At 72.7% G+C, this 51,078-nt stretch carries 42 protein-coding genes and 1 riboswitch; of the genes, 12 read left to right on the plus strand and 30 right to left on the minus strand.

Annotated features, from left to right (window positions below; all coding sequences use genetic code 11):
- Positions 1 to 9: 9 nt before the first annotated feature.
- The 10 genes from ACWER9_RS23765 to ACWER9_RS23810 all read right to left on the minus strand — a co-directional run bounded on the left by ACWER9_RS23765 (position 10) and on the right by ACWER9_RS23810 (position 11,000).
- Positions 10 to 966: a sporulation protein gene (locus ACWER9_RS23765; protein ID WP_452303911.1), complete on the minus strand. Its 957-nt coding sequence runs from the start codon at positions 964 to 966 to the stop codon at positions 10 to 12.
- 152 nt (positions 967 to 1,118) lie between these two features.
- Complete coding sequence (locus tag ACWER9_RS23770; protein WP_452303912.1) at positions 1,119 to 2,183, minus strand: hemolysin family protein; 1,065 nt, start codon at positions 2,181 to 2,183, stop codon at positions 1,119 to 1,121.
- A gap of 52 nt (positions 2,184 to 2,235) precedes the next feature.
- A complete protein-coding gene (locus ACWER9_RS23775) occupies positions 2,236 to 3,591 on the minus strand; it encodes a hemolysin family protein (RefSeq protein ID WP_452303913.1) in 1,356 nt (451 codons plus the stop codon).
- Positions 3,592 to 3,764: 173 nt separating this feature from the next.
- Positions 3,765 to 4,124, minus strand: a complete 360-nt coding sequence (gene mnhG, locus ACWER9_RS23780) for a monovalent cation/H(+) antiporter subunit G (protein ID WP_452303945.1) — start codon at positions 4,122 to 4,124, stop codon at positions 3,765 to 3,767.
- Entirely contained in the window at positions 4,124 to 4,387 is a 264-nt protein-coding gene (locus ACWER9_RS23785; RefSeq protein WP_452303914.1) for a monovalent cation/H+ antiporter complex subunit F, read from the minus strand. The genes mnhG and ACWER9_RS23785 overlap by 1 nt, the downstream gene beginning before the upstream one ends.
- Positions 4,384 to 5,031 carry a Na+/H+ antiporter subunit E gene (locus ACWER9_RS23790; RefSeq protein ID WP_452303915.1) on the minus strand — a complete coding sequence of 216 codons (648 nt, stop codon included), beginning with the start codon at positions 5,029 to 5,031 and terminating at the stop codon, positions 4,384 to 4,386. Before ACWER9_RS23790 ends, ACWER9_RS23785 begins: the two co-directional genes overlap by 4 nt.
- Complete coding sequence (locus ACWER9_RS23795) at positions 5,028 to 6,533, minus strand: Na+/H+ antiporter subunit D (RefSeq protein ID WP_452303916.1); 1,506 nt, start codon at positions 6,531 to 6,533, stop codon at positions 5,028 to 5,030. The genes ACWER9_RS23790 and ACWER9_RS23795 overlap by 4 nt, the downstream gene beginning before the upstream one ends.
- Positions 6,533 to 7,012: a Na(+)/H(+) antiporter subunit C gene (locus ACWER9_RS23800; protein ID WP_452303917.1), complete on the minus strand. Its 480-nt coding sequence runs from the start codon at positions 7,010 to 7,012 to the stop codon at positions 6,533 to 6,535. The genes ACWER9_RS23795 and ACWER9_RS23800 overlap by 1 nt, the downstream gene beginning before the upstream one ends.
- Before the next feature lie 235 nt (positions 7,013 to 7,247).
- Positions 7,248 to 10,079 (minus strand): Na+/H+ antiporter subunit A, encoded by a 2,832-nt coding sequence (locus ACWER9_RS23805; protein WP_452303918.1) that lies wholly within the window; start codon positions 10,077 to 10,079, stop codon positions 7,248 to 7,250.
- Between the two features lie 534 nt (positions 10,080 to 10,613).
- Complete coding sequence (locus tag ACWER9_RS23810) at positions 10,614 to 11,000, minus strand: hypothetical protein (protein WP_452303919.1); 387 nt, start codon at positions 10,998 to 11,000, stop codon at positions 10,614 to 10,616.
- 178 nt (positions 11,001 to 11,178) lie between these two features.
- On the opposite strand from ACWER9_RS23810, the gene ACWER9_RS23815 reads away from it, so the two are divergent.
- A complete protein-coding gene (locus ACWER9_RS23815) occupies positions 11,179 to 15,849 on the plus strand; it encodes an Lhr family helicase (RefSeq protein ID WP_452303920.1) in 4,671 nt (1,556 codons plus the stop codon).
- A 44-nt stretch (positions 15,850 to 15,893) separates the two neighbouring features.
- Here the strand turns inward: ACWER9_RS23815 and ACWER9_RS23820 are convergent, their stop codons facing one another.
- Positions 15,894 to 16,451, minus strand: a complete 558-nt coding sequence (locus ACWER9_RS23820) for a hypothetical protein (RefSeq protein ID WP_452303921.1) — start codon at positions 16,449 to 16,451, stop codon at positions 15,894 to 15,896.
- 102 nt (positions 16,452 to 16,553) lie between these two features.
- On the opposite strand from ACWER9_RS23820, the gene ACWER9_RS23825 reads away from it, so the two are divergent.
- Entirely contained in the window at positions 16,554 to 17,354 is an 801-nt protein-coding gene (locus tag ACWER9_RS23825; protein ID WP_452303922.1) for an SAM hydrolase/SAM-dependent halogenase family protein, read from the plus strand.
- A gap of 25 nt (positions 17,355 to 17,379) precedes the next feature.
- Positions 17,380 to 17,622: a CPCC family cysteine-rich protein gene (locus tag ACWER9_RS23830; protein ID WP_357349926.1), complete on the plus strand. Its 243-nt coding sequence runs from the start codon at positions 17,380 to 17,382 to the stop codon at positions 17,620 to 17,622.
- Between the two features lie 33 nt (positions 17,623 to 17,655).
- Here ACWER9_RS23830 and ACWER9_RS23835 read toward each other — a convergent pair whose 3' ends face one another.
- Positions 17,656 to 18,915 (minus strand): hypothetical protein, encoded by a 1,260-nt coding sequence (locus ACWER9_RS23835; protein WP_452303923.1) that lies wholly within the window; start codon positions 18,913 to 18,915, stop codon positions 17,656 to 17,658.
- A 109-nt stretch (positions 18,916 to 19,024) separates the two neighbouring features.
- Between ACWER9_RS23835 and ACWER9_RS23840 the strand changes: the two genes are divergently transcribed.
- Positions 19,025 to 19,834 carry a DNA-formamidopyrimidine glycosylase family protein gene (locus ACWER9_RS23840; protein WP_452303924.1) on the plus strand — a complete coding sequence of 270 codons (810 nt, stop codon included), beginning with the start codon at positions 19,025 to 19,027 and terminating at the stop codon, positions 19,832 to 19,834.
- 165 nt (positions 19,835 to 19,999) lie between these two features.
- A complete protein-coding gene (locus ACWER9_RS23845) occupies positions 20,000 to 23,611 on the plus strand; it encodes a hypothetical protein (RefSeq protein WP_452303925.1) in 3,612 nt (1,203 codons plus the stop codon).
- Between the two features lie 44 nt (positions 23,612 to 23,655).
- On the opposite strand, the gene pspM is transcribed toward ACWER9_RS23845, so the two are convergent.
- From pspM to ACWER9_RS23880, 7 genes are all read right to left on the minus strand, one after another.
- On the minus strand, positions 23,656 to 24,441 hold the full coding sequence (pspM, locus tag ACWER9_RS23850; RefSeq protein ID WP_452303926.1) for a phage shock envelope stress response protein PspM: 786 nt from the start codon (positions 24,439 to 24,441) through the stop codon (positions 23,656 to 23,658).
- Positions 24,442 to 24,463: 22 nt separating this feature from the next.
- Positions 24,464 to 25,336, minus strand: a complete 873-nt coding sequence (locus ACWER9_RS23855) for a PspA/IM30 family protein (RefSeq protein ID WP_452303927.1) — start codon at positions 25,334 to 25,336, stop codon at positions 24,464 to 24,466.
- A gap of 200 nt (positions 25,337 to 25,536) precedes the next feature.
- Positions 25,537 to 25,971 carry a helix-turn-helix domain-containing protein gene (locus ACWER9_RS23860; RefSeq protein ID WP_452303928.1) on the minus strand — a complete coding sequence of 145 codons (435 nt, stop codon included), beginning with the start codon at positions 25,969 to 25,971 and terminating at the stop codon, positions 25,537 to 25,539.
- Positions 25,972 to 26,124: 153 nt separating this feature from the next.
- Positions 26,125 to 26,634, minus strand: a complete 510-nt coding sequence (locus ACWER9_RS23865) for a CinA family protein (RefSeq protein WP_452303946.1) — start codon at positions 26,632 to 26,634, stop codon at positions 26,125 to 26,127.
- A 30-nt stretch (positions 26,635 to 26,664) separates the two neighbouring features.
- On the minus strand, positions 26,665 to 27,255 hold the full coding sequence (gene pgsA / locus ACWER9_RS23870) for a CDP-diacylglycerol--glycerol-3-phosphate 3-phosphatidyltransferase (protein WP_452303947.1): 591 nt from the start codon (positions 27,253 to 27,255) through the stop codon (positions 26,665 to 26,667).
- 77 nt (positions 27,256 to 27,332) lie between these two features.
- Positions 27,333 to 28,841: a 30S ribosomal protein S12 methylthiotransferase RimO gene (rimO, locus tag ACWER9_RS23875; protein WP_452303929.1), complete on the minus strand. Its 1,509-nt coding sequence runs from the start codon at positions 28,839 to 28,841 to the stop codon at positions 27,333 to 27,335.
- 90 nt (positions 28,842 to 28,931) lie between these two features.
- Positions 28,932 to 29,855 carry an ornithine cyclodeaminase family protein gene (locus ACWER9_RS23880; RefSeq protein WP_452303930.1) on the minus strand — a complete coding sequence of 308 codons (924 nt, stop codon included), beginning with the start codon at positions 29,853 to 29,855 and terminating at the stop codon, positions 28,932 to 28,934.
- Between the two features lie 92 nt (positions 29,856 to 29,947).
- Positions 29,948 to 30,020: riboswitch (guanidine-III (ykkC-III) riboswitch) on the plus strand.
- 61 nt (positions 30,021 to 30,081) lie between these two features.
- Here ACWER9_RS23880 and sugE point away from each other — a divergent pair.
- Together sugE and ACWER9_RS23890 are read left to right on the plus strand one after the other, a co-directional pair.
- On the plus strand, positions 30,082 to 30,396 hold the full coding sequence (gene sugE / locus ACWER9_RS23885; RefSeq protein WP_091400443.1) for a quaternary ammonium compound efflux SMR transporter SugE: 315 nt from the start codon (positions 30,082 to 30,084) through the stop codon (positions 30,394 to 30,396).
- 83 nt (positions 30,397 to 30,479) lie between these two features.
- Positions 30,480 to 30,725, plus strand: a complete 246-nt coding sequence (locus tag ACWER9_RS23890; RefSeq protein ID WP_357349908.1) for a hypothetical protein — start codon at positions 30,480 to 30,482, stop codon at positions 30,723 to 30,725.
- Between the two features lie 67 nt (positions 30,726 to 30,792).
- Here the strand turns inward: ACWER9_RS23890 and ACWER9_RS23895 are convergent, their stop codons facing one another.
- Positions 30,793 to 33,255: a DNA translocase FtsK 4TM domain-containing protein gene (locus ACWER9_RS23895; protein WP_452303931.1), complete on the minus strand. Its 2,463-nt coding sequence runs from the start codon at positions 33,253 to 33,255 to the stop codon at positions 30,793 to 30,795.
- Positions 33,256 to 33,368: 113 nt separating this feature from the next.
- Here ACWER9_RS23895 and ACWER9_RS23900 point away from each other — a divergent pair, with 113 nt between their 5' ends.
- Positions 33,369 to 33,848, plus strand: a complete 480-nt coding sequence (locus tag ACWER9_RS23900; protein ID WP_452303932.1) for a YbjN domain-containing protein — start codon at positions 33,369 to 33,371, stop codon at positions 33,846 to 33,848.
- Between the two features lie 86 nt (positions 33,849 to 33,934).
- Positions 33,935 to 35,518: a YbjN domain-containing protein gene (locus ACWER9_RS23905; protein WP_452303948.1), complete on the plus strand. Its 1,584-nt coding sequence runs from the start codon at positions 33,935 to 33,937 to the stop codon at positions 35,516 to 35,518.
- A gap of 63 nt (positions 35,519 to 35,581) precedes the next feature.
- Here the strand turns inward: ACWER9_RS23905 and ACWER9_RS23910 are convergent, their stop codons facing one another.
- From ACWER9_RS23910 to ACWER9_RS23930, 5 genes are all read right to left on the minus strand, one after another.
- Positions 35,582 to 37,270, minus strand: a complete 1,689-nt coding sequence (locus ACWER9_RS23910) for a ribonuclease J (protein WP_452303933.1) — start codon at positions 37,268 to 37,270, stop codon at positions 35,582 to 35,584.
- Between the two features lie 52 nt (positions 37,271 to 37,322).
- Positions 37,323 to 38,249 (minus strand): 4-hydroxy-tetrahydrodipicolinate synthase, encoded by a 927-nt coding sequence (gene dapA / locus ACWER9_RS23915; protein ID WP_452303934.1) that lies wholly within the window; start codon positions 38,247 to 38,249, stop codon positions 37,323 to 37,325.
- A 47-nt stretch (positions 38,250 to 38,296) separates the two neighbouring features.
- Positions 38,297 to 39,037 (minus strand): FAD-dependent thymidylate synthase, encoded by a 741-nt coding sequence (gene thyX, locus ACWER9_RS23920; RefSeq protein WP_452303949.1) that lies wholly within the window; start codon positions 39,035 to 39,037, stop codon positions 38,297 to 38,299.
- 880 nt (positions 39,038 to 39,917) lie between these two features.
- Positions 39,918 to 40,535 (minus strand): DUF2752 domain-containing protein, encoded by a 618-nt coding sequence (locus ACWER9_RS23925; RefSeq protein ID WP_452303935.1) that lies wholly within the window; start codon positions 40,533 to 40,535, stop codon positions 39,918 to 39,920.
- Between the two features lie 4 nt (positions 40,536 to 40,539).
- Entirely contained in the window at positions 40,540 to 41,769 is a 1,230-nt protein-coding gene (locus ACWER9_RS23930) for a winged helix-turn-helix domain-containing protein (RefSeq protein WP_452303936.1), read from the minus strand.
- A 79-nt stretch (positions 41,770 to 41,848) separates the two neighbouring features.
- Here ACWER9_RS23930 and ACWER9_RS23935 point away from each other — a divergent pair, with 79 nt between their 5' ends.
- The gene (locus ACWER9_RS23935; protein ID WP_452303937.1) at positions 41,849 to 42,400 is read left to right on the plus strand and encodes an N-acetyltransferase family protein; all 552 of its coding nucleotides are present in this window, start codon (positions 41,849 to 41,851) and stop codon (positions 42,398 to 42,400) included.
- On the opposite strand, the gene ACWER9_RS23940 is transcribed toward ACWER9_RS23935, so the two are convergent.
- Positions 42,299 to 43,570: a glycosyltransferase family 87 protein gene (locus ACWER9_RS23940; protein WP_452303938.1), complete on the minus strand. Its 1,272-nt coding sequence runs from the start codon at positions 43,568 to 43,570 to the stop codon at positions 42,299 to 42,301. The two genes, ACWER9_RS23935 and ACWER9_RS23940, sit on opposite strands and share 102 nt — an antisense overlap.
- 35 nt (positions 43,571 to 43,605) lie before the next feature.
- Here ACWER9_RS23940 and ACWER9_RS23945 point away from each other — a divergent pair, with 35 nt between their 5' ends.
- Entirely contained in the window at positions 43,606 to 44,199 is a 594-nt protein-coding gene (locus ACWER9_RS23945; protein WP_452303939.1) for an N-acetyltransferase family protein, read from the plus strand.
- A 10-nt stretch (positions 44,200 to 44,209) separates the two neighbouring features.
- Here the strand turns inward: ACWER9_RS23945 and ACWER9_RS23950 are convergent, their stop codons facing one another.
- The 4 genes from ACWER9_RS23950 to ACWER9_RS23965 all read right to left on the minus strand — a co-directional run bounded on the left by ACWER9_RS23950 (position 44,210) and on the right by ACWER9_RS23965 (position 48,572).
- Positions 44,210 to 45,097, minus strand: coding sequence for a carbohydrate ABC transporter permease (locus ACWER9_RS23950; RefSeq protein ID WP_452303940.1), 888 nt, complete (start codon positions 45,095 to 45,097; stop codon positions 44,210 to 44,212).
- A 1-nt stretch (position 45,098) separates the two neighbouring features.
- Positions 45,099 to 46,220, minus strand: coding sequence for a carbohydrate ABC transporter permease (locus ACWER9_RS23955; protein WP_452303941.1), 1,122 nt, complete (start codon positions 46,218 to 46,220; stop codon positions 45,099 to 45,101).
- A 72-nt stretch (positions 46,221 to 46,292) separates the two neighbouring features.
- The gene (locus ACWER9_RS23960) at positions 46,293 to 47,543 is read right to left on the minus strand and encodes a sugar ABC transporter substrate-binding protein (RefSeq protein WP_452303942.1); all 1,251 of its coding nucleotides are present in this window, start codon (positions 47,541 to 47,543) and stop codon (positions 46,293 to 46,295) included.
- A gap of 39 nt (positions 47,544 to 47,582) precedes the next feature.
- A complete protein-coding gene (locus tag ACWER9_RS23965) occupies positions 47,583 to 48,572 on the minus strand; it encodes a LacI family DNA-binding transcriptional regulator (RefSeq protein WP_452303943.1) in 990 nt (329 codons plus the stop codon).
- A 145-nt stretch (positions 48,573 to 48,717) separates the two neighbouring features.
- On the opposite strand from ACWER9_RS23965, the gene ACWER9_RS23970 reads away from it, so the two are divergent.
- Positions 48,718 to 50,835, plus strand: coding sequence for an amylo-alpha-1,6-glucosidase (locus ACWER9_RS23970; RefSeq protein ID WP_452303944.1), 2,118 nt, complete (start codon positions 48,718 to 48,720; stop codon positions 50,833 to 50,835).
- Positions 50,836 to 51,078 lie beyond the last annotated feature (243 nt).

The following is a 51,078-nucleotide window of genomic DNA, read 5'->3' on the forward strand; positions in this document are numbered from 1 at the left end:
GACCGGTCATCAGCTCCGCGATGACCCCGTCCGGCACCCGGCGTTCGGCCTGTAGTTGCCGCCGCCGGCCGCGCACCCAGTCGCGGTTGCGCCACCCAGGCCGTAGCCCGGTTGGATCGGTCGGTCGGGGTGGCGGCTGACGTGGGCCGAATGCGTGATCTGCGCGGACCAGTCGGCGTGTGCGGCGGCTTCGGCGTGTCGGTTGATGGCCTGGCGGATCCAGCCGTCCACCGTGGCGACCCAGTCCCGCCGGTCGGCGTCCTCGTGCCAGAGCCGGAACCGGCTGATGCTCTGGTGGGTGATGCCGGCCAGGGCCAGCTTGCGGTCCATCCAGAGGATCGCCTCCAGGCCGGCCGAGTTGGTCACGAAGATCACCTCCATCTCGGTGATCGGGCCGGCGTAGAGGGGGCCCACCCAGTAGCCCCACCGCTGGTGCAACGGCAGGGTGTGCTCCACCCCCGGCAACCCGCCCTCGACCAGGCCGGCTTGACGGATCATGAAGCCCAGCGTGTCCAGTGCCGCCAGCACGTGCTGCTGGGTCGGGATCGGGTGCACGAAGACCGGCACCATGGCGCCCTGGTCGAGGTCGGGGTCGAGCGACACCTCGGTCCGCAGGCCCATTCGCAGGCTCAGCAGCGGCACCCCACCGAAGGTGGTCACCGGGGTCTCCCACGGCAGCGGGAACGCGAAGTCGACGGCCCGGCGCCGACCGGCCGGTACGACGAACCGGCCGGCGATCGGCACCTGGTGGAACTGCATGAGACGGCGGGCCCCGGCCGGGTCGTCCGGTTCGACGGTGGTGACGAGACCGAGTCGGATGTGCCGCACCAGCACGTTGTCCGGGCCGGCCGCGAGGGTCACCCGCCCGGGCAGGCGCAGGCCCGGACGGGTACTCGGGTTGGGCAGCGTGGTCTGCACGGACAGCCCGGTACGGCCGGACTCCGGTGACACTCCCGTCAGCCGCACCGCGCGCCCCCTCCTGGGACGGGGCTCCGCCGGCCCCACCAGGCGCGCCTACCCGGACGGGGTCCACTCAAGCCCGCGGACGCCGAGCAGCGCCGCCAGGCCGAGCGTCGACCCGGCCGCACGTCGTCTGTACGGACGGCCGGGTCGGGCTCCTACCTCATGCGCCGCCCGCGGGGCACCGTGTCGGTCTCGTCGTCGAACTCCCCGATGACCTCCTCCAGGAGGTCCTCCAGGGCCACGAAGCCGATCGGCCGGGCCGGGCCACCACCGTTGCGGACCAGCGCGAGTTGCGACTGTCGGGCCCGCATCGCCGCTACCGCCTCGGTGACGGACGACGTCGCGGGCAGGGTGAACGCGGGTGTCATCAGCTCGCCGGCGGTGGCGACCCGGCCGGTGGTGACCACCCGTACCGCCTCCCGGACGTGCACCAGACCGCACACGTCACCCGCCTCGTCGAGCACCGCGAGCCGGGACCGGCCGCTGTCCCGGCTGACCTCCTCGATCCGCCCGGCCGGGTCGTCGCGGCGGACGGTGACCATGGTGGAGAACGGCTCCATCACCTGCGCCACCGAGGTGCCCTGCAACTCCAGCATGCTTGTCAGCAACTGGTGCTGCTCGGCACCGAGCAGCCCGTGCTCACGGGACTGCTCCAGCAGCATCCGCAGCTCGTCCGGGCCGTGCACCTGGGCCAGCTGGTCCTGCTGGTTGACGCCGAACAGTCGCAGGATCGCGTTGGCCAGGGCATTCAGCGCGGAGAGCACCGGCCGGGAGACCCGGGCGAAGGCGCGGAACGGCAACGCGAGCAGCGTCGCCGAGCGTTCCGCGTCGGTGATCGCCCACGACTTCGGCGCCATCTCCCCCACCACCAGGTGCAGGAAGGTCACCACCCCGAGGGCGAAGATCAAGGCGATCAGGTGACTTGCCGCGTCCGGGAGGCCCACCGCGTGCAGCAGCGGGCTGAGCAGGTGCTCGATCGCCGGCTCGGCCAGCGCACCCAGGCCCAGGGTGCACAGGGTGATGCCGAGCTGCGCGCCGGCCAGCATCAGCGACAGCTCGCGGACGCCGTCGAGCGCGGCCCGCGCCGCCCGACCACCGTTCGCCGCCGCCTGCTCCAGGCGGTAGCGCTTGCTGGCCACCAGGGCGAACTCGGCGGCCACGAAGAACCCGTTCAGCGCCAGCAGGATCACCGAACTGAACAGGGCGATTCCGGGGCTCATCGGTGCTGTCCTTCATTCGCGACTGCGGGGCTCGCAAGCTCACTCCTCGCGCTCATGCGGTCACCTCGGGTTTGCTCAGCTGCAACCGCACCGAGTCGGCCACGTGCCGGTCCACGGCCAGCACCTCGACGAGCGCCCGGGGCTCCGCCTCGTTGTCCTCGCCGTCCGCCCCCTCGGGTTGCAGGCTGATCTCCAGCCGGTCACCGACCTCCGGAACCCGGCCCAGCTCCCGCATCACCAACCCGGACAGGGTGTCGTACTCCGGGGCCTCGGGCAGCGCGATGCCGGTGCTGTCGGCGACCTCGTCGATCCGCCAGCGGGCCGGCACCACCCAGGAACCGTCGTCCTGCCGGGCCGGTGCCCGCTCCGGTGGGTCGTCCTCGTCACGGATCGGGCCGACCAGCTCCTCGGCGATGTCCTCGAGAGTGATGACGCCGGCGAAGCCGCCGTACTCGTCGACCACCACCGCCATCTGCCGGTGCCCGGACCGCAGGCGGTCGAGCACCGTGGGCAGGGGCAACGTCTCCGGTACGAGCAGCGGCGGCCCGGCCACCGCGCTCACCGGGGTGGTGGCCCGCTCCCCCGGGGGTACGCCGAGCACGTCGGCGATGCCGACGATGCCGAGCAGGTCGTCGACGCCCTCCGCACCGCGTACCGGGAAACGGGAGTGGCCGGTGTCCAGCAGCTCGACCACCCGGCTGACCGGCTCGTGCGCCCGTACGGTGTGCACGTCGACCCGGGGCACCATGGCCTCCCCGGCGGTCAGCTCGCGGAAGTCCAGACCTCGGTCGAGCAGCGTGGACATCTCGGCGTCCAGGCTGCCCTCCTCGCGGGACTCGGCGATGATCTGCTCCAGGTCGGCCGGGGTGGCGCCACTTGGCAGCTCCTCGATCGGCTCGATGCCGACCCGGCGCAGCAGCCGGATCGACGCCCGGTCGAAGAGCCGGATCAGCGGCCCGGCGACGGCCAGGTAGACGAGGGTGGACCGGCTCAGCGCCCGAGCCAACGGCTCAGCTCGGGCGATGGCCAGGTTCTTCGGGGCCAGCTCACCGAGCACCATCTGCACGATGGTGGCGATGACCAGGGCCAACACCACCGAGAGCGGCAGGGTGACCCCCTCGCTGACGCCCGCCACGCCGAGCAGGTCGGCGAGACCGGCGCCCAGGTACGGCTCGGCGACGTAACCGACGAGCAGGGCGGTGACGGTGATGCCGAGTTGGGCGCCGGAGAGCATGAAGGAGAGCCGGCTGGTGACGGTCAGGGCCCGGGCGGCGGCCGGGTCGCCGTCGTCGGCGAGCTGGCGCAGCTTGCCCCGGTCGACGGCGACGTAGCCGAACTCCTGTGCCACGAAGTAACCCGTGGCGGCAGTGAGAACAATGATCAGAAGGAGACCAACGACGATCAACACGGGTCGCTCAGGGCTCCCGGGGTCGTCGGTACGGGGATATGCCGGGCACGACCCGGCTGGCTACTGCTGCCCTCCTGGGCAGAAGAGTCGATCATGCCCGCTATTTTATCGGCGCTGGCTGTGACTCCGCTGGGGGTGGGCCGAAGGAGCGGATCGTCCTGTTCACCGGGTCGTCACGCCGGCCCCGCCGACCCACCGCCAGATCCGCGTTCGGCCAGCTCATCGGCGTCGAGCAGGCTCCGGTCGAGCCGCCCCGACCGGTACGCGGCCCGCCCGATCATCTGCGCCGCGACCGGCGCGGTCGCCAACTGGAAGACCGCCACCAGCAGGATCATGCCCAGGTCGGCCGGGGACCGCAGCCGCAACGCGATGCCCAGCAGCAACAGGAGCACCCCGAGCACCTGCGGCTTGGTGGCCGCGTGCATCCGGGACAGCGCGTCCGGAAAACGCAGTACGCCGATCGCGGCGGCCAGGCCGAGCAGCGCGCCGGCCACCAGACAGCCGGCGCCGAGCCAGTCGGCGACGGTGCCGATCACTGCTGCTCCCGGACGGCGAAGCGGACCAGTGACACCGAGCCCACGAAACCGAGCAGGGACAGCACGACCAGCACGGGCAGCGTGGTGGCGTGCCGGTTGACCGCCGCCTCGGCGCCCACCGCTCCGACCATGGTGGCGAGCAGCATGTCCGCCGCGATCACCCGGTCCACGAGCGACGGGCCGCGGTAGAGGCGGGCCAGCGCGAGGAGCGCGGTGACCGACAGCAGCACGGTCAGGACGACGGCCAGGAACGTGGTCACGGGTGGGTTCCCTTCTCGGGTGCGGTGACGTCGAGGTGGCGCAGCTCGCTGGTGGAGCCCACCGCGCGGACGATTCGCCGCTCGACGGTGAGCGTGCGGTCCCGGGCCACGTCCAGGTCCGCCGGGTCGTGCGTGTCCAGCACGTGCAGGTAGAGCGTTCCGGAGTCCCGGTCCACCTCGAGGATCAACGTGCCCGGCACCAGCGAGACCGCCTCGGCGGTGAGCGCCAGGTTCAGGTCGGTGGACACCCGCAACCGGACCGCGATGATCGCCCCGCGCGGCCGGTAGCCGGGCTGTACGGCGATCCGGGCGACGTGCAGGCTCGCACTGACCAGCTCGACGGCGAACCGGCCCGCGAACACCAGCAGCGCCCCCGGCCGCAGCCGGCCACCGAAGCTGACCGCGGGCAGCGGGAAGAAGACCAGCACGGCCCCGCCGACAAGGAGGCCACCGACCAGGTTGGCCCAGTTGATGTCGCCCCAGAGCAGGTTCCAGACCAGCACCAGCCACCCGAGCGCCACGGCCTGGTCCCGCCAGCGCCCGAGCCGGCCGGGCCTGCCCCCGGTGGGCCGGGTGGCGTCGGGCGCCGGCGCCGCCCCGGTGGGCCCGGCGGCGTCGGGGGCCGGCTCGTCGGGGCCGGTCACGGCACGCCGCCAGGCAGCACGGCACGGATGTACGGGGTACGCATCCGCAGATCGGCGGCCGCGTCGGCGGTGACGTCGAAGAGCGGACCGGCCAGGACCGTCAACGCGAGCCCGAGCGTGACCAGGGCCACGGTGGCGCCCACCATCAGCTTCGGCAACTGGACCACCGGCTCGTTTGTGGCCAGCCGGGGCGCGCGCCAGAAGGCGATGTTCCAGACCCGGGACGCCACGTACAGGGTGAGCAGGCTTGTCAGCGTGCCGGCCGCGACCAGCACCCCGGGCAGCGGGCCGCCGGTCGCGACCCCGGCCTGGAGCAGGCCGAGCTTGCCGAGGAAGCCGGAGAACGGTGGCACTCCGGCGAGGTTCATGGCCGGGATGAAGAAGAGCACGCCGAGCAGCGGGGTCACCCGGGCCAGTCCGCCGATGCGGCGCAGGTCGGTGCTGCCGGCGCGCTCCTCGATCAGTCCGGCGACGAGGAACAGCGTGGTCTGGATGGTGATGTGGTGCACCACGTAGAAGATCGCGCCGGAGAGCCCGGCGGCGGTGCTCAACGCCACCCCGAAGATCATGTAGCCGATGTGGCTGACCAGGGTGAACGAGAAGAGTCGCTTCATGTCGGACTGGGCCACCGCACCGAGGATGCCGATCACCATGGTCAACCCGGCGACGACCATGAGCAGCACGTGGGCACGCCCGCCGGGAAACAGCAACGTCTCGGTGCGGATGATCGCGTAGACGCCCACCTTGGTGAGCAGACCCGCGAAGACGGCCGTGACCGGCGCCGGCGCGGTGGGGTAGCTGTCCGGCAGCCAGGCCGACAGCGGGAAGACCGCCGCCTTGATCGCGAAGCCCAGCAGCAACATCAGCTCCAGGGCCAGCCGGACCCCGCCGGGCAGATCGTCGAGGCGCTGGGCGAGCTGGGCGAGGTTGAGTGTGCCGGTGGCCGCGTACACCAGACCCACAGACGTCAGGAAGATCATCGAGGAGAGGATGCTGACCACGACGTACGTCGACCCGGTCCGGATCCGGGTCTCGGTGCCACCCAGGGTGATCAGCACGAAGCTGGCGGCCAACAGGATCTCGAACCCCACGAAGAGGTTGAACAGGTCACCCGCCAGGAACGCGTTGGTGACGCCGGCGGTGAGCACCAGGTACGTCGGGTGGAAGATCGACACGGGCGTGGTCTCGCTCGTGTCGCTGCGCCCCTGGCCCACCGAATACAGCAGCACGCAGAGGGTCACCGCCGAGGACACCACGAGCATCAGCGCGGCGAGCTGATCGGCCACCAGGACGATGCCGACCGGCGCCGGCCACGCCCCGACCGCCACCACGACCGGCCCGAAGCGGTACGCCTGCACCAGCAACAGCACCGCCACCGTCAGGGTGCCGCACAGGCACAGCACGCTTATCGCGCGCTGAAGCCGGGGCTTGCCGGCCAACAGCAGGGTCAACGCCGCACCGAGCAGCGGCACCACCACCGGCAACGGCACCAGTGTGCTCATCACGCGTCGTCCCCGCGTCGAAGCCGCCGACGGGCCGGCTCCGGATCGACCTGCTCCGGGTCACCGTTCGGGCCCTCCCCACCGAGGTCGACCGCGCCCGACTCCTTCCGGCCGGCCCGGCGGATGATCTGCCGGTCCTCCAGGTCGTCGGGCACCTCGTCGTCGCCGGAGAGGTACCAACTGCGGTACGCCACCGCGAGCAGGAACGCGGTGAACCCGAAGGTGATCACGATGGACGTCAACACCATTGCCTGCGGCAGCGGATCACTCATCCGCCCCACCGGACCCGTCCCGACGATCGGTGCCCCACCCGACCGCCCGCCCAACAGGATCAACAGGTTCACCCCGTTGCCGAGCAGGATCACCCCGAGCAGGATCCGGGTCAGACTGCGCTCCAACAACAGGATCACCCCGCACCCGACAAGCACCGCGACGGCAAGCACCAGCACCAACGTCGGCCCCGCACCGCTCTCCGTCATGAGCCCACCTCTGTTCGCGACTGCGGGGCTCGCAAACCCGGCTCACTCCTCACGCTCACGGCACCCACCTCTGTTCGCGACTGCGGGGCTCGCAAACCCGGCTCACTCCTCACGCTCACGGCACCCACCTCTGTTCGCGACTGCGGGGCTCGCAAACCCGGCTCACTCCTCACGCTCACGGCACCCACCCCTGTTCGCGACTGCGGGGCTCGCAAACCCGGCTCACTCCTCACGCTCACGGCCGCTCTCCCTTGTCGACGGCCAACCCGCCGGTGGCCGTCCCGGTCGCCTCGATGTGCCGGTCCACCTCGGCGCCGAGGCTGCGCAGGATGTCCAGCACCAGCCCGATCACGACCAGGTACACGCCGATGTCGAAGAAGAGTGACGTGACCAGATGGGCGTCGCCGATCAGTGGCAGGGCCTGGTCGACCTTCGCGCTCTCCAGCACCGACCCACCGAGCAGCAGGGCCACCACGCCGCTGCCCACCGCCACGGCCAGTCCGGCGCCGAGAATCGCGCCGGCGCCGATCGGGGCCGCCTCGGTCAGCTCGTACCGGCCCCCGGCCAGATAACGGACCACCAGGGCGAGACCCGCCACCAGACCGCCAGCGAACCCGCCGCCGGGCGCGTTGTGCCCGGAGAAGAGCAGGAACAGTGAGAACAGCACCACGGTGTGGAAGATCAGCCGGATGACCACTTCGAGCACGATCGAGCGGCGCTCCTCGTAGAGGGTGGGGCCGCCGCGCAGCCACACCGGCCGGCCGCGCCCAACCCCCTGGTCCGCCTCGGGCCGGCGCGGCCGTGGCCCGGTGCGGGACCGTTCGAAGATCAGGCTGGCCACCCCGGTCGCGGCCACCACCAGCACCGCCAGCTCGCCCATCGTGTCCCAGGCCCGGATGTCGACGAGGGTCACGTTGACCACGTTGCGGCCGTACCCGTGCACCACCGCCAGATCCGGGAAGGCCGCGGAGATGTCCGGTGCCCGGCGGGCACCGACGGCGGTGAGGGCCAGCCCGGCGGCCACCACACCCGCCGTCACCCCGATCGCCCGGCGGACCCAACGGGTACGGCGCAGCGGGCGGGCCGAGAACCGCTCCGGCAGGCGACGCAGCACCAGCACGAAGACCGCGATCGTCGAGGTCTCCACCAGAAACTGGGTGAGCGCCAGGTCAGGCGCCCCGTGCAGCACGAACAGCATCGCCGTGCCGTAGCCCGTCATGCCCACCAGCAGCATCGCGGTCAACCGGCGACGGGCGCCGACCGCGAGCACCGCCGCCACCGTGATCACCAGCACGACCACCGGCTGCAACAGGCTGTCCCAGAGCGGAATCCGCGCCCGCCAGGGGCTGGCCGAGACCATCGCCGTGCCGGGCACCAGCACCAGGGTGACCAGGATGACGCCCAGATACTGCGGCAGGGAGCCGCGCTGGGTCGCGCTCGTCACCTTGATGGCCAGCCGGTCGAACCGACCCACGACCCACTCGTACCCCTGATTGCCCCCCACCGGCGAACGGAGCCGGGCCAGCACCGGGGCGAGCGGCCCGCGCACGGCGAAGAGCAGGCCGCCGGCGACGAGCGCCAGCACGGACAGGCCGAGCGCCGGGGTCGGTCCGGCCCAGAGCGCCAGGTGCGCGTCGACCCCGCCGAGCAGATCGGCGTACGGGCGCAGCAGCTCGTCAAGCACGCTCGCGGCCGGGCCGGCGAGCAGACCGACACCCGCGAGCACCGCGGGCGGCACCAGCAGCGACGCGGCGATCGGCCCCGGCGGGACCGGGTCCACGCCCGGCCGGTCGGCGAACGCGCCCCAGAGAAGACGGGCGCTGTAGGCGACGGTGAGCACCGTCCCGGCGACCAGGCCGGTGAGGAGCGCCGGTTGGTCGGTGAACGCCCCGAACACCGCCTCCTTCGCCACGAAGCCGACCATCGGCGGCACCCCGGCCATCGACGCCGCGGCCAGCACGGCGACCACGAACAGCGGTCGGGACCAGTGCCGCAGCCCGGACAACTCGCGCAGGTCACGGGTGCCGGCACTGTGATCGATGATGCCGACGACCAGGAACAGCGCCGCCTTGAACAGGGCGTGCGCCAACAGCATCGCCGTGCCGGCCAGGGCGGCGTCCGGGGTTCCCGAGCCGGTCACCGCGACAAGCAGGCCGAGCTGGCTGACCGTCCCGTACGCCAGCAGGAGCTTCAGGTCGGTCTGACGCAGCGCGGCCCACCCACCGAGCAGCATGGTCGCCACGCCGGCGACCTGCACCACCGGCCGCCACGGGCCGACCGTGGCGAGCACCGGCGCGAGCAGCCCGACCAGGTAGACGCCGGCCTTGACCATCGCGGCGGCGTGCAGGTACGCGCTGACAGGTGTGGGTGCGGCCATCGCGACCGGCAGCCACGAGCTGAACGGCAGCACCGCCGACTTGGACAGCGCGCCGGCCAGGATCAGCAGCACGGCGCCCACCAGGTACCCGCCGCCGGGCAGCGGCTGCGCGCTGATCTCCGACCAGCGGTAGGTGCCGGCGTGCTCGCCAAGCATGATGAACCCGACGAGCATGGCGAGCCCGCCGAGCGTGGTGACCGTCAACGCCTGGGCCGCCGCCCACCGGCTGGACCGTCGTTCGGTGCTGTGCCCGATCAGCAGGTACGAGAAGATCGTGGTCAGCTCCCAGCCGACGTAGAGCAGCAGGAGGTCGTCGGCGAAGACCAGGACGAGCATCGCGCCGGCGAAGGCCACCAGGACGGCGGCGAACCGCGCCAGCCCGATGGAGCCGGCGCTGAAGTAACGGGCGCTGTAGACCAGCACCAACGCGCCGACGCCGCCGATCAGCAGCGTCATCAGCCAGGACAGCGTGGTAAGCCGAAACGCGATGTCGAGGCCCAACTGCCGAATCCACGGGTACGTCTCGACCACCGCCCCACCGTCGGCGACGGCCGGGGTGCGGGCCACCGCCCAGCAGAACGCGGCGGCCGGCGCGAGCGCCAGCGGGTAACACGCGCGCGAACCCCACAGGCGAACGAGCAGGGGCGCGGCGAGGGCCGCCACGACATGGAGGATGAGCAGTACCAGCACCTGCGCTCCCGATCGACATGGCCGACGCCCGTGGCAGCGGTGGCGCCTAGCAGCGATCAGACGCCAGTTCGTCCTCCGCCGGGCGGTTTTGCCGAAATCCCCCCATCAAGCCACACCCCAACCCCCACCCCACCCGCACGACCTGCCCCACCCGCGCGACCTCCGCCCACCCGCGCGACCTGCCCACCCGCGCGACCTCCGCCCACCCGCGCCGATCTTGCAGTTCCTGTTGCCGAGATACGCAGAATGCCCCTAATGCCACGACAGAAAGTGCAAGATCGCGGAGGAGGGCTGCTCGACCCCGTCGATCATGGAGTTGTGGTGCCTGGCTTGGTGATGTTTGGGGCAATCGTCCCCCACCACAACTCCATGATCGATCGAGCGAGGCCCGGGGCAGGGCAGGCCGGGCCGGGCCGGGCAGGCCGGGCCGGGCCGGGCAGGCCGGGCCGGGCCAAGACCAGACGGGGCCGAGCCGAGGCCGAGCGGGGCCGGGCCGAGGCAAGCCAGGGTTGAGTTGGGCCGGAGCCTGAGGGATTAGGTCAGTAGGGCGTTGTTCAGGGGTTGTGCGTCGTCGGGGGTGGGGCGGGCGCGGCGGAGCTCGGCCAGCAGGTCGGGGCGGCCGAGTTGGCGGGCGACCCGGTCGACCACCCGTTCGGCGGCGGTCAGCGACCGCACCGCGAGGAGGCGGCCGCGGCTCTCGCGACGCAGTACGAAGTAGTGGACGGCGACGCGGACCTGACCCCGGTCGGCGGCGCTGGCCTGGGCGGTGCAGAGGACCAGCTCGCGCAGGCAGCGGGCGAGACGTTCGGCGAGCTCGAGCTCGGGGCCGTGCAGGCCGGTGCGGAGCGCGGCGAGGTGGCTGTCGACCTTGCGGATCAGCACGTCGGTGCCCGGTTCGACGGTGCGCTGCTCGCCGGCCATCAAATCCCCTCACCCCGGGTCGCGTTGCGAGTGAAGTTACTTTATGTTGCTCCTCAGAAGCAAGCAGTTAAGTGAGACTTAACGTATTAAGCGCACGTTCCACGCTTTTTGCCTTTTGCTCGCCTATTCCGTCGCGAGGTCGTTCGTCGTTGTCGGACCGGCGGGGCACGATGGACCGGTGACCGGGGCAGACACAGACGCCGGCGCGGTGCTCGCCGGGTTCGGCCCGGCCACCCGCGCCTGGTTCGACAACGCATTCGCCGCTCCGACCGCCGCGCAGACCGGTGCCTGGCGGTCGGTCGCCGCCGGTCGTAACGCGCTCGTGGTGGCGCCCACCGGCTCGGGCAAGACGCTCGCGGCCTTCCTCTGGTCACTGGACCGCCTGGCCCGCGAGCCGGCCCCGGCCGAGGCCCGCCAGCGCTGCCGTGTGCTCTACGTCAGCCCACTCAAGGCTCTCGCCGTCGACGTGGAGCGCAACCTGCGCGCCCCGCTCGCCGGCATCCGGCAGGCGGCCACCCGGCTGGGCGTCACGCCGCCCGACATCACCGTCGGCATGCGCACCGGCGACACGCCGGCCGACGAGCGACGAGCCTTCGCCCGCACCCCTCCCGACATCCTTATCACCACGCCCGAGTCGCTCTTCCTGCTGCTCACGTCCGCGGCTCGCGACTCGCTGCGCGGCGTCCAGACGGTGATCGTCGACGAGGTGCACGCGGTGGCCGGCAGCAAACGCGGTGCCCACCTCGCTCTCTCCCTCGAACGTCTCGACGAGCTGCTGCCCGCCCCGGCGCAGCGCATCGGCCTCTCGGCCACGGTTCGGCCGATCGACGCCTGCGCGCAGTTCCTCGGCGGTGCCCGCCCGGTCGACGTGGTGCAGCCCGCCACGCCGAAGACCATCGAGGTCAGCGTGCAGGTCCCGGTGGAGGACATGACCCGCCTGGACGAGCAGGACCAGCCACCGGAGGACGACCTCGGCGGCCCCGGGCCACGTCGGGCGTCGATCTGGCCGGCCGTGGAGGAGCGTGTCTTCACCCTCATCGGGCAGCACCGCTCGACGATCGTCTTCACCAACTCCCGCCGCAGCGCCGAGCGCCTCTGCGCCCGGCTCAACGAGCTGGCCGCCGAGGCGGTGGCCGCCTCCGCGTCGGGCGAGGGCACGATCGTCGTACCCGAGGGGTTGCCGGCGGGCGACGACCCGGCGGCCGACGACGGCCCGGCGTCCGGCGCGCAGCGCTGGGGTGGGCCCGCCGGCCCGGTGCGCAACCGGCCGCCGGCCGAGGTGATGGCGCAGTCCGGCGCGGCCACCGGCGCGGCGCCCGTGATCGCCCGTGCCCACCACGGCAGCGTCTCCCGGGAGGAGCGCAAGCACATCGAGGAGGCGCTCAAGTCCGGCCAGCTGCCGGCGGTGGTGGCCACCTCTAGCCTGGAGCTGGGCATCGACATGGGCGCTGTCGACCTGGTGGTGCAGATCGAGGCGCCACCGAGCGTGGCCGCCGGGCTGCAACGGGTCGGCCGGGCCGGGCACCAGGTGGGCGCCGTCTCCCGTGGGGTGGTCTTCCCCAAGCACCGCGGCGACCTGCTCTCCTGCGCGGTGGTCGCCGAGCGGATGACCGACGGCGCGATCGAGGAGCTGCACTACCCGCGCAACCCGTTGGACGTGCTGGCCCAGCAGATCGTCGCGATGGTGGCGCTGGAGCCGTGGGCGCTGGGCGACCTGGCCGTGCTGGTCCGTCGGGCCGCGCCCTTCGCCGAGCTGCCCGACTCGGCGCTGCACGCTGTACTGGACATGCTCTCCGGCCGCTACCCGTCCACCGCGTTCGCCGAGCTGCGCCCGCGACTGGTCTGGGACCGGGCCACCGACCAGCTCACCGGCCGCCCCGGCGCGCAGCGACTCGCGGTGACGAGCGGTGGCACCATCCCCGACCGGGGTCTGTTCGGGGTCTTCCTGGCCGGCGCCGAGCGCGCCGCCCGGGTCGGCGAACTGGACGAGGAGATGGTCTACGAGTCCCGGGTCGGCGACGTCTTCCTGCTCGGGTCCTCCTCCTGGCGGATCGAGGAGATCACGCCAGACCGGGTGCTGGTCTCGCCCGCACCGGGGCAGGCCGCGCGCATGCCGTTCTGGAAGGGCGACCAGTTGGGCCGCCCGGTGGAGCTGGGTCGGGCGATCGGCGCCCGGGTGCGCACCCTGCTGCGACAGACCGACGAGGCGGCACTCACCGCGCTGCGCGACGGCGGGCTGGACGAGTGGGCCGCCGGCAACCTGATGGCCTACCTGCGTGAGCAGCGCGAGGCCACCCGCTCGCTGCCCGACGACCGCACGGTCGTGGTCGAGCGCTTCCGCGACGAGTTGGGTGACTGGCGGCTCGCCGTGCACAGCGTTCTCGGTGCCCGGGTGAACGGGCCGTGGGCCCTCGCGGTGGGCCGCCGGCTGGCCGAGCGGTACGGGGTGGACGCCCAGGTGATGCCCTCCGACGACGGCATCGTGGTGCGACTTCCGGACACCGCCGACGAGCCTCCCGGCGCCGACGTGGTGGTCTTCGAACCAGACGAGGTCGCTCAGCTCGTGGAGGAGTCGGTCGGCACGTCGGCCCTCTTCGCCGCCCGCTTCCGGGAGTGCGCCGCGCGGTCGCTGCTGCTGCCGCGCCGCGACCCGCGCCGCCGCCAGCCGCTCTGGCAGCAACGCCAACGCGCCGCGCAACTGCTCGACGTCGCCCGCGAGTACGCCGACTTCCCGGTCACCCTGGAAGCCGCCCGGGAGTGCCTTCAGGACGTCTTCGACCAGCCGGCACTGGCCGGGCTGATGCGTGACCTGGCCACCCGCAAGGTGCGGCTGGTCGAGGTGGAGACCAGCGCGCCGTCGCCGTTCGCGCGGTCGCTGCTCTTCGGTTACGTCGGCGCGTTCCTCTACGAGGGCGACGCTCCGCTGGCCGAGCGCCGCGCCGCCGCGCTCGCCCTCGACTCCACGCTCCTCGGCGAACTGCTCGGCCGGGTCGACCTGCGGGAGCTGCTCGATCCGGCGGTGCTCACCGAGACCGACCGGCAGCTGCGGTGGCTGACCGAGCAGCGCCGCCCCCGCGACGCCGAGGACGTCGTCGAGCTGCTGCGGGTGCTCGGTGACCTGAGCGACGCCGAGTTGACCGAGCGGGGTGTGCCGGAGGCCTGGCTCAGCGAGTTGGAGGCCGCCCGCCGGGTGCTGCGGGTCCGGATCGCGGGCGAGCAGCGCTGGGTCGGCGTCGAGGACGCCGCCCGGCTGCGCGACGCCCTCGGTGTGGCGCTGCCGGTGGGGGTGGCCGAGGCGTACCTCGCCCCGGTGGCCGATCCGCTCGGTGATCTGGTGGCCCGCTACGCCCGCACCCACGGGCCGTTCGCCGCGGCCAGCTGCGCGGCGCGCTTCGGGCTCGGCGTCTTCGTCGTCGAGCAGGCACTGCGGCGACTCGCCGCCACCGGGCGGGTGGTCTCCGGCGAGTTCACCCCGGATTCGGCCGGCGCCCAGTGGTGTGACGCCGAGGTGCTGCGGATGCTGCGCCGCCGCTCGCTCGCGGCGCTGCGCCGGGAGATCGAGCCGGTGCCGCCCCGGGCGCTCGCGACGTTCCTGCCCCGGTGGCAGCAGGTCGGCTCGTCCGCGCGCGGTGTGGAGGCGCTCGCCGCCACGGTGGAGCAGTTGCAGGGCGCGGCGGTGCCGGCGTCCGCCCTGGAACGGTTGGTGCTGCCGGCGCGGGTCGCGGACTACTCCCCCGCCCAGCTCGACGAGCTGTGCGCGAGCGGGGAGGTGCTCTGGGCCGGGTCGGGCGCGATCTCCGGGGGTGACGGCTGGGTCACCCTGGCGTACGCGGACGCGGCGCCGCTGCTGCTGCCCCCGCCGGACGAGGCGTTGACCCGTACTCCGCTGCACGACGCGGTGCTCGACGCGCTCGGCGACGGGCAGGCGCTGTTCTTCCGCTCGTTGGCCGACCGGGTCGGCTCGACCGACGACGCCGCGCTGACAGGTGTGATCTGGGATCTGGTCTGGGCGGGGCACCTCACCAACGACACCCTCGCTCCGTTGCGCGCGGTGCTCGGCGCCGGCGGGGCCCACCGCTCCCGGCCGTCCGCGCCCCGCACCCGTTACCGCCGGCCCGGTCGGGTGGCACTGCCGACCCGGGGTGGCCCGCCGACTGTCGCCGGCCGCTGGTCCCGCCTTCCGGACCGCGACCTCGACCCGACCCGGCGGGCCGCCGCGCTCGCCGACCTGCTGCTCGAGCGGCACGGGGTGGTCACCCGGGGTGCGGTCATGGCGGAGCAGGTGGTCGGCGGGTTCTCGGCGGTCTACCCGGTGCTCTCCGCCCTGGAGGAGCGTGGCGCGGCCCGTCGGGGCTACTTCGTCGAAGGGCTCGGCGCGGCGCAGTTCGCCGTACCTGGTGCAGTGGACCGGCTGCGCGCGCTGGCCGAGCCGGCCGACGGTGCCCGGGGCCGGGGCGGGGCGGCCACCGTGCTCGCCGCGACCGACCCGGCCAACCCGTACGGCGCGGCGCTGCCCTGGCCGGAACGGGTTGTCGACTCCGGCGACGGGGCCGCACCGGCGACCGGGCACCGGGCCGGGCGCAAGGCGGGCGCCCTGGTGGTGCAGGTCGGCGGCGACCTCGTCCTCTACGTCGAACGCGGCGGCCGGACGCTGCTCTCCTTCAGCGACGACACCGACACGCTCGCCGCGGCCGGCAAGGCGCTCGCCGACGCCGTCCACTCCGGGGCGTTGGGCGCGATGTCGGTGGAGCGGGCCGACGGCGAGGCGGTGCACTCGTCACCGCTGCGCGACGCGCTGACCACCGCCGGCTTCCGGGCCACCCCTCGCGGCCTACGCCTGCGCGGCTGACCCACCCGCGCCACCGTTGCGAAGCCTTGCGACAGGGCCGGTGCTCAGCCGAGCCTGTCGAGGGCCTTCTCGTAGCGGGGGCGGTCGGCGGCCGGGGTCTTCGCCTCCAGGTAGTTCAGCACGACAGCACCGCGCTGGTACGACTGGCCGCCCCAGGTCTCCGCGATGTCGCTGGCGCTTGTCTCGTCCGGAAAGACGTAGACGGTGACGGCGTCGGTGGCGATCAGCTCGGAACAACCCAGGCCGAGACCGTCGGGCCCGCAGTCGACCGAGCGGTCCTTCGGGCGCGGCACCTTCAGGCCGGCGGCCCGGAAGGCGTCGATGACCTGCTTCGCACCGGGGGCACTGGCCGGACGCTTGGGCAGCACCACAGGAGGCGGGCTGGCCGGCCGCCGCTGCGTCGTGCCCTGCGCGGCCGCGGACGGCGGGGCCGCGCCGTCGGCGCTCGGCGAGGCCGGCGGCGTCGGCAGGTCGGTCGGGGCCGCCTCGGGCGAGACGGACGGGGTCGCGTTCGGGCTGCCGTCGTCGTCACTGCCGCAGCCGGCGCTGAGGGCGACGGCGACGAGCAGGATTCCGACTGCGGGGAGGTTCCGAGTTGTCACCAGGGCAGTCTGCCCAACGTCATCGGCCGGCGGGAGGGGCCGGTCGGCCACTGCGCTGTCCCGTATCCGCCAGCAGACCACTGGTTCCACTAGCCTGCGGACATGTCCGCAGGGCCCTGGATCTCGTTGACCACCGACTACGGTCTCACTGACGGCTTCGTGGCCGCCTGCCACGGGGTCATCGCCCGGATCGCGCCGACCGCCCGGGTGATCGACGTGACCCATCTGGTGCCGCCGGCGGACGTGCGGCGCGGTGCCGCGGTGCTGGCGCAGGCCGTGCCGCACCTGCCGGTGGGCGTGCACGTGGCGGTGGTCGACCCGGGTGTGGGCACGGCCCGACGAGGGGTCGCGCTGGCCACCCCGGGCGGGTTCCTCGTCGGCCCGGACAACGGGTTGCTGCTGGACGCGGCCACCGCGCTCGGCGGGGTGACCGACGGGGTCGAGCTGACCGAGCCGAGCTGGCTCGCCGCCCAGGTGTCCGGCACGTTCCACGGCCGGGACGTGTTCGCGCCGGTGGCGGCCCGGCTGGCGCTCGGCGCGCCGCTGGCCGAGGCGGGCCTGCCGCTCGACCCCGCCGGGCTGGTGCGACTTCCGACGCCGATGGTGTCCCGGGACGCCGAGGGCTTCACCGCCGAGGTGCTGACCGTGGACCACTTCGGCAACGTCCAACTGGCCGCGCCGGCCGAGGTGCTCGATCCGCTGCCGGCCACGGTCCGGGTGGGTGCGCCGGGACCGACGCCGGCCCTCGTGGCGGTGCACGGACGGACCTTCGGTGACGCTCCGGCGGGCGGCCTGGTGGCGTACGTCGACTCGGCCGGTCTGGTCGCGGTCGCGGTCAACGGCGGGCGGGCCGCGGACCTCCTCGCCGCCGTCCCGGGGGACCTCCTGCGGGTATCGGGCTGACGTTCGACTGTGGAATGCTTCTCCGGTGGGTGAGCATGTGGTTCCTGTGGGCTGTCCCTGCTGTGCATCCCGGACCGGCGGGGGGACCTGCCCCGTCTGTTTCTGGACCGACGACGGCCAGACCGATGCCGACGCCGATGCCGTCCGGGGTGGCCCCAACGGCGACCTGAGCCTCTCGCACGCCCGTCTCAACTACGCCGTCTACGGTGCCAGCCACCCCCGCTACCAGGACATGGTGCGGGCGGCCCGCCCCGACGAGCGCCCCTGACGTCGACGGGGCGCCCGACGGGGTGAGCGTGGCTCAGCAGGCCGGCACGCTGCCGCCGTACACACTGGAGATGTACGCGTGGCTGACGTACTGGCCGCTGGCCAGGCGGTTCCAGCGGGTAGTGGTGCGGAAGGGGCCGGCGACCGACTGACCGGCGACGTAGCACTGGATCGGCACGTGGGCCAGCCGGGCGGCGAGGCCACGGGTCGGGTACGCGGTGCTGGCCCCGGTGCGGATGTTGAGCGGCCCGTCACCGACCACACCGCGCGGCCCGCCGCCGGTCCAGAGGTAGGCGACGTCCACCCAGGCGTTCGTGGTCAGTCGCAGCCCGTCCCAGAACGTGCCGTCGGCCAGGTCGATGCCGGCCGGGTTGAGCACGGTCCGCCCGAACTGGTCGCGCCCGCCGTTGTAGCCGGACTGGTAGGCGGCCTGTGCCTCGGGCCGGCCCTGCGGCAGGTTCTTCCAGTTCTCCCGGACCGACGAGGGGTTCCAGTAGTCGTCGCGGGTGTTCCACGGCCCGACGTCCCAGACCGGGGCGTACTCGCAGCGGGAGCCGTTGGTGGTGCAGACCCGTACGGTGTAGTCGCCGGTGTTGAGCGGGGAGAGGCCGCGCCGCGACGGCAGCGCCACGAAGTGGTCCCGTGGTTGCACGGTACGGCCGTTGGCGGTCAGCTCGCCGACCAGGCCGATCCTGGTGGCGTACACCCGGTAGGTGAGGCCGGGTGTGGCGGCGGAGACGGCGGCGTTCGCGTCGGCGGTGAGCTGCACCCTCCGTACCGTCGCCGTGGCGCCGCCGGCGGGGGCGGTGAGCACCACCCGGGTCTGCACCCGGGTGACGGGCCGGTCGAAGGCCGTGCCGGCGGTGGCCGCGCGCCACTCGGTCCAGCCGGTGGCCCGCCAGCCGCGGACCTGCGCCTCCACTGTCGCTCCGGTCGGGACCGCGGCGTCGATCGTGGCGCGGACCCGGGTGGCCGGCCGGGCGAGGGTGCGGGGAGCGCTCAGCAGCATTCCCTCGGCGACCGCGCTGTGCGGGCTGTGGGCGCCGCGCCCGGTGGGTCGGGCCTCCCGCAGTCGCAGGCCGGCTGCGGTGCGCCGGACGTTCACATCGTCACGGTCGACGATGGTGAGGTCGGCGCTCCACCGTTCGTCGCCGGGTGCGGCGACGAGGGTGATCGGGGCGCCGCTGGCTGCGGCCGGAACGGGATCGGCGGCGGGTAGGAGAGCCGCGGTGAGCAGGAGGGCGAGGGTGGCGATGAGGGCGACGGACGGGATACGACAACGGGGTCGCGACATGGGCATTCTCCTCAGAACCCCCTGACCTTCGCATGTCAGGAGATCATGAGGAACCTGAGTACAAATAGCGACACATGCGAATCTTGCTCGAAAGAGGGAGGATGGCAGGGTGCCCGAAGGCGACACCGTTTGGAACACCGCGCGTGTGCTGCACCGCGCGCTTGCCGGCGCGCGGATCACCGGCAGTGACTTCCGGGTGCCGCAGTTGGCGACCACGGACCTCACCGGCTGGACCGTCCGCGAGTCGGCAAGTCGGGGCAAACACCTGCTGCTACGGCTCGACGCCCCGACCCAGGCGCACTGGACCCTGCACTCCCACCTGCGGATGGACGGCGCCTGGCGGGCGTACGCCCCGGGGGAACGCTGGAGCGGCCGACCCGCGCACCTGATCCGGGTGGTGCTGCGCAGCGCCGGTGCCGTCGCGGTCGGCTACCACCTGCACGACCTGACCCTCGTGCCGACCGCCGAGGAGGACCAACTGGTCGGCCACCTCGGCCCCGACCTGCTCGGTCCGGACTGGGACCCGGCCGAGGCGGTCCGTCGGCTCGCCGACCACCCGGAGCAGACCATCGGCGAGGCGGTGCTCGACCAGCGCAACCTGGCCGGGGTGGGCAACCTCTACAAGTGCGAGGTGCTGTTCCTGCGCGGCGTGTCGCCGTGGACCCCGGTCGCCGGGGTGCCCGACCTGCCGGGCCTGGTGGCCCTCGCACAGCGGCTGCTCGCCGCCAACCGAGGTCGGTGGACGCAGAGCAGCACCGGCTCGCTGCACCGGGGGCAGACCAGCTACGTGTACGGCCGCCGCGCCCAGCCCTGCCGCCGCTGCGGCACCGCGATCCGCAAGGAGGAGCTTGGCGAACGGGTCACCTACTGGTGCCCGGTCTGCCAGCCCGAACGCCCGGTTGCGCCGGTACCCGGTTGACCAGGCTCTCGCCCAGCGGGACCTGTCGCAGAAACGGACGATTGGGTAATTCCTAACCGGCTGCCGGAGTCGCATGCTGCGGTTGAGCGCTCACCGACCGTCAGCAGAGTGCCGAGGCCCACCACGCCGGGGTGGCGGACCTCGCGCCCCGAACCGGGGAGAGTCATGGCGATGTTCCGCAGACTCCGCTCCACCTTCTTCGAGCGGACCTCAAGCGACACCGACGCCAACGGCCGGGCCGCGTCCGTGCCGGCCGCACGCACCGCCGAGGAGCCCGCCCCGACGCCGAGCCTGGACCCGGCCGTCGTGCCCCGCTACTTCGGCCCGGTGCCGAACTTCGCCCACAGCCCCCGCCCGACGCGCGACCCCGACGGACAGGTGGCGGCCGGGTCGGGGCTGCGCAAGTTCGTCGACCCGCTGCCAGTCCCCGGTCAGCCGGGCCGCGGCGACCTCGGCAGCCACCTGCCGGTGGCGACACCGGACACCATCAGCTACCCGGGCTGCGACTACTACGAGATCGGTCTCCAGGAGTACGCCCAGCGGCTGCACCGCGACCTGCCGGCCACCCGGCTGCGCGGTTACCGGCAACTCAACCTGGGCACCGACCCGGCCGGACACAACACGGTGGTGCCTCCGGAGCGCCCCTGGCACCTCGGGCCGATGATCGTCGCCCGGCGGGGTCGACCGGTCCGGGTGAAGTTCATCAACCAGCTCCCCACCGGTCGGGCCGGCGAGCTGTTCCTGCCTGTCGACGACACCGTCGAGGGTGCCGGCCTCGGCCCACTGGACGGACCGGCGCCGTACCCGCAGAACCGGGCCGTGCTGCACCTGGCCGGAGCGCAGACCGGTTGGACCAGCGCGGGCAACCCGGGGCAGTGGATCACCCCGGCCGGGGAGATCACCCCCTACCCGAACGGACCCGGCCTGGCCCACGTGCCGGACATGCCCCCGCCCGGCGCCGGGGCCACCACCCTCTACTTCCCGAACGAGCAGAGCGGCCGCCTGCTGTGGTTCCACGACAACACCCTCGGCCTGGCCCGGCTCACCGTCTACGGCGGACAGCTCGCGCTCTACCTGCTCACCGACCCGGCCGAGGACCACCTCGTCGCCGACGGGGTGCTGCCGGCCGACCAGGTGCCGCTCGTGGTCGAGGACAAGACGTTCGTTCCGGACGACACCCAACTCGCCGCCGAGGACCCGACCTGGGACCGGGAACGCTGGGGCGCCCGGGGCAGCCTCTGGCACCCGCACGTCTACCAGCCCCGGCAGAACCCGCACCGGGCCGGCGGACGCAACCCGACCGGCCGGTGGGACTACGGCCCCTGGTCCCGTACCTGCGCCCCGGACGACGCGCGCGACGACAGGTGGGTGCCGAACCCGTACCACGACCCGGTCGACGCGCCGGACGAACCGCCGTCGAGCCCCGGCGTACCGCACCCGTCGGCCGTCCCCGAGGCGTACGGCGACACCCCCCTCGTCAACGGTGTCGCCTACCCGTACCTGGAGGTGCGGCCGCGCGCGTACCGGTTCCGGATCCTCAACGCCTGCCTGGACCGCAGCCTCAACCTGCAGCTCTACCGCGCCTGCTCGGACGCGGCGATGTGGACTGCCGACGGCGCGCTCGCCGACCCCGACGCCGGCGAGGTGCCGATGGTGCCCGCCGTGCGCGCGACGGACCGCCCGGCGGGGTGGCCCACCGACGGACGCGACGGTGGTGTGCCGGACCCGCGCGCCGCCGGCCCGGAGTTCGTCCAGATCGGCAACGAGGGCGGCCTCCTGCCGGCGCCGGTGGTGCTGCCGAACCGGCCCATCGGCTACCGCTACGACCGGCGCGACCCGACCGTGCTGAACGTCGACGGGCACACCCTGCTGCTCGCCCCGGGCGAGCGGGCCGACGTGCTCGTCGACTTCTCCGCCGTGCCACCGGGCAGCACGCTGATCCTGTACAACGACGCTCCGGCCCCGCTGCCCGGCTTCGACAGCCGCTACGACCAGCACACCGACGCCCCGGACCGCAGCGCCGAGGGCGGTCCACCCCGGACCGAACCGGGGTACGGCCCGAACACCCGCACCCTGCTCCAGTTCCGGGTCACCGGGACGCCCGCGCCGCCGTACGACCTGAGCAGGCTGCGCGACCGACTCCCCCAGGCGTACGCGGCCAGCCAGCGCCCGCCGATCGTCCCGCAGCCGGCGTACGACCCGGCGTTCGGGACCCGCACCCCGGCGCAGACGACGGTGCCGGTGCACGCCACCACTGTGACGTTCACGCCGACCGCCGGCACCGGCCCGGTGACGCTGCCGATCGCGGTCAAGGCCGCGCAGCAGATCTTCGAACCGGACCACGGCCGACTGGCGGGCCGGCTCGGCGTCGGGCACCCGTACGCCGGGCCGCTTCACCCGACGACGCTTACGCTCGGCCCGACCGACCCGGTCACCGAGGTGCTCTTCGCCACCGACACCGCCGTGCCGGTGGGTGCCCCGACCGACGGCACGCAGCTCTGGCGGATCAGCGGCAACGTCCGGCAGACCGAGCCGTTGCACGTCGGCGGCTGTGACGTGCAGGTGGTCAACCGGGTTGGCTGGGACGGCACGCTGCGACCCCCGCACGGCACGGAGCTGGGCTGGAAGGGGGTCGTCCGGGTCAACCCCCGGGAGGACGTGGTGGTGGCGCTGCGCCCGGTCGCGCCGACGCTGCCGTTCAAGCTGGGTGACAGCGTCCGGCTGCTCGACCCGGGCCGCCCGGCCGGTGCCCGGACCGGGTCCACGCCGGTCAGCCCCGCCGACGGGCGACCCGCCACCGTGGTCAACCAGCTGGTCAACCTGGGCTGGGAGTACCGGTGGCACAGCCAGCTCGCCGGGCACCGCGACGGCGGGATGACCCGACCGCTGGTGCTGCGGGTGACGCCGAAGGCACCGACCGGGCTGACCGCCACACCGGTGCCCGGCTCCGCCACCGCGCTACCCGCGATCGCGCTGGCCTGGACCAGCAACGGCGGACGCCCGCCCGCCACCAGCCACCTGCTGCAACGGGCCACCGACGCGACCTTCGGCGGCGAGGTCACCACGATCACCGTCGCGGCCGCCGCCACCAGGTACACCGACGCGACGGTGACCCCCGGCGTGACCTACCACTACCGGATCCGGGCGGAGAACGCGGTTAGCTACTCGTCCTGGTCCAACGGGGTGCCCGCCTCGGTACACCTGGCCGCCCCGAGCGGCCTGGTCGCGACGCTTCCGCCGGCCGCGCCGCTACGCGTGGCGCTGCGCTGGACGAACCGTTCGTTCGCCACCGGCATCGACGTGCAACGGGCCACCAACCCGACGTTCACCAGCGGCCCGGGCACCACGGCGATCGGGGTCGGCGACAACCACCTGGACGCGACAGTCGCAGCGGACACCACGTACTACTACCGGGTGCGGACCACCTACCTGGGCGCCGCCTCGGCGTGGTCGACTGTCGCCGCGGTGACCTCACCGCCCGCGCCAGGAACCCCCAACGGCGTGAGCGCCACCGCCACCGCACCGGGGCCGGACACCGCGACGGTGATCCTGGCCTGGGCGGCGAGCACACCCGGCGGCCCGGGGTCCGGGTTCACCGTGCAGCGGGCGCTCGACCCGGCCTTCGACCGGGAGGTGGCGACCTTCACGGTGACCGGCCACGGCTTCACCAACACCGGGCTGGCCCGGGGCGTGACCTACCACTACCGGATCCGGTCGTTCAACGTCGTGGGCACCTCGCCGTACACCGGGCCGGTCCTGGTGACGACACCAGAGTGACCGGCGCGCGGTTCCGGCGGGCGCACGTTCCGGGGCGTGCGCTGTCAGCGCATTGGCGCGCGCAGCGGGGTGCCGACGGCGCGCAGCTCGGCTAGGGCCCCGGCGACACCGTGCAGCAGGTCGGTCGCCTCGGTGAGCCGGTCGGCGGCCGGGTGGGCGGCCTCCGGCCGGGCGTCCTCGGCCAGATAGCCGGCGGCGGCGACCACCAGCCGTTCGTACGCCGCCACCCCGCCCTCCAGCTGAGCGGTCAGCGCGGCGTGCGCCTCGGCCAGCGGCGGCCGGGCGTCGGCCGGGGCGAGCCGCAGCGCACGTTCGACGCTTGCCACCCGTGCGGCCAGCTCGCGCAGCGAGCGGTCGGCGGCGGCGGCCTCCAGCACCGCCGGCTCGGCCAGCCCGGTGAGCCGGGGGGCCATCCCGGCCAGGGTGAGCGCCGCCCGGTCCAGTCGGGCCCACTGCTCCCCGGCGCTGGTGCCGCGCAGCGCGATCCGGGAACGGACCCGGCGCACCTCGGCCAGCACGCCCGGGCCGACCGGCAGTCGCTCGACGGCGGCGATCAACCGGGCCCGGGACCGGGCCGCCGCCTCGGCCGGGTCGAGCGCGGGGGGCGCCGGCTGCGCGGCCAGGGCGCGCACGTCGATCCAGCGCCAGGCGGCGAGTGCCACCGCACTGCCCGCGGCGCCGGCCCAGGCCGCGTCGGGCAGACCAAGGCCGGCGTACGGAGTCAGCACCGCCGCCGCGCCGCCGAGCCCACCGGCCAGCACACTCCACCGTCGGGCCGACCGGCGAAGCCGACCCAGCCGCCGGAAGTATCGCGTCCGCTCGTCCGCCACCCTGACCCCCTCGTCCGGTCGTTCAGCCGGCGGCGGTCGGGTCGCCGGTGCCCCGCTCGCGGGCCATGCTGGCACGCAGCTCGTCAAGTCGGGCGGCGGCCGTCGGGTCGTTTGCCGGGCCGGTCTTCTCGGCCTGGGGAACGGCCGGTCGCTGGGCCGTGCCGCCGAGCTGCTCCCCCGCCATGCTGGACCGGATCTGCTCCAGCCGGGCGGAGCCGGCCGAGTCGATCGTGGCCTTCTGGATCTCCAACATACGGCCTTCGACGGAGTTGCCGGCCAGTTCGGCGCGACCCATCGCGTTGGCGTACCGCCGCTCGATCCGGTCGCGCACCTCGTCGAGCGACGGGGTGTTCGCGGGTGCGGTCAGCGACGACATCGACTCCAGGGAGCGGGCCACCGTCTCCTGCATCTTGGCCTGCTCCAGCTGACTGAGCAGCTTGGTGCGCTCGGCGAGCTTCTGCTGGAGGATCATCGAGTTGTTCTCGACCGCCCGGCGGGCCTGGGCGGCGGCGCCGAGCGCCTGGTCATGCAGGGTCTTCAGGTCCTCGGTGGCCTGCTCGGCGGAGACGAGTTGGCTGGCAAGCGTCTGCGCGGACTGCTCGAACCGCACCGCCTCGGCCTCGTCGCCCTTGGCCCGGGCCTGGTCGGACAGCACCAGGGCCTGCCGGGCGTTTCCCTGCAACCGCTCGACCTCGGACATCTGCCGGGACAGCTTCATCTCCAGCTGACGCTGGTTGCCGATCACCGCGGCAGCCTGCTGAACCAGCGCCTGGTGCTGCCGCTGGGCATCCTCGATGGCCTGCTGGATCTGCACCTTGGGATCGGCATGCTCGTCGATCTTCGCACCGAAGAGCGCCATCAGGTAGTTCCAGCCCTTGACGAACGGGTTCGCCATCTCTGCGGTATCCCCTCAGTAGCGTCGCTCCCACCACGGCCGGGCCGGTTGAACCGACCGACCGCGAGCGGCCGGCCTCCATCGTCCCAGCCGAACGCCAACGAGGCATCCGTACCGGGCGGTCGACAGCACCGGCGGCTCCTGCGAGCAACCCTACGCGGCCGGGGCCAGCCCGCCCACGGTCCAACCGGACCTGTGGCTCAGGCGGCGCAGACCACGTCCCGATCGCGCTCGGTCGGGCGGACCCGGGTGCTGCGCAGCGTGGCCTTGAGCGGCGAGTCCTGGCGGACCGAGACCGCGACCTTGCCGTCGGAGGTGAGCTGACGGACCCCCCGGCTGGTGCTCTTGGCTGGGGCGTCGGCCGGCTCGTCCGGCATCGGAACGAGCACCCCGGGCATCTGCTCGGCGAGCGCCACGGTGTCGCTCACCTCACGCAGCAGCTCGGACAGGCGGGCACCGAGGGCGTCACAGATCGCGGCGAGCAGCTCGCTCGACGGCTCCTTGTGCCCCCGCTCGATCTCGGAGAGGTAGCCGAGGCTGACGTTGGCGGCGGTGGAGACCTCACGCAGCGTGCGCTGCTGCCCCTGCCGGCGCGCCCGCAGTGCGTCACCGATCACCCGGCGTAGCAGGATCATCGCACCTCCCCCTGAGGGATACCTCGCGCCCGGCGTTGGGCAGCCGGTCGCGGCGGACCGCGCCGACTCCGAACGTCGGAGCCTTCCCGCAACCGTACCCGTTGCGGGCCCGGGCGACATCCCGCCCCGCCCGTCGGGTTCCCCGGGACGGCCTCACGGCGTCGCGGCGGCGAGCCGTTCGGCGAGCAGCCGCAGCGCCTCGACCACCGCCGCCGCGCGGACGTGGTCCCGGCCGCCGCCCAGGTCGAGCTGGCGGACCTCGCTGCCGTCCGGTCCGACGACCGCGACGTAGACCAGGCCCACCGGCTTCCCGTCCTGCGGCTCCGGACCGGCGACCCCGGTCGTGGCAACTCCCCAGTCCGCGCCGCACCGCTCCCGGCCACCCTCGGCGAGCGCCACCGCCACGTCCGGGTCCACCGGCCCCCGGTCCGACAACAGATCAACCGGTACGCCAGCCAGGGTGCCCTTCAACTCGGTGGCGTAGACCACGAGGCCGCCCCGGTAGACCCCGCTGACCCCGGCGATGGTCACGATCGAGGCGGCGAGGGACCCGCCGGTGAGCGACTCGACTGTGGCAAGGGTCTCGTGCCGCTCGGCAAGCCGGTGCACGACCCCCGCCGCCGCGCTGCCCACCTGCGCATCGCCCACCTCAGTACCGGTCACCTCAGCGCTCACGTCAGCACCACTCATCGGTTAGCGGGGGCGGCGGAGGCGGAGGGCTTGGGCTATGTAGTCGAAGCCGGTGGCGACCGTGACCAGGACGGCGGCGGCCATGATCCAGGGGCCGACGGTGGCGAGGGCGGCCGGCATCGGCCAGAGGTACCAGACGATGGCCAGGATCTGGAGCGCGGTCTTGACCTTGCCGCCTCGGCTGGCGGCGATCACACCGTGCCGGATCACCCAGAACCGCAGCCCGGTGATGCCCAGCTCGCGCACGAGGATCAGCGCGGTCACCCACCAGGGCAGTTGGTCGTACCAGGAGAGCAACACCAGCGCGGCGCCGGTGAGCGCCTTGTCGGCGATCGGGTCGGCCACCTTGCCGACCGACGTGACAAGCCCGAAGCGGCGGGCGATCCAGCCGTCCACCAGGTCGGTCGCCGAGGCCACCGCGAAGATCAGGCAGGCGGCCATCCGCCAACCGGCGTGGGTCATCCCCGACACGATCACCGAGGCGGCGAAGACCGGCACCAGCACCAGCCGCAGGGCGGTCAACGCGTTGGCCGCGTTCACGACGGGCACCACGGCAACCACCCGACTCGGCGTCGACTCCGTCGCCCCGGTCACCGCTGCGCCCTGCTCGGGCCGCCGAGGTGTTCCCGGCACCGCACCACCTGGCTCCCCCGCTCCGCTCGGGCCCGCCGTCACCGTGCCGCGCCGGGCGCCGCCGAGATCATCTCATCCGGCACAGCGAGCAGGTCCACCCCTTCGGTGCCGGTCACCGTTGCGCGCACCAGATCGCCCGGGCGCAGCGCGGCCAGGTCGACCCCGCCCTCGACCGGGGCGACCAGGGTGGTGGAACCGTCCACCTCCGGTGCCTGGTGAGCCGCCCGACCCTCCACCACACCGTCCTCGATCGAGTCGACGAGCACCTCGACGGTCGAGCCGAGCCGGTCCTCGGCCCGCTGCGAGCACAGCTCGTCGGCGAGGGCGGACAGCCGGTCGTACCGTCGCTTGATCGTCGCGGCGGAGACCTTGCCGGGCAGGCCGGCCGCCTCGGTGCCGTCCTCGTCGCTGTAGTCGAACATGCCGATCGCGTCGAGCCGGGCCTCGGTGAGGAACCGGACGAGTTCGTCGACGTCGGCGCGGGTCTCGCCGGGGAAACCGACGATGAAGTTGCTCCGGGCGCCCGCGTCCGGGGCCAGGGCGCGGGCAGTCGCCAGCAGCTCCAGGAACCGGTCGGTGGAGCCGAAACGCCGCATCCGGCGCAGCACCGGCTCGCTGGAGTGCTGGAACGACAGGTCGAAGTACGCGGCCACGCCCGGGGTGTTGGCGATCGCCTCGACCAGCCCGGGTCGGGTCTCGGCCGGCTGGAGGTAGCTCGCCCGCACCCGGACGATGCCGGTCACCGCGGCGAGCTGCGGCAGCAGCTTCTCCAGGGCTCGCGGGTCACCCAGGTCCTTGCCGTACGAGGTGGAGTTCTCGCTGACCAGCACCAACTCCCGTACGCCGCTCTTGGCCAGCCACTCCGCCTCGGCGAGCAGCTCGTCCGGCGTACGCGAGACGAAAGCTCCCCGGAAGGCCGGGATGGCGCAGAACGCGCAGCGGCGGTCGCAGCCGCTGGCCAGCTTCAGCGAGGCCACCGGGCCGGTGTCGAGCCGGCGGCGCAGCACCTGGCGCAGGTGTGCCGGGGTGTGCTCGTCGGTGTCGACGACGGTGCGGGTCACGGTGCCGTGGCCGGGCAGCGAGACCCCGCTGTCGCGGCGCTGCACCGGGGTCAGCGGCAGCAACTCACGCCGGTCCCGTGGGGTGTGCGCGGCGATCTGCTCGCCGGCGACGACGGCGTTCAGCCGAGCGGCGATGTCGGGGTAGTCGTCGAAGCTCAGCACCGCCTGCGCCTCGGGCAGGCTGTCGGCCAGATCGCGCCCGTACCGCTCGGCCATGCAGCCCGCGGCGACCACCTTGGCGCCCGTCCCGGCGGCGGCGAGCAGGGTCTGGATGGAGTCCTGCTTGGCCTTCTCCACGAAACCGCAGGTGTTGACGACCACCACGTCGGCACCCTCGCCGTCGGTGCTCACCTGCCAGCCGTCGGCGTGCAGGCGGGCGGCCAGCTCCTCCGAGTCGACCTCGTTGCGGGCACAGCCCAGAGTCAGCAGGGCGACGCGGCGACCCTCGGCGTGGTCAGCGGGAGAAGGAGAGGTGGCAGACACCATCCGAGGGTACCGGGCCAGTCGGGGAAGCCCACGCACGCGGGCGGCGAAGGCGCTCGACACCACTTCCGGTCACCCCCTCTCGCCCGACGGTCAGCGGGTCGCCGCGGCCACCCGGGTCAGCGCGTCGAGCAGGAAGACCTCGGTGCCGGCGAGACCCGTGGAGCAGAAGACCGAGACCTGGTCCGCGGTGGTCCGGCCGGGAACCGCGCCGGCCAGGATGCCGCCCAGGTCGCGCAACCGCCCGGCGTACGGAGGTGTGGCCGCGAGCATCGGCGGCTGGTAGTCCGCCGCCTGGGCCGGTGAGTCGGTGACCAGCAGGTCGGCGGTGTCCAGCAGGTCGGGGCCGAACTCGCTGCGGTCGCGCTGCTTGAAGCCGACCGCGTTGACGTGCGTGCCGGGGCTGAGGTCGGCGGCGCGGAGCACCGGGGTCGGGCTGGTGGTCGCCAGCACCACCACGTCCCGCCGGGCGACGGCCGAGCCCGGGTCGGCCGTCGCGCGGGCCGGCACGCCCAGCTCGGCGCGGACCCGGGCGGCGAAGGCCTCCCGGCGAGCGGCGGACCGGCTGTGCACCACCACCTCCCGCAACGGGCGGACCGCGGCGGCGGCCCAGACCTGGGTCCACGCCTGCCGGCCGGAGCCGATCACCCCGAGGGTGGTGGCGTCGGGGCGGGCCAGCGCGTCGACGGCGAGGCCCCCCAACCCGCCGGTACGGCGGGAGCCCAACTCCTCGCCGACCGCGATCGCGCGGACCGCCCCGGTCCGGGCGTCGTGCAGCACCACCACCTGCTCGCCCTGCGGATGCCCGAAGGTGTCGTACGAGCGGAAGCCGTACCACTCGCCGAGCAGGTGCCCGGCGGTGAGGACCATCCGCCCACCGCTCAGCGGTGCGGCGGCCCGCGGCGGCGCGACCAGGCGTCCCTCGTACGCGGCCAGGAGGGCGGCGCGCATGGCGTCGACCGTGGTGGCGGCGTCCAGCGTGGCAGCGACCTCGGGGTCGGCGTAGAGCATGGTCATGCTGGTGATACTGCAAGTTGAAGTCAGGTGGAGGTCAACGGGGCGTGGCGACGGTCACCGCCACGGCGCCGGGGTCGGTGCTAGCGTCGGCAGCGGTGGCCCCGGATGCCCGTGGCCGCTCCGGACGAGTGGTGGGCGTACCCGGTCAGGCCAAGACGCCCCGCGTGACGTGCAGACTCGACTCGTCCCGGCGCGGCAGCCCCGGGCGCTTCCGGTGAGGTGGACGATGGCCTGGCTCGTACTGGTGATCTCGGGACTTCTGGAGACGGCCTGGGCGATCGCCCTGGACCGCAGCGCCGGCTTCAGCCGGCTGATCCCGTCCGTGGTGTTCGTGGTGACCCTGCTCCTGAGCATGGCCGGGCTGTCGTACGCGCTCCGGGACATCCCCGTCGGCACCGGCTACGCGGTCTGGGTCGGCATCGGCGCGGTCGGCACCGCGCTTGTCGGGATGCTGGCGCTCGGCGAGTCGGCGAGCCTGCCCCGCATCCTCTGCCTCCTGCTGGTGGTGGCGGGCGTGATCGGGTTGAAGATCTTCCACTGAGGCGCCCCGTCGGGGATGCGTGGCCAGCGCCCACAGTGGGTAGTGATCGATAGGTCACGACAGGCTCTCACCCGGAGGAAGACATGGCCGACATGCCGAGCACCGCCCGTCCCCGCAGCAACGCCGCCCGCATCCTCACCATCGTGGGCTTCGTCTTCGCGGTCCTGGCCCTGCTGCTCAACCCGATCATCTTCGGCGTGCTCGGCGTCATCGCGGGCGTCGTCGGCGCGGTGCTCGGTGACAAGCCGCTGGGTTGGTACGCCGCCGCGGCGAGCGTCGTCGCCGCGATCCTCGGTCTGGTGGTCTTCGCCGCACTGATCAGCAACTGACCGTTCCCCACGGCACGGGCCCGCCGGAATCCGGCGGGCCCGTCGTGCGTCCGGGGTCGACTGTCGGTCAGTCCACGTCGCCGCGCAGGCCGGTCAGGACCTCGTCCAGCTCGTCCGGCTTGACCAGCACGTCGCGGGCCTTCGACCCCTCGGACGGCCCGACCACGCCCCGGGTCTCCATCAGGTCCATGAGGCGGCCCGCCTTGGCGAACCCGACACGCAGCTTGCGCTGCAACATCGAGGTCGACCCGAACTGCGAGGTGACCACCAGCTCCACCGCCTGCACCAACAGGTCCAGGTCGTCGCCGATGTCCTCGTCGATCTTCTTCTTGTTGTCCTGTGCAGGGGCCAGCACGTCCTTGCGGAACTCCGGCTCACGCTGGTCCTTGCAGAACTTCACCACGTCGGCGATCTCGCGCTCGGTGACCCAGGCGCCCTGGATGCGGACCGGCTTGGAGGCACCCATCGGCAGGAAGAGCCCGTCACCCCGGCCGAGCAGCTTCTCCGCGCCCGGCTGGTCGAGGATGACCCGGGAGTCCGCGAGCGACGAGGTGGCGAACGCCAGCCGGGACGGCACGTTCGCCTTGATCAGACCCGTCACCACGTCGACCGAGGGGCGCTGGGTGGCAAGCACCAGGTGGATGCCGGCGGCGCGGGCCAGCTGGGTGATCCGGACGACCGAGTCCTCCACGTCGCGCGGCGCGACCATCATCAGGTCGGCCAGCTCGTCCACGATCACCAACAGGTACGGGTACGGACGCATCTCGCGTTCGCTGCCCGGCGGCGCCTTGATCTCGCCGTTGCGGACCTTGCGGTTGAAGTCGTCGATGTGCCGGACCCCGTTGGCGGCGAGGTCGTCGTAGCGCATGTCCATCTCGCGGACCACCCAGTCCAGCGAGTCGGCGGCCTTCTTCGCGTTGGTCACGATCGGGGTGACCAGGTGCGGGATCCCCTCGTAGCCGGTCATCTCGACCCGCTTCGGGTCGATCAGCAGCAGCCGCACCTCGTCCGGGGTGGCCCGGGTGAGGATGGACACCAGCAGGGTGTTGAGGCAGCTCGACTTGCCCGCGCCGGTGGCGCCGGCGATCAGGATGTGCGGCATCTTCGCGAGGTTGGCCACCACGTAGCCGCCCTCGATGTCCTTGCCGAGCGCCACGACCATCGGGTGGTGGTCGCTCGTCGCCGCCCGGGAGCGCAGCACGTCACCGAGGGCCACGTTCTCCGGGTCGGTGTTCGGGATCTCCACGCCGACGGCGCTCTTGCCCGGGATCGGGCTGAGGATCCGTACGTCAGGTGACTTCACCGCGTACGCGATGTTGCGGGACAGCTGGGTGATCCGCTCGACCTTGACGCCGTGCCCCAGCTCCACCTCGTAGCGGGTGACGGTCGGGCCACGGGTGAAGCCGGTGACGGCGGCGTCCACGTCGAACTGGTCGAACACACCGGTCAGCGCGGCGATCACCTCGTCGTTGGCCTTGCTGCGGGTCTTCGCGGCGGCCCCGGTGCTGAGCATGTTCGCCGGCGGCAGGGTGTAGTCGCCGGCCAACCCGGTCAACGCGAGCTGCTCGGCCCGGGTCGGCGCGGGCGAGTGCTCCGGCGGCTCGGCCGGCGGCTTACGGCTGGCCGGCACCTTCGTCGCGGACTTGCGTGGCAACACCATGGTCTCCTGGAGGTCCACGCCGTCCAGGTCCTCGAAGTCGTCCGGGTCCACTGGTGGAGGCATCCGCTTCGCGGGTCGCTTGCGCGCAGGCTTGGCGGCCGGCTCGTCCGCCTCCTCCTCGCCGGTCTCCGGTGTGCTCACCAGCCCGCCGGCGAGCAGGCCCAGCCGCTCCGGAATCTTGTTGATCGGCGTCGCGGTCACCACGAGCAGGCCGAAGAGCAGCAGCAGGATGAGCAGCGGCACCGCCACCCAGGCGGTCACCGCCCGCTCCAGCATGCCGCCGACGCCCGCGCCGACCAGACCGCCGGCGAAGTCACGCTCGAGCGTGTCGGCCGGGTCCTGACCGATCTGGAGCAGCGCGGCGGTCGACACCAGCAGCGAACCCCAGCCGATCAACCCACGGCCGCGGTGCTCCGGGTCCGCCGGCTGCCGCATCAGCCGCCACGCCCCGATCCCCAACAGCACGGGTACGACCACCGAGATCGCGCCCAGGAACAGCCGGATCGTGTCGGCGAGTCGCGCGCCCACCGGCCCCGCTCCGGAGAGCCAGAGCGCCACGGCGGAGAGCAGGGCGAGCCCGAACATGAGCAGCCCCGCGCCGTCACGGCGGTGCTCCGGGTCGAGGTCACGGGCCGAGGCGGCCTGCCGGCCGGCGGCGCGCACCGCCCAACCCATGCCGTGCGCCACGCCCATCCACAGTGCACCCACCGCACGCCCGACGTAGACCGCCGGGCCGGGCCGGGGCGGCGTGGTGCGACGCCGGACCGGCGCCCGGGTGGTCTTCTTCGCCGGTTGACGGGCACGACTGTTGGTGCCACCGCGCGGCGACGCGCCGCGCCGCCGACTCGCCTGAGAGGTACGGCCCGCCATAGAGTCACGGTAACGGTGGGGCCGGGCAGAACCCCGCTTTTCCGGGTCGTGTCCGCGCGTCGCAACACGAACCCCACCGCCGGTCGTGATATCCGCCTCAGAAGGGATGCCCCATGGCGTCGCCGGGATTCGAGGGTGATCCGGACGATCCGCTGGCCGGGCACCCTGGCGCACTGCGTCCGCTGACCGGCGAACTGGTCGCCGCGGTGCTCGCTGCCCGTGGCCGGTCCGTCGGCACGACCGTGGACGGCGAGTTGGTGGGCCACTTCGACGACACCATGATCTGGTTTCTCCGCGTCGGCGGCGACGGGGAACTGCTCCAGATCCGCACCATGGTCGACCCGACCTTCGGCATCGAACGGGTGCCCGACCTCTACGCGTTCTGCAACTCCTGGAACCACGACCGGCTCTGGCCGAAGGCGTTCGTGCACGTCGACGACGCCGGTCGGGCCCGGGTGTACGGAGAGGTGATCACCGACCTGGAACGCGGAGTGACCCCACACCAGCTCGACCAACTGCTCGACTGCGGCATCTCCACCGGCTGCCAACTGGCCGTGGCGGTCCGTCGACTGCCCGGCGCGGTGCCGTCGTGACCGGCCGGGACGAGGTCACCGGCAGCCGCACCGGCACGCCACCCACCGGCCCCGGTGACCGCCTCGGGCGGGGCCGCGTACCGGCGTTGGAGGCCGCGCTCGCCGACGCCCGCGACCTCCCCGACGGCCCGGCGCGGCAGGTGGCCCTGGAACGGCTCGCCGAGCGCGCCGACGCCGCCGGTGATGTCCGGTCCGGGATGGACGCGCGGTTCGCGCTGATCGAGGCGTACCTGCTGCACGGGGAAAGATGGCGTCTGGTCGAGCCGGTCCGGCGCTGCCGGGCCGCCGCCGACCACCGGCCCGACCTGCTCACCGACCCGGAGGCGGGGCTACTGCTGCGCTACCAGCGGTACGCGGTGGAGGCGCTGCTCGGCACCCCCCGGGTCGGGCTGGACCAGACGCGTTCCCTGCTGCACGACCTGGCCCACCGCGTCGGCGCGGACGGTCCGGACATGCCCACCGTCGCGGAGCTGCACTGCCGGATCGCCGACCACCTGGGTGACGAGCCCACCGCCCGACACTGGTACGAGCGATGGTCCGGAAAGCGGCCCGGCCCGGCCGGCGGCTGCCCGGGCTGCGCCTCCGCCCGGCGCGCCGAACTGCTTGCCGGCTGGGGCGAGTGGACCGCCGCGCGGGCCGAACTCGACGCGTCCGACGACGATCCGACCGCCTGCACCGACCAACCCGAACGCGACCTGGTCGCCGGTCTGCTGCCCGCGCTGCGCCTCGGCGAGCCGGCGCGGGCGGCGGCGGCGCACGTGCGGGCGTACCGCCGGCACCGGCACGAACGCGAGGCGTTCCCGCACCTCGCCGCGCACCTGCGGTTCTGCGCGCTGGGCGGGCACCTGGAACGTGGGCTGGCCATCCTGGCCGAGCAGCTGCCCCGGTTGGACCGGCCGACCGACGACCTCGCCGCCATGGAGTTCGCCGCCGCCGGAGCACTGGTCTGCGGGCTGGCCGTGGAAGCCGGGCTGGGCGGGCGGACGATGCCGCGCCCGGCGTACGGCGAGCGGACGGCCACCGAGTTGGACGTCGCCACCCTCGGGGCGCTCCTGCTCGGGGTGACAAGCGAGTTGGCCGGCAGCTTCGACGCGCGAAACGGCACCGGGCACCACTCCGGACGGATGGCCGCCTGGCTGGCCGAGCGGCCCATCGGGGCGCCGGTTCCGCTGCCCCCCGACGACGATCCTGACGGGCTCGACGAGCCCGACACCGACCTGTCCCACGCCGACCCGTTCGACGCCGAGGTGGAGCTGGGTGACCGCGAGTTGTCCGCGCTCTCCCTTCCCATGATCACTGCGGCGTTGGACGGGCGCGGCGACAGCTACCTGGTGGACGCGGGCGAGACCGTGGTCGGCCACTGGGAGGGTGTGGTGATCCAGTTCCGGCGGGCCGGTGAACGGGGTGAGGTCCTGCACGCCCGCGCGATGGCCAACCGGCGGCTACCGACGACCCGCCGCGCCGAGGCGTACGCCTTCTGCAACGCGTGGAACCACGACCGGCTGCTACCCAAGGCGTACGCGCACGACCTCGGTGACGAGCTGGTGCTGGCCGGCGATGTGGCCACCGACCTGGCGCACGGGGTCGCGCCGGCGCAGCTGCGGGTGCTGGTGGACGCCGCCATCGCCACCGGCGTCGCCTACGCCGAGGCGGTCGCCGCGCTGCCCTGACCCCCGGTGACGGCCGACGCCGGCCCACCCCGAACAGGGTGAGCCGGCGTCAGCGGACGTTGCTCAGACCTCGACCACGGTGGGCACGATCATCGGCCGACGACGGTACTTGTCGTTGACCCACCGCCCCACGGTCCGCCGGACGATCTGCTGGAGCTGGTGCGGGTCGGTGACGCCGTCCGCCGCCGCCCGGTTGAGCGCCTCGGTGACAAGTGGCACCACCGGGTTGAACGCCTCCGGGTCCTCGGAGAAACCCTTCGCGGAGAGCGTCGGACCGGCGACCACCTTGCCGGTGACCGAGTCGACGACCACAGTGGTGGCGATGAAGCCGCCGTCACCGAGGATCCGCCGTTCGGTGAGCAGCGACTCGCTGACGTCACCGACGGCGAGGCCGTCCACGTAGACGTACCGGCTCTTCACGTGCCCGACCAGGCTGGCACGGCCCTCGACCAGATCGACCACGTCGCCGTCCTCGCAGAGCACCACCCGGTCGGCCGCTACCCCGGACTCGATGCCGAGCCGGGCGTGGGCGCGCAGGTGACGCCACTCGCCGTGCACGGGCATCAGGTTGCTGGGCCGGACCACGTTGAGCAGGTAGAGCAGTTCGCCGGCGGGGGCGTGCCCGGAGACGTGCACCTTGGCGACGTCCTTGTGCACGACCACCGCGCCGGCCCGGGCGAGCCGGTTGATCACCCGGTAGACCGAGGTCTCGTTGCCGGGCACCAGTGAGGAGGCCAGCACGACCGTGTCACCGGGGGCGATGGTGATGTGCCGATGGTCGCCGCTTGCCATCCGGCCCAGCGCGCTCATCGGCTCACCCTGGGAACCTGTCGACATCAGCACGATCTCGTCCGGCGGCAGCGTGGTCGCCTCGTCGATGCTGATGACCAGGCCGGCCGGGATGTTGAGCAGACCGAGGTCCCGGGCGATGCCCATGTTGCGGACCATGGACCGGCCGATGAGCGCGACCTTGCGGCCGTGCTCGACGGCGGAGTCGAAGACCTGCTGCACGCGGTGCACGTGCGAGGCGAACGACGCCACGATGATCCGGCCCCTGGCCTTCGCGAAGATCGAGTCGAGCACCGGCCCGATCTCCCGCTCCGGGGTGACGAACCCGGGGATCTCCGCGTTCGTGGAGTCGGACAGCAGCAGGTCGACGCCTTCGGCGCCGAGCCGGGCGAAACCGGCCAGGTCGGTGATCCGGCCGTCCAGCGGCAGCTGGTCCATCTTGAAGTCGCCGGTGTGCAGCACCAGGCCCGCGGGGGTGCGGATGGCCACCGCGAGGGCGTCCGGGATCGAGTGGTTGACGGCGAAGAACTCACACTCGAACGGGCCGAGCCGCTCGCGGCCGCCCTCCCGCACGGTCAGCGTGTACGGCTGGATCCGCCGCTCGGCCAGCTTCGCCTCGACCAGGGCGAGGGTGAACTGCGAGCCGACAAGCGGGATGTCGGGCTTGTGGGCGAGCAGGTACGGCACCGCACCGATGTGGTCCTCGTGACCGTGCGTCAGCACGATCGCCTGCACGTCGGCAAGCCGGTCCAGGATCGGGCCGAAGTCGGGCAGGATCAGGTCCACACCCGGCTGCTCGACGTCGGGGAAGAGGACCCCGCAGTCGACGATCAACAACTTGCCGTCGTACTCGAAGACGGTCATGTTCCGACCGATGGCGCCGAGCCCACCGAGCGGGATGATCCGCAGGCCCCCCTCCGGCAGCGGCGGGGGTAGCTCCGCCTCGATGTGCGCCTCGGTCACGCGTCCACCTCATTCTGCGACGCCGTTACTCGACGTCCATCGTGTCGTTCGTTCATTCGGGCAGCTCCAGGCCCGCTGCCGCGAAGTCCGCGCGCAGCTGGGCGATCTCGTCGTCGGTGGCGTCCACGAGTGGGGGTCGCACCGGGCCGGCCGGCAGGCCCAGCGACGCCAGGCCCGCCTTCACCAGGATGGTGCCCTGGGTACGGAAGATGCCGGTGAACAGCGGCAGCAGCCGCCGGTGCAGGGCCAGCGCGGTCGGCATGTCCCCCGCGTCGTACGCCTCGATCATCTGTACGGTCAGCGCCCCGGTGAAGTGCGTCGAGGTGCCGACCACGCCCACGCATCCGACGGCAAGCGCCGGCAGGGTGAGGGCGTCCTCGCCGCTGTAGAAGGCGAGGGCGGTCCGGCTGGTGACCCAACTGGTGGCGGTCAGGTCGCCCTTGGCGTCCTTGACCGCGACGATCCGGCCGTGTTCGGCGAGCCGGACCAACGTCTCGGTGTCGATCGGCACGCCGGAGCGGTGTGGGATGTCGTACAGCATCACCGGCAGGCCGGTGGCGTCGGCGACCGCGGTGAAGTGTCGCAGCAGCCCGCTCTGCGGCGGCTTGTTGTAGTACGGGGTGACCACCAGCAGGCCGTGCGCACCCGCCTTCTCGGCGGCGGCGGCCAGCTCGATGGTGTGCCGGGTGTCGTTGGTGCCGACGCCCGCGACCACCTTGGCGCGGTCACCGACGGCCTCCACCACGGCCCGGATCAGGTGTTCCTTCTCCACGTCGGTGGTGGTCGGCGACTCGCCGGTGGTGCCATTGACCACCAGCGCGTCGTTGCCCTGCTCGTCGACCAGGTGGCTCGCCAGCCGGGCGGCACCGTCGAGATCGAGGGAACCGTCAGGGGTGAACGGGCTCACCATGGCTGTGAGCAGCCGGCCGAAGGGGCGGGACGCCGGTCGGGCCGCGGCGTCGAGGTGGTCGTGCGTCATACCCTCCAACCTAGCGGACGACCAGCCGGAGCCCGCCGGGGAAGGGCTCAGGACGCCTCGTGCGGGCTGACCGCCACCTCGGTGCCGTCCGGCAGCGTGGAGATCACGAAGTCGGCGAACACGTTCGGGGCGACGCCCTGCAACTGGCGCAGGCACTCCACGGCCAGCTCACGGATCTCCACGTCGGCGTGCTCGGTGGCCCGCATAGCGACGAAGTGCCGCCAGGCCCGGTAGTTGCCGGAGACCACGATCCGGGTCTCGGTGGCGTTGGGCAGCACGGCCCGGGCCGCCTGCCGGGCCTGCTTGCGGCGCAACGTCGGGTTGGGCTCGTCGGAGAAGCGCTGCTCGAGGCCCTCCAACAACTCGGTGTACGCCCGGACGCTCGCCTCGGCGGCCTCCACGAACGTCTTGTGCAGCTCGGGGTCGTCGGCGATGACCGCCGGCTCGACCATGGCCGCGTCCCGCTCCGGGACGTAGCGCTGGGACAGCTGGGAGTACGAGAAATGCCGGTGCCGGATCAGCTCGTGGGTGAAGGAGCGGGACACCCCGGTGAAGTAGAAGGTGACCGACCCGTGCTCCAGCACGCTCAGGTGGCCCACCTCGAGGATGTGCGCCAGGTAGCCGGCGTTGGTGGCGGTCGCCGGGTTCGGCTTCTTCCACGACTGGTAGCAGGCCCGGCCGGCGAATTCGGCGAGCGCCTGGCCACCCTCCGCGTCGGTCGACCACGGCACGTCGTCCGGGGCCGCGAATTGGGTCCACGCGATCAACTTGACCTGGGGCTGCACCATGTCCGGCATTCCTGGGACTGTAGTAGTGCGGTGCCCACCGGCCCAACTCAGGCGCGCCCCCTGCAATGTCGATCACTCAGCCAGCGACGAGGCACCAACGCCCACCCCGCAGACCGCGTCCCCCGCAGGGCCGCGTCCCCCACAGGCCGCGTTCCCCGCAGGCCGCGTTCCCCGCAGGCCGCGTTCCCCGCAGGCCGCGTCCCCCGCACCGCGGACAGGACAGCCCGTCCCGTCGCCGCCCTTTGGAGCTGACTCGTTTGCGACATCAGCCCTGGCGTATGGCCGACGAGCGCGGCACCGGGCACGCCCATGCACCGAATGGCCGCTTCGTCCCGCAAGGTCGCGCAACAACATGGATGTAGTGGCATCCGGCCGCGCCCGACACCACTACATCCAGGATCGAGCGCGATCTTGCGGCGCGAAGCGTCGGCTGCGGCGGGCCGAGGGCGCGGCCAGACGGGCGGTTCGCTGGATGATCGGCTCGGGTTCATGAAAGTCGGGGTGTCCGGAGCAGGTTGATCACCCGACTTCCTGAAAGTCGAGTCGATCATGGAATCGCAGGCGGTGGCGGACTTTCGACTGCCACGGCTGAGTCCTTCGCACGCCCACTGCGACCCGATGGACCGAGCTGGGAGCGGTTCATCGGCAGCGGTCGGCGGGGTTCCACGTGATGCCGCAAACGGTTCAGCTCCAAAGGGCCCGACTGTCGCATGCCCGCCGAGCGCCATCTATCCGGAGGACGGTGGGCGGGAGTCCATCGGACGGCGGCTCATCCGGCAACGGCACATCCGGCAACGGCAGGTCGGGCGAAAGCCGTCGGGCAACGACCGATCGGGCAACGGCGGTCCGGCGACGGCGGCGCGGGCCGGACGGTGCTGGATCAGACGTAGAGGGAGGTGAACGGTGCCCAGGGCAGGTTGCGTAGCACCGAGAAGGCCAGCCACGCGCCCAGGAACCCGCCGATGACCTTCGAGCTGATCCGCAGCTCGGGCAGTCGCCACCCGAACGCCTGGCTTCCCGCCCAGGCCACGAAGAGGTACGCGAGGAACGGCAGCGCGAAGACGAACACGAAGTGGTGCCGGGCGGCAGCCGGCAGGTCGCCGTGCAGCACGTACCAGAGTGCACGGGTGCCACCACAGCCCGGGCAGTCGAGCCCGGTGGTCAACTTGAGCAGACAGGTGGGCGCGGCGTCCGGGTCGGCGTGGGTCGGGTTGCTGAGCAGCGCGTAGCTCATGCCCACGGCGACGCAGCCGAGCGCGGCCAGTGGCACCGCCCAGCGCGGGGAACGTTCGTAGAGCCGCAGCACGAACCGGGTGAGCCGGTCCGGCTCAGGTGCTGCGTAGCCACCCGGCGGGGTCGTCGGCCACCCGTCCGGGCTCGAGCCGCTGGGATCGAACCCACCGAAACCGGAACCGCCGGGACCGCTGCCGGCCGGTGCGGTGTGGACCGCGCCGGGGGCGGGCTGCGGCTGGTCGGCCGGTCCGGGAACGCTCGTCACGCGCTCACCGTACACCGGACACGCCCGCCAACGCGGCGGTGAGCGGACCGGCCAGGTCTCCGGCAGCGGGTGGTGCCACCGCGTCCAGGCCGAGCCAGCCGGCGAGTCGGTACAGCTCGGCGGCGAGCGCCACGGCGGTCTCCCCCGGGTCGGCGCCGGGTTCGAGCCAGGCGGCCGGCACCAGCAGCACCCCGGCCTTGCGGTCGGCCTTCAGGTCGACCCGGGCGGTGAAGCGGTCGCCCTGCAGGAACGGCAACACGTAGTAGCCGTAGACCCGCTGGGGCGCCGGAACGTAGATCTCGATCCGGTAGCTGAAGTCGAAGAGCCGCTCGGTGCGGGCCCGCTCCCAGATCAGCGGATCGAAGGGGCTGACCAGGGTGTTGCCCCGCACCCAGCGAGGCAGCCGGGCGGACGTGTGCAGCCACGCCGGCTGCCGCCAACCCGCCACGGTGACCGGGACCAGCTCGCCGGCCTCGGCCAGCTCCGCGACGGCCTGCCGGGCGCCGGCCAGCGGCAACCGGAAGTAGTCGCGTAGCTCCGGCTCGGCGGCCACCCCGAGTGACCGCGCGGCGAGGGCCACGAGCGTGCGGTACGCCTCGGCATCCGTGGGGGTGGGCGCGGCCAGCACCGCGGCGGGCAGCACCCGCTCGGGCAGGTCGTAGCGGCGGGCGAAGGAGGTGCTGCGGTCGGCGGCGGTCACCTCGCCGGCCCAGAACAGGAACTCCAACGCGCGCTTGACCGCCGACCAGTTCCACCCCCAGTTGCCGGTCTCGCGCGGCGCGTCGTGCTCGATCTCGGCGGCGGTCAGCGGCCCTCGGGCGGCCACCTCGTCGCGGACCCAGGCGACCAGCTCGGGCTGCTCCTGGGCGATCCGCCGCATGCCACCCCAGGACTCGCTGTGCGCGCGGGCCATCCGCCAGCGCAGCACCGGGTGCAGCTCCACCGGGACCAGCGACGCCTCGTGACCCCAGTATTCGAACAGGTCGCGCGGGCGTTTGTAGGCCGCTCGGTCGAGCATCGTGGTCGGGTAGGGCCCGAGCCGACTGTAGAGCGGCAGGTAGTGCGCCCGTTGCAGCACGTTCACCGAGTCCATCTGGATCAACCCGACCCGGCCCAACACCCGGCGCAGATGCCGGCGGGTGGGCACGCCCGTCGGCGCCGGGTCGGCGAAGCCCTGGGCGGCGAGCGCCACGCGGCGGGCCTGGGCGAGCGAGAGTGCTTCCGGTGCGGTCATCGTCGGCGACCTTAATTCATCGGTACGACGCCGGTGCGGGAAGCTGGACGTGACGACCAACGGGGCATAGAACGGTGCAATGCTGACCATCCGTCGGGAGGAGCCGGACGACGCCGAGGCGGTCGCCCGGGTGCACGTGCACGGCTGGCAGGCCGGCTACGCGGGCTTCATGCCGGACGAGGTGCTCGGGCGGCTCAACGTGGCGGCCTGGGCGCAGCGCCGTCGCGACGTCGGTACCGCCGATCCGGAGCACCCGTTCGCCACCCTGCTCGGTGAGGTGGACGGGGTGGTCGTGGGCTTCACCACCTTCGGGCCGTACCGCCGCAACCAGGACCGGGACGACCTGGACCCGACGGTCGGCGAGGTGGTGGCGCTCTACGTGGAGCCGGCCTGCTGGGGCGACGGGACCGCCGCCGCGCTGCTGAACGCCGCCCGGAGCGGCCTCACCGAGCGGGGCTGGGCCGGGTACCGGGCGTGGGTGTTGGCGGACAACCGGCGGGCTCGCCGGTTCTGCGAGCGCGTCGGCCTGTCACCCGACGGTGAGCTGTCGACCTATCAGGTGCCGCTGGCCGGCGGGGTCCCGCCTGTCGGGTTGGTCGAGCTGCGGTACGCCGGTCGCCTCGACAGCTGACCCGGCCGGGGTCAGCCACCGGCGGATCGGCAGGAAGGCCAGCAGCGCCAGACTGATCCACACGTAGGCGTTGCTGCCCAGGAAGCCGTCCACGCCGGTGAAGTCCTTCTCCCAGAACCAGACGGTCCGGCTGATCAGCAGCGCGTACCCGATGGTCGCGGCGACAAGCAGGACCCGCCGTCGGCGGCCGGCCGGCGCGGCCATCGCGTTGTCGACGAGCAGGATCAACGCGGGCAGCAGCCAGACCAGATGGTGTACCCAGGTGACCGGGCTGACCAGACACATCACGGCGCCGGTGAGCGCCAGGCCGGTCGCCTCGTCGCGGGCCGCGGCGGCCCGGGACCGCCAGGCCCAGAGCGCGACGGTACCCAGGACCAGCACCAGCCACAGCAGGGTGCTGGGGTGCTGCGGGTCGAGTCGGGCGACCACCCCGCGCAGCGACTGGTTGGAGACGAACGCCAGCTCGCCCACCCGCCCGGTGTTCCACAGCGCCTCGGTCCAGAACTCCCGGGACGCGTTCGGGAAGAGCGCGGCGGCAAGCAGCGTCACCGCGGCGGCCGCGCCGCTGGCGGTGAGCGCCGCCCGCCAGCGCCCGGTCACCAGCAGGTAGACGATGAACACGCCGGGGGTCAGTTTGATCGCCGTGGCGAGGCCGATGCCAACACCGGTCCACCGGCTGCCGGCCGGCAGCAGCCGCAGCAGGTCCACCGCCACCAGGAAGAGCAACAGCGTGTTGACCTGGCCGAAGTTGACGGTCTCCCGCATCGGCTCGAACGCGGCGGCCAGGCAGAGCGCCACGGCGAGGGCGAACCACCGAGTCCAGCCGGCGCGGCGGGCGATCGGGTCGACGAGCCACCAGATCAGCACCGTCGTGGTGACCACACTGGCGAGGACGCTCACCACGATCGCGGCAGTCCACGGCAGGTACGCCATCGGCAGCATGACCAGGGCGGCGAACGGCGGGTAGGTGAAGCCGTACTGGGTGTTCGGCTTGAGGTAGTCGTAGATCTCCCCGCCGTCGTGCACCCACCACGTCAACGCGCCGTAGTAGACCTTCAGGTCGAAGAAGCCGTGCCGCACCGCCGCGACGGCGAGGAACCCGGTGACCGCCGCGGCGAGCACCACCACCCCGGCGACCTGCGCGGTCGTCCTGTTGGCACCCTGCGCCACCGTCGTCTCCCCCGCCCTGCGTAGGCTTCCGTCCCATGGCTCTCGGGTACGTCCGCCCGGCGCGTCCCGAGGACGCCGGCGAGATCGCACGCATCCAGCTCGCGACCTGGCGGGTCGCGTACCGCCGGATCCTGCCTCGGCATGTGCTCGACAACCTGGACGAGGCGTTCCTCGCCCGGCGGTGGAGCGCCGCGGTGCTGGAGCCGCCCTCGGGCGCACACCGGGTGCTTGTCGCCGTCGAACAGGCCGAGCAATCGTATCTGGTGGGGTTCGCCGCCTCCGGCCCGGCCGACGGCGAGGCCCTCGCCCCGGGTGAGCCGGCCGGCGCGCTCGGCCCGGACGTGGCCGCGGTGACGGACCTGCTCGTCGAGCCGCGCTGGGGTCGGCGCGGGCACGGTAGTCGACTGCTCGCCGCCGCCGTCGACCTGTGGCGGGAGGACGGCATGAGTCGGGCGGTGGCCTGGGCGTTCGATGGTGACGAGGCAACCCGCACGTTCCTCACCAGCACCGGCTGGGAGCCCGACGGCGCGGCCCGGGCGCTCGACGTCGACGACATGCTGGTGCCTCAGGTGCGCCTGCACGTGGCGGTGCCGACCGAGCCACTCGCCGAGGACCGCCCCGGCGAGTGACCCGGCCGGGTCAGCCCTTGTCGGAGCCGTCGTTGGCGTCGCGGACGAAGTACCGCTGGAACACCACGAAGATGATCGCCACCGGGATGGTGGCCAGCAGCGCGGCGCCGAGTTTGAGCGGGTACTGGGTGCCCTTGCCGAGCGAGCCGCTGACCAGGTCGGCCAGGCCGCGCGGCAGGGTGAACAGGTCCGGGTCCTGCACCGACACGAGGCTGTGCGGGAACTCGTTCCAGGAGCCCTGGAACGACAGGATGGTCAGGGTGATCAGTGCCGGTTTCGCCATCGGCAGCACCACCGACCAGAAGGTGCGGAAGATGCTCGCCCCGTCGATCCGGGCGGCCTCCTCGACACTCACCGGGATCGACTCGAAGAACTGCTTCATGATGAACACGCCCGCCGCGTCGGCGAGCAACGGCACCACCAGACCGGCGTAGCTGTTGTAGAGGCCCAACTGGTTGAGCACCAGGAACTTCGGGATCAGCAGCACCACCCCGGGCACCGCCATCACCGCGATGACCGCGGCGAACAGCCCGCCGCGACCCCGGAAGCGCAGCCGGGCGAGCGCGTACCCGGCGAGCGAGTCGAAGAACACCCGGCCGAGGGTGACAAGCACCGTCACCAGCAGCGAGTTGCCCAGCCACAGCGGGAAGTTGGTGCCGGCGAAGATCCGTTCGAAGCCGGCAAGGGTGAGCGGGTCCGGGAACGGTGACAGCGGGTTCGCCGCCGCGTCCGGCTCGGTCTTGAGCGCGTTGCCGATCTGGATGACGAACGGGTAGAGGAACACCAGCCCGAAGAAGACGAGTGTGGCGTACCCCAGGAAACGGGTGGCCAGGGTGCGGGCCGCGCGGTGGTCGCGCCGCGCGGGCGTCGCCGCCGGGCGGTCGGTGAGCACGGCCATCTCAGGACCTCTCCGGTACGCGCCGACGCCGCCAGCCGCGCCGCGGCCGGTCGGTGTCCCGCTCGGCCAGCGCCCGGCGCTGGATGAGTGTGAGCACGATGATGATCAGGAACAGGACGAACGAGATCGCCGCGCCGGAGCCGTAGTCGAAGTCCCGGAAGGCGGTCCGGTACGACAGGTACGCCGGGGTGAGGGTGGTCTTGGCCGGGTCGCCCTGGCTCATCACGTACACCTGGTCGAAGACCTGCCAGGAGCCGATCATGCCCAGGGTGAGCACCAGGAAGGTGGTGGGCCTGATCATCGGCAGGGTGACGTACCGGAAGCGCTGCCAGCGGGACGCGCCGTCGAGGGTGCTCGCCTCGTCGAGCGTGACCGGCACGTTCTGCAGGCCGGCCAGGAACATCAGCATGAAGGTGCCGGAGGTGGTCCAGACGACGAGCGTGATGATCGATATCATCGCCACGCTCGGGCCGGCCAGCCAGTCCCACCAGGTCAGCCCGAACGGGCCACCGTCGGTGAGCGCCGCCGGCGGCGAGTCCACACCGACCGCGCCGAACAGCAGGTGCAGCACGCCCCGGGAGTCGGCGAACCACTCCGGGCCGTCGATGCCGAAGAAGCCGAGCAGCGCGTTCACCGCGCCGGAGTTGGCGAAGAGGAACAGGAACACCACGCTTATCGCGACGGAACTGGTCACCGAGGGGAAGTAGAAGGCGCTGCGGAAGAAGCTCTTGCCCTTGAGCATCCGGTTGTTGACGACGAGCGCCAGTCCGAGCGCCAGCAGCGTCTGCGCCGGCACCACGATCGCCACGTAGTAGATGTTGTTGCGGATGCTCGTCATGAAGTCGCGGCGCGCCAGCCCGTCCTCGGTGAACAACTGCGTGTAGTTGTGCGCGCCGACGAACGGGACGTCGCCGGTGAACGGGCTGCCCTGGCCGTTCCAGTCGGTCAGGCTGACCCAGAGCGCCATCAGGATCGGCAGCAGCAGGAACAGCCCCAGAATGACGATCACCGGCGCGACGAAGAGCCATCCGGCGAGGTTCTCGTTGCTCCGGATGCCGCCCCTGCGTCGGCGGGGGCCGGCCCCGCCCGTGGTCGCCACGGCGGTCAGTGTCTCGGTTGCCATCTTCCCTCCCTTCTCTTCTCAGGCCGACGTGCGGTGAGGGCCCCGGTGATCGCCGGGGCCCTCACCGTCACCTCAGCTGCCGCCGAGCGCTGCCTTGGCGTTCTTGTCGAAGTTCTGCAGGACCGTCTTCGGGTCACCGTTGGCCAGCCCCTGAAGACCGGTGTCGAGGTCCTTGAGGACGCTGTCCATCTTCGGAGCGTTCACCGGGCCCTGGGCGTACGCGGCGCCGTCGATGAACGGCTTGTCGGCCGGGAAGGCTGCGGTGTACTGCTCGCCCGCCGACTGGCGGGACGGCATGACGCCGAACGCCTTCGCGAAGGTCATCTGCTGCTCACCGCTCGTCAGGGCCTCGACGAGCTTGATCGCCTGGTCCTTGTACTTGCTCTTGGCGGCGATGCCCCAGCACTGGGTGAAGGAGAGGGTGCCCTGGCCCTTCGGGCCGGCCGGCAACGCCACGACCTTGTACTTCACGGTCGGGAAGTCGTTCTGCAGGGCACCCTTGATCCAGTTGCCCTCGATGGTCATCACGGCCTTGCCCTTGCCGAACGCCTCACCGGACCAGCCGGCGTCGAGCTGCTTCGGGTACTTGGCCAGCCCGGTGCTGAGCATCGTCTTGACGTACTGGAGGGCGGCCAGGTTCTCCGGGGTGTCGGCAGTGGGCTGCTTGCCGTCCTTGCTGGTCAACCAGCCACCGTTCTGCACCATGAAGGCGCCGATCCGGTCCCGGGTGTCGCCGAGGGCCAGCGGGACCTGCCCCTTGGCCTTGATCTTCTGGGCGACCGCGGTGAGCTGGTCCCAGGTCGTCGGCACGTCGGCGTCGGTCAGCCCGGCCTTGGCCCAGAGGTCGGTGTTGATCTGCAGGGCCAGGGTGGAGAAGTCCTTGGGCGCGCAGTAGAGCTTGCCGTCGTACGTGAAGGCGGTGCGCAGGCTCTCGTAGAAGTCGCCCGAGTTGCTGACCTTGTCGCCGTACGGCTCGAGGGCGCCGACGCTCGCGTAGTTGGCGAACTGGGCCGCGTCCACGTAGAAGACGTCCGGCGGGGTGCCACCGGCCAGCGCCTGCCCGAGCTGCTGGGTGAGGTCCTGCGCCGGGGTGACCGTCGCGGTGTTGCCGGAGCTGCCGGCCCACTTCGCGGCGGCGTCCTGCACCGCCTTGGTCTCGGCGTCGCCGGAGGAGCCGATCAGGATCTGCAGGCTTGCCGGCCCGCTGGACTGGGCGGTGTCGCCGGACGAGTCGTCGAAGCCGCTGCCGCAGGCCGCGGAGCCGAGGAGGGCGACGGCGGCGAGGCCGGCCACCGCTGCCCGGGTGATTGTTCGGGGTGCCATGGTTTCTCCTGGTGGGGGGTGGGACTACGCGGGGTGGAACTACGCGGTGTGCCGCAACGCCAGCGAGGGCTGGAGCAGCACGGGGTCGGGGGTCTCGTGGTCGCCGTCGAGGACCCCGGTGAGCAGGTCCACGCAGCGGGCGGCGGCCTCGCCGAGCGGTTGGCTGACGCTCGTCAGCCCGACCGCGGCGGCCACCGGTGTGTCGTCGAAGCCGATCACCGACACGCTCTGGTCGATGCCGCGGATCGCCTGGAGGGCGCCGAGGGCGAGCGAGTCGCTGGCGCAGACCACGGCTGTCGGTGCCACGGCGTCGAGCAGGTCACGCATCAGACGTTCGCCCTCGGCAATGCCGTCCTCGGTCTCCCGGTGCAGCCCGCTCGGGTCGACGTCGGCCGCGCGTAGCGCGTCACGCCAGCCGGCCCGCCGGTCGTCGCCGACCCCGGAGCCGTCCGGCCAGCCGATGAAGGCGATCCGCCGGTGGCCGGCGTCGAGCAGGCGTCGGGTGGCCTGGGCGGTGCCGGCGGCGCCATCCACGTCCACCCAGGGGTGCGCGTCGAGCGCGTCCCACGGGCGGCCGAAGGTCACGAACGGTACGTCCCGGTCGGCGAGCCATTCGGTACGCGGGTCGCCGTACTTGGTGCCCACAAGCACGAACGCGTCCAACTCGTAGGTGCCGAGCAGGTCACCGTAGGTGGCGATCTCCCGGTCGTCGTCGGTGGCGGTGTAGAGCAGCACCCGGTAGCCGGCGGCGTCGGCGGTCTCGGTGAGGCCGTGCAGGAAGCGGTCGAGCACGGATCCGTTGATGCCGTCGCGGGTCGGGTCGATGCGGGCGGCGATGAGGCGGGACCGGCCGGTGCGCATCTGTCGGGCGGCCTGGTTGGCCCGGTAGCCGAGCGCGTTGATCGCGTCCTGGACCCGCTGACGGGTCTCCTGCCGCACGATGTGCGGGCTGTTGAGGACGTTGGACACGGTCTGCCGGCTGACTCGGGCGTGCCGGGCCACCGTCGCGATGGTCACCTTTTCGGCCACTTAATCCCTCTCGCCATCTTGAACGATCCAATTTGGATAAGGCAGGATTGGATCGTTCAAGTTTCTGGAATGTTTCGCACTTTGCACCGCCAGGGGCGCGTTGTCAAGATGGCCGCCCCGCACCCCGAGGATCTGGAGCCACACCGTGATCGAACGCCAGCTGCAACCCCTCCTGCACGAGTTGGTAGGGGTGGTCTTCGCCCCGACCAGCGCGCTTGGGGACGCGACCGGGCAGATCCGCCCGACCGGCGTCCAGGGCGTCTTCCACGCCGACGCCCGGGTGCTCTCCCGCGCCGAGCTGCGGGTCGACGAACGGGAACTCGAAGGGCTGACCCGCGGCGACGATGGCCCACACGGTGCACGCTTCGTCGGTCTGGCCCGCTGGCTCGGCGACCCCACCCCCGACCCGACCGTCCGCGTCGACCGTCTGCGCCGGGCCACTAGCAACGGCCTCACCGAAGAGCTGCGGATCGTCTCCACCGCCACTGTCGACGTACGCGCCACCGTCACCGTCGACCTCGGCTGCGACCTGGCACCCATCGAGACCGTCAAGTCCGGTGGCGCCGTCCCCGCGCTGGAGGCCAAGACCGGCCGGCCGGGCGTGCTCACCTGGTCGGGAGCGGGAATCACCGTCACCGTCACCGCGTCCGACGCGGACGTGCTGGCCGACGCCGAGCGGGCCACCGCACCACGGCTGGCGTGGCCGGTCGACCTGCCACCCGGCGGCGAGACCGTGGTGCGCTGGCAGCTGACAGTCGAGGACCCGCACGCCGTCGTCGTCGGCCCGGCCGGCGCGCCGGAGTGGTCCCGGCCCGAGGTGACCGCCGACGACCGGCGCCTGGTCCGACTGCTGGACCGCAGCCTCGACGACCTGCGCAGCCTCCGGCTGGCCGAGACCGGCGCACCTGAAGACGTGTTCCTCGCCGCCGGGGTGCCCTGGTTCCTCACCCTGTTCGGCCGGGACAGCCTCTGGGCCGCCCGGATGATGCTGCCGCTCGGCACCGACCTGGCCGCCGGCACCCTGCGCGTCCTCGCCCGCCGGCAGGGCACCAGGCTCGACCCGGCGACCGGCGAAGCCCCCGGCAAGATCCTGCACGAGCTGCGCCGACACGAGTTCTCGGTGCCCGGCAACGGCCTGCGCCTGCCGCCGGCGTACTACGGCACCGTCGACGCCACGATGCTCTGGGTCAACCTGCTGCACGACGCGTGGCGCTGGGGCATGCCCGCCGAGCAGGTCGAGCCCCTCCTGCCGCACCTGGAGGCGGCGCTGCGCTGGCTCGGTGAGCACGCCGACCCGGACGGCGACGGCCTCGTCGAGTACGTCGACACCACCGGGCACGGGCTGTCGAACCAGGGCTGGAAGGACTCCGGCGACGCCGTCCGATTCCGCGACGGCACCCTGGCCACCGCGCCGATCGTGCTGGCCGAGGTGCAGGGGTACGCACACGAGGCAGCCGTGAACGGCGCCGCCCTGCTGGACGCCTTCGGCCGCCCGGACGCCGACCGCTGGCGCGAGCACGCCGCCGGGCTGGTCCGCCGCTTCCGGGACAGTTTCTGGGTGGACGGCCGGTACGGCCCGCAGCCCGCGCTCGCCCTCGACCGCGACAAGCGTCCCGTCGACTCGCTGACCAGCAACATCGGCCACCTGCTCGGCACCGGCCTGCTCGACCGGGACGAGGAAGCCCAGGTCGCGCACCTGCTCACCACCGACACCATGGCCGCCGGGTTCGGGCTACGCACCATGTCCAGCGACGACGCCGGCTTCAGCCCGCTGTCGTACCACTGTGGCTCCATCTGGACCCACGACACCGCGATCGTGCTCGGTGGGCTGGCCCGCGCCGGGCACCGCGAGGCGGCACTCGGGCTGGCCGACGGGCTGCTCAGCGCGGCCGAGGCGTTCGACTACCGGATGCCCGAGCTGTACGGCGGGGACGACAGGTCACTGCTGGGCCGCCCGGTGCCGTACCCGGCTTCGTGCCGACCGCAGGCCTGGGCCGCGACGGGTGCCGTGCTGCTGCTCCAGGCCGCCACGGGCCTCTACCCGGATGTGCCGGGCGGCACGGTCCGACTCGCACCCCTGGCGGGAGCGGAATTCGGTGCCGTAGCCGTCGACGGCCTCCGCGTGGCCAACACCCCGGTGACCGTCACGGTCAACCGCACCGGCGACGCCACAGTCACCGGACTCCCCACCAAGCTGATCCCCACCCAGCCAACCCCAACCTTCCCCACCCAACGCCGCCAGAAAACCCCCCACCCCCACTAACCCCAAACCCCCCGCCCCCGCCCCGTCCTGCCCTCGCCCACGCCCCCCGCCCCGTCGATCTTGGAGTTGTGGTGGGCGAAAGCTCCGTGTACGCCCCTTATGCGAGGCACCACAACTCCATGATCGACGCAGGCCAGGCCGACCGCCCCGGCGACGCTTCTATAGGTGGGCCGGTTCCGGGAGGTTGGCATCGGTAGGGTTCGACGTCGGTGATCGACGAGTGACTCATGCAAGATCTGGCCG

The organism is Micromonospora sp. NPDC003944, from assembly GCF_053605225.1.

Excerpts from the sequence above, each read along its gene's own strand:
- ACWER9_RS23860 (WP_452303928.1), bottom strand. The coding sequence starts at position 25,971 with ATGATCCTGCTACGCCGGGTGATCGGTGACGCACTGCGGGCGCGCCGG.
- ACWER9_RS23800 (WP_452303917.1), bottom strand. The coding sequence starts at position 7,012 with ATGACGGAGAGCGGTGCGGGGCCGACGTTGGTGCTGGTGCTTGCCGTC.
- ACWER9_RS23855 (WP_452303927.1), bottom strand. The coding sequence starts at position 25,336 with ATGGCGAACCCGTTCGTCAAGGGCTGGAACTACCTGATGGCGCTCTTC.
- ACWER9_RS23935 (WP_452303937.1), top strand. The coding sequence starts at position 41,849 with ATGCTGACCATCCGTCGGGAGGAGCCGGACGACGCCGAGGCGGTCGCC.
- ACWER9_RS23795 (WP_452303916.1), bottom strand. The coding sequence starts at position 6,533 with ATGAGCACACTGGTGCCGTTGCCGGTGGTGGTGCCGCTGCTCGGTGCG.
- dapA (WP_452303934.1), bottom strand. The coding sequence starts at position 38,249 with ATGACGCACGACCACCTCGACGCCGCGGCCCGACCGGCGTCCCGCCCC.
- ACWER9_RS23825 (WP_452303922.1), top strand. The coding sequence starts at position 16,554 with ATGTCCGCAGGGCCCTGGATCTCGTTGACCACCGACTACGGTCTCACT.
- ACWER9_RS23895 (WP_452303931.1), bottom strand. The coding sequence starts at position 33,255 with ATGGCGGGCCGTACCTCTCAGGCGAGTCGGCGGCGCGGCGCGTCGCCG.
- ACWER9_RS23890 (WP_357349908.1), top strand. The coding sequence starts at position 30,480 with ATGGCCGACATGCCGAGCACCGCCCGTCCCCGCAGCAACGCCGCCCGC.
- ACWER9_RS23810 (WP_452303919.1), bottom strand. The coding sequence starts at position 11,000 with ATGGCCGGCGAGCAGCGCACCGTCGAACCGGGCACCGACGTGCTGATC.
- ACWER9_RS23835 (WP_452303923.1), bottom strand. The coding sequence starts at position 18,915 with ATGTCGCGACCCCGTTGTCGTATCCCGTCCGTCGCCCTCATCGCCACC.
- ACWER9_RS23770 (WP_452303912.1), bottom strand. The coding sequence starts at position 2,183 with ATGAGCCCCGGAATCGCCCTGTTCAGTTCGGTGATCCTGCTGGCGCTG.
- ACWER9_RS23950 (WP_452303940.1), bottom strand. The coding sequence starts at position 45,097 with ATGGCCGTGCTCACCGACCGCCCGGCGGCGACGCCCGCGCGGCGCGAC.
- ACWER9_RS23945 (WP_452303939.1), top strand. The coding sequence starts at position 43,606 with ATGGCTCTCGGGTACGTCCGCCCGGCGCGTCCCGAGGACGCCGGCGAG.
- ACWER9_RS23955 (WP_452303941.1), bottom strand. The coding sequence starts at position 46,220 with ATGGCAACCGAGACACTGACCGCCGTGGCGACCACGGGCGGGGCCGGC.
- sugE (WP_091400443.1), top strand. The coding sequence starts at position 30,082 with ATGGCCTGGCTCGTACTGGTGATCTCGGGACTTCTGGAGACGGCCTGG.
- ACWER9_RS23900 (WP_452303932.1), top strand. The coding sequence starts at position 33,369 with ATGGCGTCGCCGGGATTCGAGGGTGATCCGGACGATCCGCTGGCCGGG.
- ACWER9_RS23845 (WP_452303925.1), top strand. The coding sequence starts at position 20,000 with ATGGCGATGTTCCGCAGACTCCGCTCCACCTTCTTCGAGCGGACCTCA.
- ACWER9_RS23960 (WP_452303942.1), bottom strand. The coding sequence starts at position 47,543 with ATGGCACCCCGAACAATCACCCGGGCAGCGGTGGCCGGCCTCGCCGCC.
- rimO (WP_452303929.1), bottom strand. The coding sequence starts at position 28,841 with ATGGTGTCTGCCACCTCTCCTTCTCCCGCTGACCACGCCGAGGGTCGC.
- thyX (WP_452303949.1), bottom strand. The coding sequence starts at position 39,037 with ATGGTGCAGCCCCAGGTCAAGTTGATCGCGTGGACCCAATTCGCGGCC.
- ACWER9_RS23880 (WP_452303930.1), bottom strand. The coding sequence starts at position 29,855 with ATGACCATGCTCTACGCCGACCCCGAGGTCGCTGCCACGCTGGACGCC.
- ACWER9_RS23930 (WP_452303936.1), bottom strand. The coding sequence starts at position 41,769 with ATGACCGCACCGGAAGCACTCTCGCTCGCCCAGGCCCGCCGCGTGGCG.